Annotated in this window: 55 protein-coding genes (2 of these 55 only partly in view); 25 read left to right on the forward strand and 30 right to left on the reverse strand. The window is 67.8% G+C overall.

Translation table 11 applies throughout. The features are described 5' to 3' along the window. The 6 genes from V6V88_RS12295 to V6V88_RS12320 all read left to right on the forward strand — a co-directional run. On the forward strand, positions 1 to 224 hold the 3' portion of the coding sequence (locus V6V88_RS12295; RefSeq protein ID WP_062841530.1) for an aminotransferase class I/II-fold pyridoxal phosphate-dependent enzyme. Its footprint begins 979 nt before the window's first position; only the last 224 of its 1,203 coding nucleotides appear in the window; its start codon lies off the left edge, out of view; the stop codon is at positions 222 to 224. Between the two features lie 108 nt (positions 225 to 332). Next, positions 333 to 1,151: an ABC transporter substrate-binding protein gene (locus V6V88_RS12300; RefSeq protein WP_062841529.1), complete on the forward strand. Its 819-nt coding sequence runs from the start codon at positions 333 to 335 to the stop codon at positions 1,149 to 1,151. 121 nt (positions 1,152 to 1,272) lie between these two features. Beyond that, a complete protein-coding gene (locus V6V88_RS12305; RefSeq protein ID WP_056317142.1) occupies positions 1,273 to 1,962 on the forward strand; it encodes an amino acid ABC transporter permease in 690 nt (229 codons plus the stop codon). Next, positions 1,955 to 2,644, forward strand: a complete 690-nt coding sequence (locus V6V88_RS12310) for an amino acid ABC transporter permease (RefSeq protein WP_056317143.1) — start codon at positions 1,955 to 1,957, stop codon at positions 2,642 to 2,644. The genes V6V88_RS12305 and V6V88_RS12310 overlap by 8 nt, the downstream gene beginning before the upstream one ends. Positions 2,645 to 2,655: 11 nt before the next feature. Beyond that, the gene (locus tag V6V88_RS12315; protein ID WP_062841528.1) at positions 2,656 to 3,390 is read left to right on the forward strand and encodes an amino acid ABC transporter ATP-binding protein; all 735 of its coding nucleotides are present in this window, start codon (positions 2,656 to 2,658) and stop codon (positions 3,388 to 3,390) included. Between the two features lie 64 nt (positions 3,391 to 3,454). Then, the gene (locus tag V6V88_RS12320) at positions 3,455 to 4,411 is read left to right on the forward strand and encodes a LysR family transcriptional regulator (protein WP_196589532.1); all 957 of its coding nucleotides are present in this window, start codon (positions 3,455 to 3,457) and stop codon (positions 4,409 to 4,411) included. 142 nt (positions 4,412 to 4,553) lie between these two features. Here V6V88_RS12320 and V6V88_RS12325 read toward each other — a convergent pair whose 3' ends face one another. The 4 genes from V6V88_RS12325 to imuA all read right to left on the reverse strand — a co-directional run bounded on the left by V6V88_RS12325 (position 4,554) and on the right by imuA (position 10,531). Then, complete coding sequence (locus tag V6V88_RS12325; RefSeq protein ID WP_062841526.1) at positions 4,554 to 4,937, reverse strand: I78 family peptidase inhibitor; 384 nt, start codon at positions 4,935 to 4,937, stop codon at positions 4,554 to 4,556. Between the two features lie 249 nt (positions 4,938 to 5,186). Then, on the reverse strand, positions 5,187 to 8,426 hold the full coding sequence (locus V6V88_RS12330) for an error-prone DNA polymerase (RefSeq protein WP_338619358.1): 3,240 nt from the start codon (positions 8,424 to 8,426) through the stop codon (positions 5,187 to 5,189). A gap of 1 nt (position 8,427) precedes the next feature. Next, on the reverse strand, positions 8,428 to 9,897 hold the full coding sequence (locus V6V88_RS12335; RefSeq protein ID WP_338619359.1) for a DNA polymerase Y family protein: 1,470 nt from the start codon (positions 9,895 to 9,897) through the stop codon (positions 8,428 to 8,430). Beyond that, complete coding sequence (gene imuA / locus V6V88_RS12340) at positions 9,827 to 10,531, reverse strand: translesion DNA synthesis-associated protein ImuA (RefSeq protein WP_056317163.1); 705 nt, start codon at positions 10,529 to 10,531, stop codon at positions 9,827 to 9,829. Before imuA ends, V6V88_RS12335 begins: the two co-directional genes overlap by 71 nt. A gap of 167 nt (positions 10,532 to 10,698) precedes the next feature. Between imuA and ypfH the strand changes: the two genes are divergently transcribed. Continuing rightward, a complete protein-coding gene (gene ypfH, locus V6V88_RS12345; RefSeq protein ID WP_056317165.1) occupies positions 10,699 to 11,403 on the forward strand; it encodes an esterase in 705 nt (234 codons plus the stop codon). Further along, a complete protein-coding gene (locus V6V88_RS12350; RefSeq protein ID WP_338619360.1) occupies positions 11,403 to 12,185 on the forward strand; it encodes an IclR family transcriptional regulator in 783 nt (260 codons plus the stop codon). Before ypfH ends, V6V88_RS12350 begins: the two co-directional genes overlap by 1 nt. Positions 12,186 to 12,221: 36 nt before the next feature. Here the strand turns inward: V6V88_RS12350 and V6V88_RS12355 are convergent, their stop codons facing one another. The 11 genes from V6V88_RS12355 to queE all read right to left on the reverse strand — a co-directional run bounded on the left by V6V88_RS12355 (position 12,222) and on the right by queE (position 23,285). Continuing rightward, positions 12,222 to 13,016, reverse strand: coding sequence for a glucose 1-dehydrogenase (locus V6V88_RS12355; protein ID WP_062841522.1), 795 nt, complete (start codon positions 13,014 to 13,016; stop codon positions 12,222 to 12,224). Between the two features lies 1 nt (position 13,017). Continuing rightward, on the reverse strand, positions 13,018 to 13,995 hold the full coding sequence (locus V6V88_RS12360) for a tripartite tricarboxylate transporter substrate binding protein (RefSeq protein WP_056317172.1): 978 nt from the start codon (positions 13,993 to 13,995) through the stop codon (positions 13,018 to 13,020). Between the two features lie 60 nt (positions 13,996 to 14,055). After that, positions 14,056 to 15,780 carry a thiamine pyrophosphate-binding protein gene (locus tag V6V88_RS12365; protein WP_280002470.1) on the reverse strand — a complete coding sequence of 575 codons (1,725 nt, stop codon included), beginning with the start codon at positions 15,778 to 15,780 and terminating at the stop codon, positions 14,056 to 14,058. Positions 15,781 to 15,793: 13 nt separating this feature from the next. After that, complete coding sequence (locus V6V88_RS12370) at positions 15,794 to 16,627, reverse strand: hypothetical protein (RefSeq protein ID WP_338619361.1); 834 nt, start codon at positions 16,625 to 16,627, stop codon at positions 15,794 to 15,796. Between the two features lie 158 nt (positions 16,628 to 16,785). Continuing rightward, entirely contained in the window at positions 16,786 to 18,207 is a 1,422-nt protein-coding gene (locus tag V6V88_RS12375) for an efflux transporter outer membrane subunit (protein ID WP_338619363.1), read from the reverse strand. Positions 18,208 to 18,276: 69 nt separating this feature from the next. Beyond that, positions 18,277 to 19,191, reverse strand: coding sequence for an HlyD family secretion protein (locus V6V88_RS12380; RefSeq protein ID WP_128829468.1), 915 nt, complete (start codon positions 19,189 to 19,191; stop codon positions 18,277 to 18,279). Between the two features lie 2 nt (positions 19,192 to 19,193). Further along, on the reverse strand, positions 19,194 to 19,406 hold the full coding sequence (locus V6V88_RS12385) for a DUF1656 domain-containing protein (protein ID WP_025140452.1): 213 nt from the start codon (positions 19,404 to 19,406) through the stop codon (positions 19,194 to 19,196). Then, positions 19,403 to 21,454: an FUSC family protein gene (locus V6V88_RS12390; RefSeq protein ID WP_338619368.1), complete on the reverse strand. Its 2,052-nt coding sequence runs from the start codon at positions 21,452 to 21,454 to the stop codon at positions 19,403 to 19,405. Before V6V88_RS12390 ends, V6V88_RS12385 begins: the two co-directional genes overlap by 4 nt. Further along, positions 21,451 to 21,924 (reverse strand): MarR family transcriptional regulator, encoded by a 474-nt coding sequence (locus V6V88_RS12395; protein WP_062841515.1) that lies wholly within the window; start codon positions 21,922 to 21,924, stop codon positions 21,451 to 21,453. The genes V6V88_RS12390 and V6V88_RS12395 overlap by 4 nt, the downstream gene beginning before the upstream one ends. Positions 21,925 to 22,180: 256 nt before the next feature. After that, positions 22,181 to 22,624 carry a 6-carboxytetrahydropterin synthase QueD gene (gene queD, locus V6V88_RS12400; RefSeq protein ID WP_179689001.1) on the reverse strand — a complete coding sequence of 148 codons (444 nt, stop codon included), beginning with the start codon at positions 22,622 to 22,624 and terminating at the stop codon, positions 22,181 to 22,183. A 28-nt stretch (positions 22,625 to 22,652) separates the two neighbouring features. Beyond that, a complete protein-coding gene (queE, locus tag V6V88_RS12405; protein WP_062841514.1) occupies positions 22,653 to 23,285 on the reverse strand; it encodes a 7-carboxy-7-deazaguanine synthase in 633 nt (210 codons plus the stop codon). A 211-nt stretch (positions 23,286 to 23,496) separates the two neighbouring features. Here queE and arfB point away from each other — a divergent pair, with 211 nt between their 5' ends. The 4 genes from arfB (at position 23,497) to V6V88_RS12425 (ending at position 26,138) form a co-directional block, all read left to right on the forward strand. Continuing rightward, positions 23,497 to 23,913, forward strand: coding sequence for an alternative ribosome rescue aminoacyl-tRNA hydrolase ArfB (gene arfB / locus V6V88_RS12410; RefSeq protein ID WP_062841513.1), 417 nt, complete (start codon positions 23,497 to 23,499; stop codon positions 23,911 to 23,913). A gap of 8 nt (positions 23,914 to 23,921) precedes the next feature. Next, positions 23,922 to 24,614, forward strand: coding sequence for a DUF2238 domain-containing protein (locus tag V6V88_RS12415; protein WP_062841512.1), 693 nt, complete (start codon positions 23,922 to 23,924; stop codon positions 24,612 to 24,614). 69 nt (positions 24,615 to 24,683) lie between these two features. Next, the gene (locus V6V88_RS12420) at positions 24,684 to 25,031 is read left to right on the forward strand and encodes a helix-turn-helix transcriptional regulator (protein ID WP_062841511.1); all 348 of its coding nucleotides are present in this window, start codon (positions 24,684 to 24,686) and stop codon (positions 25,029 to 25,031) included. A 51-nt stretch (positions 25,032 to 25,082) separates the two neighbouring features. Then, on the forward strand, positions 25,083 to 26,138 hold the full coding sequence (locus V6V88_RS12425) for an alkene reductase (RefSeq protein WP_056317203.1): 1,056 nt from the start codon (positions 25,083 to 25,085) through the stop codon (positions 26,136 to 26,138). A gap of 3 nt (positions 26,139 to 26,141) precedes the next feature. Here the strand turns inward: V6V88_RS12425 and V6V88_RS12430 are convergent, their stop codons facing one another. Next, the gene (locus V6V88_RS12430; RefSeq protein ID WP_255452510.1) at positions 26,142 to 26,978 is read right to left on the reverse strand and encodes a CPBP family intramembrane glutamic endopeptidase; all 837 of its coding nucleotides are present in this window, start codon (positions 26,976 to 26,978) and stop codon (positions 26,142 to 26,144) included. Between the two features lie 162 nt (positions 26,979 to 27,140). On the opposite strand from V6V88_RS12430, the gene V6V88_RS12435 reads away from it, so the two are divergent. Continuing rightward, complete coding sequence (locus tag V6V88_RS12435; protein WP_142055504.1) at positions 27,141 to 27,515, forward strand: MAPEG family protein; 375 nt, start codon at positions 27,141 to 27,143, stop codon at positions 27,513 to 27,515. A gap of 60 nt (positions 27,516 to 27,575) precedes the next feature. On the opposite strand, the gene V6V88_RS12440 is transcribed toward V6V88_RS12435, so the two are convergent. The 10 genes from V6V88_RS12440 to V6V88_RS12485 form a co-directional block, all read right to left on the reverse strand. Then, positions 27,576 to 28,010: a carboxypeptidase-like regulatory domain-containing protein gene (locus V6V88_RS12440; protein WP_142055502.1), complete on the reverse strand. Its 435-nt coding sequence runs from the start codon at positions 28,008 to 28,010 to the stop codon at positions 27,576 to 27,578. 128 nt (positions 28,011 to 28,138) lie between these two features. After that, positions 28,139 to 28,936, reverse strand: coding sequence for an NRDE family protein (locus V6V88_RS12445; RefSeq protein WP_175235261.1), 798 nt, complete (start codon positions 28,934 to 28,936; stop codon positions 28,139 to 28,141). Positions 28,937 to 28,939: 3 nt separating this feature from the next. After that, positions 28,940 to 30,877, reverse strand: a complete 1,938-nt coding sequence (locus V6V88_RS12450; protein ID WP_338619374.1) for an FUSC family protein — start codon at positions 30,875 to 30,877, stop codon at positions 28,940 to 28,942. A gap of 62 nt (positions 30,878 to 30,939) precedes the next feature. Continuing rightward, positions 30,940 to 31,422 carry a YbaK/prolyl-tRNA synthetase associated domain-containing protein gene (locus V6V88_RS12455; protein ID WP_338619375.1) on the reverse strand — a complete coding sequence of 161 codons (483 nt, stop codon included), beginning with the start codon at positions 31,420 to 31,422 and terminating at the stop codon, positions 30,940 to 30,942. A gap of 63 nt (positions 31,423 to 31,485) precedes the next feature. Continuing rightward, positions 31,486 to 32,211 carry a DNA-binding response regulator gene (locus V6V88_RS12460; protein ID WP_338619376.1) on the reverse strand — a complete coding sequence of 242 codons (726 nt, stop codon included), beginning with the start codon at positions 32,209 to 32,211 and terminating at the stop codon, positions 31,486 to 31,488. A gap of 131 nt (positions 32,212 to 32,342) precedes the next feature. Further along, entirely contained in the window at positions 32,343 to 33,809 is a 1,467-nt protein-coding gene (locus V6V88_RS12465) for an efflux transporter outer membrane subunit (protein ID WP_338619377.1), read from the reverse strand. Positions 33,810 to 33,813: 4 nt separating this feature from the next. Beyond that, positions 33,814 to 34,959, reverse strand: coding sequence for an ABC transporter permease (locus V6V88_RS12470; RefSeq protein ID WP_223575646.1), 1,146 nt, complete (start codon positions 34,957 to 34,959; stop codon positions 33,814 to 33,816). Beyond that, positions 34,956 to 35,903, reverse strand: coding sequence for an ABC transporter ATP-binding protein (locus V6V88_RS12475; protein WP_152384308.1), 948 nt, complete (start codon positions 35,901 to 35,903; stop codon positions 34,956 to 34,958). Before V6V88_RS12475 ends, V6V88_RS12470 begins: the two co-directional genes overlap by 4 nt. Further along, entirely contained in the window at positions 35,900 to 36,853 is a 954-nt protein-coding gene (locus V6V88_RS12480; protein ID WP_338619380.1) for an HlyD family efflux transporter periplasmic adaptor subunit, read from the reverse strand. Before V6V88_RS12480 ends, V6V88_RS12475 begins: the two co-directional genes overlap by 4 nt. A gap of 2 nt (positions 36,854 to 36,855) precedes the next feature. Then, on the reverse strand, positions 36,856 to 37,635 hold the full coding sequence (locus tag V6V88_RS12485) for a TetR family transcriptional regulator (protein ID WP_338619382.1): 780 nt from the start codon (positions 37,633 to 37,635) through the stop codon (positions 36,856 to 36,858). A gap of 162 nt (positions 37,636 to 37,797) precedes the next feature. On the opposite strand from V6V88_RS12485, the gene V6V88_RS12490 reads away from it, so the two are divergent. The 3 genes from V6V88_RS12490 (at position 37,798) to V6V88_RS12500 (ending at position 40,266) form a co-directional block, all read left to right on the forward strand. Beyond that, a complete protein-coding gene (locus V6V88_RS12490; protein ID WP_338619383.1) occupies positions 37,798 to 38,847 on the forward strand; it encodes an NADP-dependent oxidoreductase in 1,050 nt (349 codons plus the stop codon). Continuing rightward, positions 38,844 to 39,524, forward strand: coding sequence for a type 1 glutamine amidotransferase domain-containing protein (locus tag V6V88_RS12495; protein ID WP_056317241.1), 681 nt, complete (start codon positions 38,844 to 38,846; stop codon positions 39,522 to 39,524). Before V6V88_RS12490 ends, V6V88_RS12495 begins: the two co-directional genes overlap by 4 nt. Positions 39,525 to 39,666: 142 nt before the next feature. Then, on the forward strand, positions 39,667 to 40,266 hold the full coding sequence (locus V6V88_RS12500) for an HD domain-containing phosphohydrolase (RefSeq protein ID WP_338619384.1): 600 nt from the start codon (positions 39,667 to 39,669) through the stop codon (positions 40,264 to 40,266). 4 nt (positions 40,267 to 40,270) lie between these two features. Here the strand turns inward: V6V88_RS12500 and V6V88_RS12505 are convergent, their stop codons facing one another. Beyond that, positions 40,271 to 41,869 (reverse strand): glycerol-3-phosphate dehydrogenase/oxidase, encoded by a 1,599-nt coding sequence (locus V6V88_RS12505; protein WP_338619385.1) that lies wholly within the window; start codon positions 41,867 to 41,869, stop codon positions 40,271 to 40,273. A 92-nt stretch (positions 41,870 to 41,961) separates the two neighbouring features. Next, positions 41,962 to 42,753 carry a DeoR/GlpR family DNA-binding transcription regulator gene (locus V6V88_RS12510; protein ID WP_338619387.1) on the reverse strand — a complete coding sequence of 264 codons (792 nt, stop codon included), beginning with the start codon at positions 42,751 to 42,753 and terminating at the stop codon, positions 41,962 to 41,964. Between the two features lie 221 nt (positions 42,754 to 42,974). On the opposite strand from V6V88_RS12510, the gene V6V88_RS12515 reads away from it, so the two are divergent. The 7 genes from V6V88_RS12515 to V6V88_RS12545 all read left to right on the forward strand — a co-directional run bounded on the left by V6V88_RS12515 (position 42,975) and on the right by V6V88_RS12545 (position 50,172). Then, positions 42,975 to 44,060, forward strand: a complete 1,086-nt coding sequence (locus tag V6V88_RS12515; protein ID WP_338619389.1) for an ABC transporter ATP-binding protein — start codon at positions 42,975 to 42,977, stop codon at positions 44,058 to 44,060. Further along, positions 44,060 to 45,148 carry an ABC transporter ATP-binding protein gene (locus V6V88_RS12520; RefSeq protein ID WP_338619391.1) on the forward strand — a complete coding sequence of 363 codons (1,089 nt, stop codon included), beginning with the start codon at positions 44,060 to 44,062 and terminating at the stop codon, positions 45,146 to 45,148. Before V6V88_RS12515 ends, V6V88_RS12520 begins: the two co-directional genes overlap by 1 nt. Then, entirely contained in the window at positions 45,145 to 46,035 is an 891-nt protein-coding gene (locus V6V88_RS12525) for a sugar ABC transporter permease (protein WP_056317256.1), read from the forward strand. Before V6V88_RS12520 ends, V6V88_RS12525 begins: the two co-directional genes overlap by 4 nt. Further along, the gene (locus V6V88_RS12530; RefSeq protein WP_280002444.1) at positions 46,028 to 46,840 is read left to right on the forward strand and encodes a carbohydrate ABC transporter permease; all 813 of its coding nucleotides are present in this window, start codon (positions 46,028 to 46,030) and stop codon (positions 46,838 to 46,840) included. Before V6V88_RS12525 ends, V6V88_RS12530 begins: the two co-directional genes overlap by 8 nt. 27 nt (positions 46,841 to 46,867) lie before the next feature. Beyond that, positions 46,868 to 47,176, forward strand: coding sequence for a DUF2160 domain-containing protein (locus V6V88_RS12535; protein ID WP_056317261.1), 309 nt, complete (start codon positions 46,868 to 46,870; stop codon positions 47,174 to 47,176). Between the two features lie 119 nt (positions 47,177 to 47,295). After that, a complete protein-coding gene (locus tag V6V88_RS12540) occupies positions 47,296 to 49,026 on the forward strand; it encodes an ABC transporter substrate-binding protein (RefSeq protein ID WP_062841491.1) in 1,731 nt (576 codons plus the stop codon). 174 nt (positions 49,027 to 49,200) lie between these two features. Further along, positions 49,201 to 50,172: an alpha/beta fold hydrolase gene (locus V6V88_RS12545; RefSeq protein WP_338619396.1), complete on the forward strand. Its 972-nt coding sequence runs from the start codon at positions 49,201 to 49,203 to the stop codon at positions 50,170 to 50,172. A 68-nt stretch (positions 50,173 to 50,240) separates the two neighbouring features. Here the strand turns inward: V6V88_RS12545 and V6V88_RS12550 are convergent, their stop codons facing one another. Together V6V88_RS12550 and V6V88_RS12555 are read right to left on the reverse strand one after the other, a co-directional pair. Then, positions 50,241 to 51,296, reverse strand: a complete 1,056-nt coding sequence (locus V6V88_RS12550; protein WP_338619595.1) for a sensor domain-containing diguanylate cyclase — start codon at positions 51,294 to 51,296, stop codon at positions 50,241 to 50,243. 111 nt (positions 51,297 to 51,407) lie between these two features. Continuing rightward, positions 51,408 to 52,304 carry an NAD(P)/FAD-dependent oxidoreductase gene (locus V6V88_RS12555; RefSeq protein WP_338619397.1) on the reverse strand — a complete coding sequence of 299 codons (897 nt, stop codon included), beginning with the start codon at positions 52,302 to 52,304 and terminating at the stop codon, positions 51,408 to 51,410. Between the two features lie 251 nt (positions 52,305 to 52,555). On the opposite strand from V6V88_RS12555, the gene V6V88_RS12560 reads away from it, so the two are divergent. Further along, positions 52,556 to 53,377: a glucose 1-dehydrogenase gene (locus V6V88_RS12560; RefSeq protein ID WP_279212042.1), complete on the forward strand. Its 822-nt coding sequence runs from the start codon at positions 52,556 to 52,558 to the stop codon at positions 53,375 to 53,377. A gap of 8 nt (positions 53,378 to 53,385) precedes the next feature. Next, positions 53,386 to 54,977, forward strand: the 5' portion of a protein-coding gene (locus tag V6V88_RS12565) for a glycoside hydrolase family 15 protein (RefSeq protein ID WP_338619400.1). Its footprint extends 229 nt past the window's final position; the window shows 1,592 of its 1,821 coding nt (coding positions 1–1,592); its start codon is at positions 53,386 to 53,388; its stop codon lies off the right edge, out of view.

Consider the following 54,977-nt stretch of genomic DNA (forward strand, 5'->3'; position numbering starts at 1 on the left):
TTCCGGACTGCTCGGGCCTCTTGGGCAAAAAGACGCCGGCCGGCGACGTGATCGCCAGCGATACCGACCTGACGCATTACCTGCTGCGCGAAGCGGGCGTGGCGGTCATCGACGGTCACGCCTACGGCGCGCCGGGCACGTTCCGGCTGTCGTTCGCGGCCTCGCTGGACGATATCCGGCAAGGTTGCTCGGCGATCCGCGAGGCGTGCGCCAAGCTGGCCTGATACCCGATACCCGCCGGACCTCGGCGGTCCGGCGTGATCGATTCAACGCCATCGATTCAACGTCCTATTCAGTCTGTTCACCAAACAACCAATCAAGGGGAATGAACCATGAAGCGTCACACTTTCTTTGCCGCCTTGGGCCTGGCTACGCTGGCCGCGGGCGGAATCGCCCACGCCGACCAGCTTGACGACATCAAGGCGCGCGGCGAGCTGGTCTGCGGCACGTTGGGCACGTCGCAACCCTTCAGCTTCCAGGACGCCGCGACGCGCCAGCTGGTGGGCTATGACGTGGACGTTTGCAAGCTGGTCGCCGACAAGCTGGGCGTCAAGGTCAACTACAAACTGCTGTCGGTGGCGGCGCGCGTGCCCGAGCTGAACGAAGGGCGCGTGGACATCCTGGCGGCCAACCTGGGCTATTCGCCCGACCGCGCCCAGCAGATCGCTTTCAGCCACTCGTACTACGTCAGCCCGCAAAAACTGATGGTGCGCAAGGATTCCGGCCTGGATTCGATCGAGGCCCTGAACGGCCGCCGCATCGGCGCGACCAAGGGGTCCAGCTCCGAGCGCGAAATCAAGCGCATTCTGGACAAGTCGCAGGTGATCGGCTACGGCGACAGCTCGGCCACATACCTCGCCCTGCAGCAGAAGAAGGTGGACGCGCAGTTCGCCTCCGAGCTGGTGCTGGTGCGCCTGGTGCTGCAAAGCCCGCCGACCGCGCCGGTCAGCGTCATCCCGAAGGCGGTGTTCGATGAGCCCTGGGGCCTGGGCGTGCGCAAGTCCGAACCGCGTTTTCTGGAAACGGTGAACCAGGCGCTGGACGAGGCCGAAGCTTCCGGCGCGGCGGCCAAGCTGTTCAACAAGTGGTTTGGCCCCGAGACGCCGTACAAGCTGGAACGCAGCTTCAAGATCGGCCCGATCGCCGGCTGAGGCACGGATCCGGGCGCTTCGTTCGCCACTCCGTCACGGCTTCGGCGCGTCCCGCAAGGCGGCGCGCGCGAAGCCGTGATGCTTGGCGCCGCGCGCCCGATCGCAGGAGATTGACAGGTTTATGAGCTTTCTAGACGCTTCCCAATACCAGCTGCTGCTCAGCGGCATGGCGGTCACCGTGCAGCTGTTCCTGGTTGCATGGGTCATGGCGTTCACCATCGCGGTGACGCTGGTGGTGGTGCGCGCCACCAATCTGGCGCCGTGCCGCTGGCTGGTCGACGCCTATGTGGAATACCACCGCAACGTGCCCCTGCTGGTGCAGGTGCTGTTCTGGTATTTCGGCATGCCCGAATTGCTGCCCGAAGGGTTTCGCATGTGGCTGTACGCACACAACGCCGAAATGTCACTGGCGGCGATCGCGCTGGCGCTGGGGTCGGCCGCCTATATCGCCGAAGACATCCGCAGCGGCCTGCGCGCCATTCCCGGCACCCAGTTCGAGGCCGCCCGCGCGCTGGGCGCCAGCTATCTGCAATGCATGCGCTTCGTGATCGTGCCGCAGGCGCTGCGCATCTCCATCCCGCCGCTGGTCGGACGCGCGCTGCTGCTGTTCAAGAACACCAGCGTGGCCATGGCGATCGGCGTGATGGAGCTGACCTACCAGGCGCGGGAAATCGAAAACGAGACCTACCGCACCTTCGCCACCTTCGGCGCGGCGACGATCATGTACCTGCTGGGATCGTTCCTGATCATGGCTTTCGGATCGCGCATCTACGCCCGTTATCGTCTGAACCGCGGAGGCCACGGTGCTTGATCTGCTGATGCAATACTGGCCCACGCTGCTCGTGGGCCAATACCCCAACGGTCCGCTGGGCGGACTGGCGCTCACCCTGATCCTGGCCGCGCTCGGCCTGGCGATGTCCTTGCCGCTGGCGCTGTTGATCGCGCTGGCGCGTGTCAGTCCCTATGGCTGGCTGCGCACGGCCAGCAAGGCCCTGGTCAATGTGGTGCGCGGCATGCCGTTGCTCATGCTGATCTTCTGGGCTTACTTCGTCGTGCCCAAGATCACCGGGCAGGTGGTCAGCGGCTTCTGGACGCTGATCTTTGCGCTGGTGGTCTATGAAAGCGCCTACCTGTCCGAGGTGATCCGGTCGGGCATCGAGGCGGTGCCGCGCGGGCAGATCGAAGCCTCGCGCTCGCTGGGCGTGGGCTACTGGACGACGATGCGCAAGGTGGTGCTGCCGCAGGCGCTGTTCAACGTGCTGCCCAGCATGACCAGCCAGTTCGTGTCCACCATCAAGGAAACGTCGCTGGGCTATGTCATCAGCGTCAATGAACTGACTTTTGCCGCCAACCAGGTCAACAACCTCGTGCTGACGCAGCCGCTGCAGGTGTTCGGCATTCTGGCCATCATCTACTTCTTGGTGTGCTTCAGCCTGAGCCGCGGCTTGAGCTGGCTGGACCTGCGCATCCGCCGTTCGCGGGCCATGGCTTAAAGGAACAAAACATGATCAATCTCGAAAAAGTGAACAAGTGGTACGGCGAGCATCATGTGCTCAAGGACGTGGACCTGTCGGTGGCGCGCGGCGAAGTGCTGGTGGTCTGCGGCCCGTCGGGGTCGGGCAAGTCGACCATGATCCGCACGATCAACCGGCTGGAACCCATCGAGAAGGGCCGCATCCTGATCGATGGCCAGGACATCTACCAGAAGGGCGCCAACCTGAACGCCTTGCGCCAGAAGATCGGCTTCGTGTTTCAGCAGTTCAACCTGTTTCCGCACATGAGCGTGCTGGAAAACGTGATCTTCGCGCCGGTGAACATCCGCAAGCAGCCGCGCAAGCAGGCCGTGGAGCTGGCGCGCAGCCTGCTCGATCGCGTGGGGCTGGCGCACAAGATCGACGCCTATCCCGGATCGCTGTCGGGCGGCCAGCAGCAGCGGGTGGCGATTGCCCGCGCGCTGGCCCTGCAGCCGCCGGTCATGCTGTTCGATGAGCCGACCAGCGCGCTCGACCCGGAGATGGTGGGCGAGGTGCTGCAGGTGATGAAGGGGCTGGCCAAGGACGGGATGACGATGGTGTGCGTGACGCACGAAATGGGCTTTGCGCGCGACGTCTGCGACCGCGTGGTGTTCATGGACGCGGGCGAGATCCTGGAGATGGACACGCCCGAGCGCTTTTTCAGCGCGCCGGCGCATCCGCGCGCGCAGCGCTTCCTGGCGGACATCCTGCATCCGCGGGGATGAGCCGGGCCGTGCGGCCTCGGTGGTAATGTTGGGGGTTTCCATGCGCTTTTCTTCAACCGCGGCGATGTACACCCTCAAACAGCTGGAGGCCTTTTATTGGAGTTCCGAACTGGGCAGCTTCAGCGCGTCGTCGCGCAAGCTGCACACCACCCAATCGGCCGTGGCCAAGCGGGTGGGCGAACTCGAGGCCTTTGCGGGCGCGCCCCTGTTCGAGCGGCGGGCCAAGAAACTGCTGATGACCCCGCAGGGCCGCAAGCTCTTTGAGCTGGCGAGCCAGATGCTGGAGCTGAACAGCCGGATCGTCCAGAACATGGCCGATCCGGCCAGCTTCGAAGGCGTGGTGCGGCTGGGCGTGACGGAACTGGTCGGCATGACCTGGCTGGCCGGGCTGATCAAGCAGATCAGCCAGCGCTACCCGCGCGTGCAGCTGATGCCCGAGATCGACGGCGGCATTACGCTTTACGAGCGGCTGGAGCAGGACGAACTGGATCTGGCGATCATGCCGGGTCCGTTCTGGGGCTACCAGTACGACTGCACGCACCTGGGCGCGGTCACCAATGTATGGATGGCCAGCCCGGCGCTGGACCTCGATGTCGCCGCCGCGCTGACGCCGCAGGACCTGGCGCCGTACCCCGTCATTTCGCAGCCCACCAATTCGGCGTTATCGCATCTGTATGACGCGTGGTTCGCCGAGCAGGGAATGCCCGTCAAGCGGGTGTTGACGTGCAACAGCCTGGGCATGATGGCCCAGCTGACGATGCTGGGATTGGGGATCAGCTACCTGCCGGGCGCCTACTTTGCGCCACTGGTGGCGCGCGGGGCGCTGTGCCAGCTGAATGTGCAGCCGGACCTGCCGACCATCAACTACTACGCGGTGCACAAAAAGAACATCGTCAACCCGGTCGTGTCCCGGGTGATCGACATTGCGCGCGAGGAATGCGCCTTCGAGGTGGCGGGGGCGTTTCTGCCGCATGTGCCGCCGGCGGCGCGGCCGCTCGGGGTGGGTGAAAAGGGCGAGTGAAAGGGCGGGTTGGCCGATCGGGAGCTGGCCGGAGATTGATTGGCAAGGCCTGCGGCCGGCGGGGGCCGCTGGCCTTGCGCTTGTCTTGTTGCGGCGCCCGGTCCTGCCGCTGAGGCGGCCGGACGCGGGCCGGCTGGCGCCGTCAACCGCAGCGGATTGCCGTCATCACGTCCTTGTCGTCCACGATGAGGTTCAGGCGGGTGTTGTTGTATTCCATGGTGACCACCTGGCCCGGGCGCAGCATGCGCGCGGTGGCGCTGCCGCTGCGCGTGCGCATGTCTTCCATGACGGAGGGCGTGGCTTTCTGGCCGATCATCGATTGCAGCGCGCCCGCGTCGCAGCTTTTGCCGCTGGTGCTGCCGGGCATGGACGAGGATGAACCGTAGGAAGCGCCAGCGCCGGTGCTCGAGGAAGAGGACGCGCTCGAGGAGCTGGATGCCGGCGCGCTGGATGTGCGCGAACCGCCAGTATTGGCGCACGCAGCCAGGCTGGCAACCAGCAGGAAGGGGATCAGCTTGCGGATCATGTAGGACTCCTTACAACGAGCGGACAAAAACCCATGATAGACCAGCGGCGATGCGCTGTGGTCAAGGTGCGGCGGCCCCTGTGCAACCGGGCAACAGCGGCAGGCGGCTGGCCGCGCAGCTTTGCATGCGGTGTCTGACACCCGTATGGACGGTCTTCAGGCTTGAAGGGTGTTTCAAGGGTGTCAGACACCTTTGGAGAGGGTGTTTCAAGGGTGTCAGACACCTGGGAGGCGGCTGGCGGCGAAGCTTCAATGGAAATCGCGGCTTTGCGCCGCCAGTCCGCCAAGCAGGTCGGACATATCCACCAGCCGCTGCGCGATCAGGTGGCGCACGCCGTCCACGCTTTGCCAGGCGCCAAAGACCCCCAGCAGGGTGGCGCCCAGCAGTTCGCGGCGCTGGCGTTCGATGAGGTCGGGGCGGACCACCACGTTGACCGGGCCGGTCTCGTCTTCGAGGGTCACGAAGATGACGCCCTTGGAGGTCTGGGGGCGCTGGCGCACGGTGACGATGCCGCAGGCGCGGGCGATGCGTTTGTTGGGATAGCCGTTCAGCACCGAGGCGGGCTGGAAATTGCGGGCGGCCAGTTGCGGGCGCAGCAGCGACACGGGATGGCTGTGCAGCGTCAGGCCCACGCTGCGGTAGTCGGCGGCCACCGTCTGGCTTTCCGACGGGGCGGACAGTTGCGGGGCCTGGGCGTCCACGATCTCGGCGTCGCGCAGCAGGTCGCGGCTTTGCACGCTGGCGGCGGCCTCCCAACTGGCCTGGCGCCGGTGGCCGGCCAGGGTGCGCAGCGCGTCGCCCGCGGCCAGCGCGTTCAGGTCGTGGCGGTTGAGTCCTGCGCGGCGGGCCAGGTCGGCGGTGTTGGCAAAGGGGGCGTCGGCCCGCGCGGCTTCGATGCGGCGGGCGGTGTCCTCGCGCATGCCCTGCAGCAGGCTGAGGCCCAGCCGCACGGCGGGCCGGGGTTCGGCGGCAGGCGGCGCGTGGTGATGCGCGCGCCGCCTGCCGCCGGGATGGCCGCCGGGCAGTATTTCCAGCACGGAATCCCAGCCGCTCACGGTGACGTCTGCGGGCAGCACGCACACGCCGTGGCGGCGCGCGTCCTGCACCAGCTGCGCGGGCGCATAGAACCCCATGGGCTGGGAATTGAGCAGGGCGGCCAGGAAGGCCTCGGGTTCGTGGCGCTTGAGCCAGGAACTGGCATATGCCAGCAGCGCGAAACTGGCCGCATGGCTTTCCGGGAAACCGTATTCGCCAAACCCTTCCACCTGACGGAACAAGGCTTCGGCGAAGTCCAGCGTGTAGCCGTGCGCCAGCAGCCCGCCCACCAGCTTGACGCGGAACTTGTCCACGCCGCCCTTGCGCCGCCAGGCTGCCATCGACCGGCGCAACTGGTCGGCTTCGCCCGGCGAGAAACCGGCGGCCACGACGGCGATCTGCATGACCTGTTCCTGGAAGATGGGCACGCCCATGGTGCGGCTGAGCACGCCGCGCACTTTTTCGCTGGGGTAGGTTTCGTCTTCCTTGCCCTGGCGGCGGCGCAGGTAGGGATGGACCATGCCGCCCTGGATCGGGCCCGGGCGCACGATGGCCACCTGCACCACCAGGTCGTAGTATTCGCGCGGCCGCAGGCGCGGCAGCATGGTCATCTGCGCGCGCGATTCGATCTGGAAGACGCCGATGGTGTCGGCATCGCAGATCATGTCGTAGGTGGGCTCGTCGCCTTCCGGGATGTCCTGCAAGGCCAGCGGCTGGCCGCGGCGCTGGCTGGCCAGTTCGAGTGTGCGGCGCAACGCCGACAGCATGCCCAGCGCCAGCACGTCCACCTTCAGCAGCTTCAGGGCATCCAGGTCGTCCTTGTCCCATTGCACGACGCTGCGGTCTTGCATGGCGGCGTTTTCAATGGGCACCAGGCGCGAGAGCTTGCCGCGTGAAATGACGAAACCGCCCGGATGCTGCGACAGATGGCGCGGAAAGCCCATCATGGTCTGCGCCAGCGACGCCCATTGGCGGGCCACCTGGGATTCGGGGTCCAGGCCGCACGCGCCCAGCGTGCGCAGCATTTCCTTCTTGCCGTCCCACCACTGGTGGGCGCGGGCCACGGCGTCGATGACGCCCGGGTCCACGCCCAGCGCACGCCCCGTGTCGCGCAGCACGCTGCGCGGCCGGTACGAGATGACCACCGCGGTCAGGGCGGCGCGTTCACGGCCGTATTTGTCGTAGATGTACTGGATGACTTCTTCGCGGCGCTGGTGTTCGAAGTCGACGTCGATGTCGGGCGGTTCGTTGCGTTCCTTGCTGATGAAGCGTTCGAACAGGTTGTTGCCGCGCTGCGGGTCCACGGCGGTGATGCCCAGGCAATAGCACACGGCGGAGTTGGCGGCCGAGCCCCGGCCCTGGCACAGGATGCCGGCGTTGCGGGCGAACTGCACGATGTCGTAGACGGTCAGGAAATAGGCCTCGTAGTTCAGGTCCGAGATGAGTTCCAGTTCCTTGTCGATCTGCGCCGTGATGCCGTCGGGAACGCCCCGCGGAAATCGCCGGGCGGCCCCGGCCAGCGTTTCCTGGCGCAGGTAGCTGGCCGGCGTGTGGCCGGGCGGCACGATCTCGTCGGGGTATTCGTAATGCAGTTCGTCCGGTGAAAACGTGCAGCGGCGCGCCACGGCCAGGGTCTGCGCCAGCGCGTCGGGCGGGTACAGACTGGCCAGCCGCATGCGGCTGCGCAGGTGTTGTTCGGCGTTGCCGGACAGCGCGTAGCCGCATTGCGACACCTGCTGGCGGGTGCGGATGCCGGTCAGCGTGTCGTGCAGCGGCTTGCGCGAACGCACATGCATCTGCACCTGGCCGACCGCCACGATCGGCAGTTGCGAGGCCTGGGCCGCGTGCTCGACGGCGGCGCGGTGCAGGTCGTCGCGCGACTGGTGCAGCAAGGTCAGCCCCACCCACGCCCGCCCCGGAAAGACGCGCGCCAGCCAGCGCGCCTGGTCGGCCATGCGGTCGGCGTCGGTGCCGTAGGCGGGCGTCAGGATGGCCAGGCATTCCGGCAGGTTGCGCAGGTGCGCGTACCCGGCGGGCGGATCGGCAATGTCTTGCGGCGCCAGCCGGTATTCGCCCTTGGGCGCCCGGGTGCGGCCCAGCGTGATGAATTCGGACAGGTTGCCGTAGCCCTCGCGGGTCTGCGCCAGCAGGGTCAGGCCCAGCGGCGCGGCGTCGGGCGCGGCGCGCAGCTGGAACGTGGCGCCGATGATGAGCGGCAGCTTGAGGGTCTTGGCCTCGGTATGGGCGCGCACCACGCCGGCCAGCGAGCATTCGTCGGTCAGGGCGAGCGCGGCATAGCCCAGTTCGGCCGCGCGGGCGGTCAGTTCCTCGGGGTGCGAGGCGCCTTGCAGGAAGGAAAAATTGGACTGGCATTGCAGCTCGGCATAGCCGGGCAACTGGGCCAGGGTCTCAGCCGGGTCCAGCGGATCGGGGGCGTCGTCGTCCATGCGCATGTCAGGCGTACAGGCCGTGCAGGAACCAGCGCGCGTCCTCGGCGTCGCGCTCGCGGTAGATCCAGTAGCGCGCGCCGGCCGAGTCTTCGGCGACGAAGTAATCGCGCACGGTCAGGGCTGGGTCCCACCACCCGCTTTCGATGCGTTCGGGGCCGCGCATCAGCCGCAGCGCCTGGCCGCCGTAGTGGGGACGATGGCCGGACAGCTTCAGGGGCTGCGGGGTTTCCAGCAGCCAGAACGGCCGGTCGAGCAGCGGCGGCAGGGGGGCGGGACGTTCTGGCGCGGCCAGCGCGTCGGTCCATGCGTTGGCGGCTTCGGGACGATGGTCGGGGGTGGGCCGGGCATGGCGCACCCGGTCGCGGCCCAGCCGCGCCACCAGCAGGTCCAGGAGCCGCGCGTGGTCGGCGGCGGTGCCGCCCGGCTCGGGGAACAGGGTGGTGCTGGCGGCGGGTTGCTCGACGGTGTCGGGCGCGTGCAGCGCCACCGCGATGACGGGGGCCTCCAGCGTGAAGTGGTTCAGTTTTTCGCGCAGCAGATGCAGAAGCTGCGAGGCCTGCCAGATGGGCTGGGCCAGCGCGACCTCCAGTTCGGTCGGCGGGCGGGCGTGGCGGCCGCGTTCGTGATCCATGCTGAGCACCACGCGCCGCACGGCCAGTTGCCGGGCGGTCAGCCAGCCGCCCAGCTGTTCGGCCAGGCGTCCCGCCACCGCCAGCACGGCGTCGGTGTGCTCCATATAGTCCATGAGCTCGATCCGCCGCGAAAACTGGTTGGGCGGTTCGAGCCAGCGGTAGAGTTCGGGCGTCTGGCCGTAGGCGGCGTCCAGCGCTTGCAGCAGATCGGGCGCGCTGCGCCGCTGCAGGCCCGCGCGGGGCAGGGCGCGCAGGTGCGCCAGCGTGTGGCAGCCGATGTCGTCCAGCCAGTTGCGGCGGCCTTGCGCCTGGGGCAGCAACGACAAGGGCAGGGCATCGAGCCGCCGCGCCAGGGTGGGCAGCTTGAGCGTGCGGCGCGGCACGCCCCGGCCGGCGCGCCGCGCCAGCAGCCAGGCGCCCGTGGCCGTGGGCGCCATGCCCAGCGACACCCGCAGATCCAGCGCGCGCAGCGTGGCGGCCACCCGCCGGCTCAGCGCCCGCGGTCCGCGAAAGAACATCAGGCTGGCGCCCACATTCAGCAGCACGGTGTCGCCGTCGGCCAGCGCGATTTCGGGGGTGTACTGCAAGAGGGCCAGCGCCGCGCCTTGCAAGGCGTCGGCTTCGGCCTGCGGCTGGCGGGGCAGCAGTTCCACGCCGGGCGCGATGGCCGCCGCGCCCGCGCGGCGCATGCCGGGCGTCACGCCGGCCTGGCGGGCGGCGGGCGTCAGGGCGGCCACACGTTCCTGGTCCAGAACGGCGAACGCCTGCTGTTCATGCGGCCAGTGCGGGCGTATGGCGTCCAGCGGCAGGCAGCGCAGGTATGCGGCGATCCAGAGGCGCATGGCGGGGAGAAGAGGGGGTAAGGGCGCCGGGCTCCAGGCCCACGTACAGCGGGGTGTCGCAGACAGGCCCCCGGCGCTTCAGTATGTGTACGGACAGGCCGCCCGGCGCGGGCGCCAGCGCCAGCCGCAAGGCGGCGGGCGTGGCGCTTTGGGCGGCGCGGGACGGGCGCACGGCGATGAACAGCAGGTCGCTGGCCTGGGCGGCCAGGTGCAGACGGCGCAGGGATTCCGGGCGCACGTGGGGCAGCCAGCAGATCAGCGCGCCGCAACTGGCGTTCTTCAGGATCTGTTCGCTGGCCCACAGCGCATCCACCGGTTTTTCCGGCGCCACCCACAGCAGTTGCCGGGGATCCAGCCGCCAGCTCATCCAGCTGGCGATGTGCGGAACATGGGGGGGCTGCACCAGGGCAATGGGCCGGCGGGTTTCCAGTTGGGCCAGCGCGGGACGCAGCAGGCGGATTTCTCCGATGCCGGGATGGGGCGTGAGCAGTTCGACGAGCGATCCCAGCGGCCAGCCGTTATCCGGCAGTTCGGCCGATAGCGCCGCATGCCCGGTTGGCAGGGTGCGTGCGGCGCCTTTGGCCAACTGCGTGGCGCGCCACAACGCGGGATGGATACGTTCGGGGGACTGCATGGAAAAAGCGCCCGGTGTTCAATACCTGGATAAATATACAGTATTGTACCGGGCTTTGCGCCGGCAGGACGTATCGAAAAGTGGCCCGGGACGGCCAGGCGCGGCGCATTTTACAATCCCGCAATCGGGGCGCATTCCACGGTCCCAGCCCAGCACGGAGCAGTTTCATGGCGTCTTCCAGTTCTATCGAATTCCTTCCCGATCCGGGCGTCGACGTGCGCCAGCTCTTCATCCTGCTGCATGGCGTGGGCGGATCGCCCGCCAACCTGGAGCCCCTGGCCCAGGCGGTACGCGCGGCCTTTCCGAGCGCGGCGGTGCTGATCCCCGAAGGCTTCGAGCCCTTCGATGGCGGCGGCGCCGGCCGGCAGTGGTTCTCGGTGCGCGGCGTTACCGACGACAACCGCGCCGACCGCGTGGCCCAGGCCCTGCCGCGCCTGGAAGCCTACGTGCACGATGCGCAGGCCCGTTTCGGCCTGCTGCAGTCCGACACCGCGCTGGCCGGCTTTTCGCAGGGCGCCATCATGGCGCTGGAGCTGGTGCAGGCCCACGACGGCATGGCCGGACGCGTGATCGCGTTTTCGGGCCGCTACGCGCAACTGCCCAAAAGCGCCCCGCAGTACACCACCATCCATCTGCTGCACGGCGCCGACGATCCGGTCATGAGCGTGTCGCAGGCCCAGGCGGCGCAGGCCCGCCTGGCCGAACTGCACGGCGATTCCACCATCGACATCGCCACCCACGTCGGCCACGAACTGCATCCCGCCCTGATCCAGCGCGCCATCGTGCGCCTGCAGACCTGCGTGCCGCTGCGCAGTTGGGAAGCGGCGCTGGGGCTGAACCAGACGCCGCCGGACGGGACGACGGTGCATTGATGGCGCCCCGCGCGAGCGACGCCGTCGGCGGCGCGCAAAGCATTTTCCGCGTGCTGCGCATCCTCAAGTACGTCGGGGCGGCCCCGGCGCGTGGCGTGGGCCTGACGGACGTGGCGCGCGATGTCGGCCTGACGCCGCCCACCGCGCATCGCATGCTCACGGCCCTGCTGCAGGAAGGCTTCCTGTCGCTCAATCCGCGCCTGAAGACCTACAGTCTTGGCCGCGAGTCCTACATCCTGGGGCTGGCGGCCGAAAGCCGGCACGGCATCAAGGCCATCGCCGAATCGGCCGTGCTGAGGCTGGCGCAGTCCACGGGCGACACCAGCTTCCTGTCGGTGCGCTCCGGGCACGAAGCGGTCTGCGTGGACCGCAAGACGGACGACTTTCCCATCAAGATTCTGACCCTGGAAGTCGGCCACCGCCGCCCGTTGGGCGTTGGCGCGGGCAGCCTGGCCTTGCTGGCGTTCCTGCCCAATGACGATATCGAACGCGTGCTGGCGCGCTACGACGCCAGCGCGGCGCCCGACCTGCCATCGACCGACATGCTGCGCGAGGACATCGCCGCCGCGCGCAGGAACGGCTACGCGCTGAACCCGGGCCGCATCATTCCGGACATGCTGGGCGTGGGGGTGCCGGTGCTCGACCGCGAGCAGCACGTGGTGGCGGCGCTGAGCGTGGCAGCCATCCGGTCGCGCCTGTCCGGCGCACGCCTGGCCGACGTGGTGGCCGCGCTGCAGCGCGCGGCGGCGGAATTGTCGGCGGACCTGGCCCCGCGCGTCTGATCGCGTCCCGGCCAGTCCGATCCCGCCGGCTTTGCGCTAGCGTCCCGCGCAGGCCTTGCCGCCATCGACCGGCAGGCACACGCCGGTGATGTACTTGGCCTCGTCGCTTGCCAGAAACAGCGCGGCGTGGGCCACGTCCCAGGCGTCGCCCATCCGCCCCATGGGGCTGGCGGCATTGCGCCGCCGCCGCATTTCCTCGACGTCATCGAACTGGCCCGCGATCTGTTTGTAGATCAACGGGGTGTCGATGACGCCGGGCAGCACCGCATTCACGCGGATATTGTCCGGCGCGTAACGCACGGCCAATGACCGCGTCAGGTGGTTCAACCCGGCTTTGGCGGCGTAGTAAGAGGTGTACGGATAGGAATTCACCTGGATCGAGGCCAGCGACGAGATGTTGACGATGCTGCCCGCGCCCTGCGCCAGCATGGCGGGCAGCACATGCTTGCAGGTCAGGAACACGCCGGTCAGGTTGGTGTCCAGCACGCGATGCCAGCTCTCTTCGGTGGCCTCGATGGGGTCGCCCATTTCCGTGATGCCCACGTTGTTGTGCAGCACGTCGATGCGCCCGGCGGCCGCCAGCACGGCGGCGACCGCCGCCTGGATCTGCCCGGAATCGGTCACGTCGGCGGTCAATGCCTGGCAGCGGCCGCCTTCGGCTTCGATGATGCCGCAGGTTTCGCGGGCGGCCTCCGGCCGCAGGTCCACGGCGAACACCCACGCGCCCTCGCGCGCGTATAGGGCCGCCGCGGCCTTGCCGTTGCCCCATCCCGGCCCGGACGAGCCCGCGCCAAACACCAGCGCCACCTTGTCTTTCAGCCGCTGACCCATGTCATTCCGCCGAGATGTGCGCAAAGTCGGCGACCTTCTTCCACTTGGCCACGTCGCCCTGGATCATCGCGGCAAATTCCTCGGGCTTGTCGGCGACCACATACGCGCCCACGCCCGCGTACTTGGCCTGCACGTCCTTGTCCGCCAGCGCCTTGCGGGATGCGTCGTTCAGCTTGGCCAGCACGTCCTTGGGCAGGCCCGCGGGCGCCAGCAGGCCATTCCACATTTCCGCGTCGTAGTCCGGCAGACCCACTTCCGCGAACGTGGGCACGTCCGGCAACTGCGGCAGGCGGGATTTGGCGGCCACCACGATCGGGCGCAGGTTGCCCGACTGGATGTGCGCCATCGATGACGCGGCCGTATCCCACAGGATGGGCACCTGGCCGGCGATGACGTCATTGAGCGCGGGACCGGTGCCGCGATAGGGCACGTGCATCATGTCCAGGCCCGACAGCGACTTGTAATACTCCATCGCCATGTGGGTGGCGCCGCCGTTGCCGGACGAGGCGTACGAATACTTGCCCGGGGCGCCCTTGATCAGGGCGGTGAACGACGCATAGTCCTTGGCCGGGAAGTTCTTGTTCACGACGATCACGCCAGGCACGCGGATGATCTGCGTGACCGGCGTGAAGTCCTTCACCGCGTCGTAGGGCAGGTTCTTGTACACGGCAGGGTTGGTGCCGTTGGTGCTGGACGTGCCCAGCAGCAGCGTGTAGCCGTCCGGGGCGGCCGAGGCCACGGCGCGGCTGCCCACGGTGCCGCCGGCGCCGCCGCGGTTCTCCACCACGACCGGCTGGCCGATCTGCTTGGCCAGCGCTTCGGCAAAGATGCGTCCGACCACGTCCGAGGTGCCGCCCGGCGGGAAGGGCACGATCAGGCGGATGGGACGGTCGGGGTAGGTGGCCTGCGCCGCGGCGGCGCCCGCCAGCGACAGGGTTGCAGCGGCGGCCGCCAGCTTGATCCAGGTTCTGCGCTTCATGAGGTTTGTCTCCTTGCTTGATATTGTTTTGTGTGTCGAACCGGGCGATGCGCGCCGCCCTCAGGCGATGCGGTCGCCCGGCTTGATCTTGGCCGCCCGGCTGTCCACGCCCGGCAACATGTGCGCGGGGTCGCGCGTGACCACCACGTCAAGAATGGTGGGACGGTCCTTGCAGGCGTAGGCCTGCGCCAGCGCGGCGGGCAATTCCGCGGGATCCTCGACGCGGATGCCATTGCAGCCCAGCGCACGCGCCACGTTGGCGTAGTTCGTGTCCACCAGATCCGACGACTGGTAGCTCCCCGCGCCGTACATCAGGTGCTGCAACGCCTTGATGTAACCCGACGCGGCGTTATTGACCACCACGAGCGTGAAGGCGAGCTTCATGCGCACCGCGGTTTCCAGTTCGCCCAGCGACATATTGCAGCCGCCGTCGCCGGTCAGGCTGACCACCTGGCGGCCGGGGGCCGCCGCAGCCGCGCCGATCGCGCCGGGGATGCCGTAGCCGATGGACGCAAAGCCGCGGTCGGGCACAAAGCCGCGGCCGGCGCGCTTGGTGTCGAACAGCAACCCGCCCCAATGCGCGGCGAAGCCACCGTCGGCCACCAGGATGCCGTCTTCGGGCAGCGAGGCATTGATCTCGTGCATCAGCCGCGCCATGCCGACGGGGCTGTCGCCGGAAGTCAGCTTTGCGTTGACCGATTCGCGCCACGCGTGCATGGCCTGGCCCACCTCGTCCACGTAGTCCTGGCGGGCATGCGCGCCGTGGGCGGCCAGGCGCGCGTCCAGGTCTTCCAGCGTGGCACGCACGTCGCCCCACAGGCGTAGGGCGGGCGTGGTGGTGCGGTCGAATTCCTCGGCCACGATATCCAGATGGATGATCGGCGCGCCCGCGGCCAGCAGGTCGTAGCGGCGGGTTGCCACTTCGCCCAGTTTGCAGCCGACGACAAAGAGGCAGTCGGATTTGGCGATCAGGTCATTGGCAATGCGGCTGTAGCGGCCGAAAAGCCCCGCGTTCAGCGGATCGCTGCAGGCGATGGCGCCCTTGCCGCTCATGGTGTGGGCGACGGGAATGCCGAATCTGCGTGCGAAGGCCTGGACGGTATCGGCGGCATCGCTGATGTGCACGCCGCCGCCGCACAGCATCAGCGGGCGGGAGGCCCCCGCGAGCATGCTTGCCGCTTGGGCCACGTCGTCGGCCGACGGACGGCAGCGCAGGGCGGGCGAGCGCCGGTAGTTGGGGCTGGAATAAAAGTCGTCGGCATCGAACGCATGGACCGCGTGCGCGATGTCTTCGGGTACGTCCAGCACCACGGGCCCCGGGCGGCCGCTGGTGGCCACGGCAAACGCGCGCCGCACCAGCTCGGGAATGCGCTCGATCATCTCCACGCGCAGCACGTCTTTCACGACCGGGCGCAGCACCTCCAGCTGCCGGGCCTCCTGCGTCATGTTCTTCCACGAGTGCATGCGATGCGAGTCGCCGACCAGCGCGACCAGCGCCGTGCCCGCGTTGTAGGCTTCGGCCAGGCCGGTCACCAGGTTGGTCGCGCCGGGGCCCAGGGTCGCGTCGCACACGCCCGGGCGGCCGCTGACCTTGGTGTAGGCGTCGGCCGCGAACACCGCGCAGCGCTCGTCGTTGATCAGGTTGTGATTCAGGTTCAGGCGGCGCGCGGCGTCGTAGAACGGCAGGAGCTGGAAGCCGCCCATGCCGAACATCAGGCCGACGTCGTGCGCGGCAAACATGCGGGCGAGGGCTTCGCCTCCGGTGATTTCCAGTTTTTCCGACATGCGGGTAAGGCTCCTAGTGGGTGTCGCGCCCGGCGAGCAGGGCGTCGATAAAGGTTTTGAGCGGTGTGCCGACGCGGCAGCCCAGGTCGCGGGCGCGGGCGTTGGCCGAGGAGATGGTCCCTTCCTCGTAGCAGGAACGGGCGTCGCCGATGCGGGCGGTGTGCGCCGAAACGGTCAATGCGGCGATGCCGCGCTGCTGCAGCAGGGGCAGGCGTCCGATGCCGGCGCTGTCCTTGCCCATGCCCGCGTCGTTGAAGGTGACCAGGCGCGGGGAGGCCCGGACGCCATCGGACTGCAGGCCGGCCAGCCGTTCTCCGTGAGAGGCGGTGACGGCGATGAGGCCGTCGTCCTGCGCATCCACGAGCGACACGGAATCGGCGCCCACCACCAGCGGGGCGCCGTCCGGGCCGGCCTTGATGACGATGCGGGATTCCTTGATGGCGGTGGGGCGGCCGGCGTTTGGCTGGGCGTGCGCGAGCCGCGCAGCGGCTTCGGAGACGGTCATGCCTGGCTCGCAGCCCAGTTCCTGGGCAAGCGCATTCACAAAGCTGATGACGCCGTGGCGCGCCATGTCTGCGCCATCGCCGATGCGGCAGCTGCGGTAGCTGGCGGTGGCGGCGGGCACGCCCCAACGTTGCAGGTCGTCCAGACCCGCAATGCCGGCGCGCTGCCAGCCCACGCCGGCGTCGTTCAGCACGACGGCCCGCACCTCGCCCCGTGCCGCGCAATAGGCGGCATACCTGCCGCCGTGCGACCCGGCGATCACGACGCGCCCGGCGTCCTCCCGCGTCAGCTTGGTGATGCTGTCCAGCACCCGCGCATCCCGGATATTTTCCGGATGTTCCATATTATGAATTGTCCCCGTCCTACAGCGCTGGCTCCGTCGGGTCGGGGCTGCGCTGTCGAATCGTTTGATGTTGTTATCGCGTTCGGGACGATTCTAGGGGCGCGGGTTTTATGGAATCAATGCGATCCCCATAATATGGAATTGATTTTGTGGCCTGCTTACGGCTCCCAGCCTCCGCCCAACGCCAGAAACACCGCGATCTGGTCGCTGGAGAGTTCCGCCTGCGAGGCCGCCAGCGCACTTTCATTGCTGGCCAGTGTGCGCTCGGCGTCCAGCACGGTCAGGTAGTCCGTCTTGCCGTACTGGAACAGGCGCCGCGCCTGCGAAGCCGCTTGCGCGCTCTGGTCGCGGGCCGCGCGAAGGGCGGTCTCGCGGTCCAGTTGGCGGGCGTAGACGACCAGCGCGCTTTCGGTTTCGCGCAAGGCATTGAGCACGGTCGCGTCAAAGCGGGCGGCGGCGGCCTTGGTGTTGGCCTGGGCCTCGGCGATGCGCGCTTGCGCGGCGCCCGTGTTGGGCACCGTCCAGGAGATCAGCGGGCCCACGCTCCAGCTGAAAGTGCCGCGGTCGCCAAACATGGCGGCCGGACCACCCGATGCGGCGGACAGGCCCAGCGTGATCTTGGGATAAAGGTCGGCCGTGGCGACCCCGATACGGGCCGTGGAGGCGGCCAGGGTGCGTTCCGCCTGGCGGATGTCGGGACGACGGCGCAGCAACTGCGCGCCATCGCCCACCGGGATGGTTTCGGTCAGCTTGGGCGCGCTGGCGCATTGCAGCAGCGTGGGCGAGATCTCGCCGGGCGTCTGGCCGGTCAGCGCGGCCAGGCGATACAGGGCCGTGCGCTGCTGGGCCTGGAACGGCGGCAGGTTGGCCTGCAATTGTTCAAGCTGGCTGCGCGCCCGCGTGACGTCAAGCGTGGTGCCCCGACCGGCACGCTGCAGGCGGCTGACGGCGTCGACCGATTCGCGCTGCACCTGCACGGAATGCTGCGCCGAGGCCAGCTGCATGCCCGCCGCGCACAAGTTGGCGTAGGCGCGCGCGGTCTCGGCTGCGACCGTCACGCGGGTGGCGTCGTACGCGGCCTGCGCGGCCTGCGCGTCGTCAGTAGAGGCTTCCACGGCGCGGCGGATCTGGCCGAACAGGTCCAGTTGATACGACACGCTGGCGCCGGTGGAGTAGGACCAGCGGTTGGGCGGATCGATGCCGGGCTGAAGCTCCTGCAAACCGGAGACGTGGCCGAACGTGGGCGAGGCATTCACGCCGATCGTTGGCTGCTGCTGGGCCTTCGTTTCCTGCACCGCGGCCTGGGCGCGTTCAAGGTTGGCGCTGGCCACGCGCAAGTCGGTGTTTGCGGCCAGGGCTTTTTCGACCAGGCCGTCCAGCACCGGGTCGTTGTACAGACGCCACCAGTGGCCAGGAACCGCCTCTTGCCGGTACACGTCTTCCTGCGCTTGCACGAAGGAGGATTGCGCGCTCGGCCGCTGGGACACGGCCTCGCGCGGCACCTGGTAGTCGGGGCCCACGGCGGCGCATCCGGCCAGCGCGAGGGCCAGCGTCAGCGGAAGGAGAAATCTGGTTTTCATGGCAGGTACGGCTTGGCGTCGATAAGGGATTCAAGGGTTTTCGGAAAGCAGGGCGGTGCGGGCCGCTCGTCAGGAAGCGTGAGGCGCGGCGGCCGCGGCCTGGGGCGGGCGGTCGTCGACCGAGACGGTGGCGGTCTGGCCGGCGACCAGCCGTACGCCCTCGGGCACGTCGTCGATCTTCACGCGCACCGGAATGCGCTGCGCGAGGCGGACCCAGTTGAAGGTCGGGTTCACGTTGGGAAGCAGGTTCGCGCCGGTGCTGCGGTCGCGGTCCGCGATGCCCATGGCAATGCTTTCCACATGGCCGCGAATGTGGCGCGATTCGCCCATCAGCGTCACGGTGACGGGATCGCCTTCGTGGATGCCGGGCAGCTTGGTTTCCTCGAAGTAGCCTTCGACGTAGAACGACCCGGCGTCAACCAGCGCCATCACGCCGTGACCGGCCGTGGCGTACGAACCGGCGCGCAGGTCCAGGTTGGTGATGCGGCCATCGCTGGCAGCCACGACGCGGCTACGCGCGAGGTTCAGGCGGGCAGTGTTCAGTTGCACCTGCGCCTGGGCGAGCGCGGCTTCGGTCTGCTGCACCTTGGTCTGGCTCTGTTCCACCGCTTCGGCCGCGACAAGCTGACCCAGCGAGCGGTTGCGCTTAGCGTCGCGCAGCGCCTGGTCGTGCGCAACCTGCTGCGAACGCACCGAGGCCTGGGCCTGGTCGTACGCCAGCTGGAAGCGGGCGCGGTCGATCTCGAACAGCAGGTCGCCGGCCTTCACGTCCTGGTTGTCGTGCACGGGCACGCTTGTCACCAGGCCGGACACGTCGGGCGCCACCTGCACCACATAGGCCTTGACGCGGCCATCGCGCGTCCAGGGCTCGACTTCATAGTGATCCCAAAGCTGCCAGCCGGCGTAAGCGGCGGCGGCGACGACAACAGCCGTCACTGCGAACTTGCCGATAGCAGCAGGGCGAAGGGCATTGGGGAGTTTCATACCTATCTCTGAAGAAAATAAGGGGAAATGAGGGAGACGCCGTACAGCAGCACCACGAAGAGCGCCAGGTCAAAGAGCGCGGGGTGCCACACCAGGCGATACAGCCCGGCGCGCGCCAGCACGCGCCGCACCGCCCAGGCCACGCCCAGGGTGACGACGCCCAGCACGAGCAGCCAGGGGAAGTAAATGCCGTAGAGATTGAATTCGCCGATCATGATGCGTGGCCCTCCAGCGTGGGATGGGCGGGTTGGAAGTCGGGCGCGTTGGGAAAGAAGGCGCGGCGGATGCCGACCAGCGCCACCACGGCGCGGTCGCGCGCGTGGGGCCCCTGCGGCGTGGCGGCCACGCTGCAGAGCGCGCGATCGATCTGCGCCAGGAACTCGGTTGTCTTGTCTTGCGTGCGCCCCGACGAACGCAGCCGGAAAAACTGCGCCAGGCTGTCGAGCACCGGCTGGATCGTGGATTCGGCCATCGGCAGATGGCGGCGCGCCCGCTGCAGTTCGGTGATGTCGCGGCCCACGCGCAAGTCTTTCAGCGCATCGGCGGCCACCAGGTCGTCGGGCCGCTTGGCCAGCGCCAAGCGCGGCTGCAAAAGGCCGATGCGGTCCAGCATGCGGGCGGCATAGGTGTGGCGCGACGGCGCGCGGGGCGCGCTGGCCAGCGTCGCCAGCTCTTTCCAGTTGGCGGCCTGGATGCGGCGCGCGCTCCAGTCGGCGCTGACCGTGCGGAAGATGGCGGCGATGATCGCGGCGGTGGCCACGCCGATGCACTGCGCGACCTGCGTGTCGATGAAGGACACGACGTCGGCCGTGTGGGTGTCTTGCAGCGCCATCGTGCCCAGGAATCCGAACAGCATGGCCATGGCCTTGCCGGTGCTGGCCGGGCGGGCAATGAAGACGCCCAGCACGAACGCGGTCGGCAGCATGGACAGCGCCAGCATCTCGAAGGAATGAATGGCCGGCATGATGCCCAGCAGATACAGCGCCGACAGCGGAATCGAATACACCGTGTAGGTCAGGAACTGCATGATGCCGGGCACGGGATTGTCCTGCGAAGCGAAAAAGCAGCTGAAGATCGCGGCCATCAGCGCGGCGGTGGCGCCGTTGCTCCATGCCGTGCCGATCCAGAAAAGGCAGCACACCGAAATGGCCAGGCCGGCGGCCAGCGCCGACAGCAGCGCCATCCCGTGGTCGCGATGCAGCGCGGCATTGGGATCGCGGGCCGTGCGCGGGGTGCGCACCGGCGCGCCCTGCAAGCCCGCACGGATGTCGCGGCGCAGGGCAAGGCATTCGTCGTACGTGTCGATCAGCTCGCGCAGGCGGGTCATCAGGCTGGCCAGCAGCACGTCGCGCCAGGTCGAGCGGCTGTCGATCCCGGGCGTCAGCCGGGTGACGGCGGCGCGCAGTTGGACGGCGGTTTCGTGCGAGGCCTGCGCGCCGGCATTGATCCATTCCGAAATATCGGCCAGCAGCGCCTGCACCGGTTCGGGCAGCGTCTGGCCGTTTGCCTGCAAGGCGCGCATGCGGTCTTCGACGGCGGACATGGCCGGCGTCAACGCCGCGATCTGGTCCTGCATGGCGCGCACGGCGCCCGCGGTCCAGCGCAGGTTGCTGGTGTCAAAGGGAACGTGGGTGGACAGCAGGCGCAATTGCGTGATGTCGTTGGCCAGCACGCGGCGGTCCTTGTCGCGCTGTTCGGCGGTCTTGCCGCTCAGCGTGTCGTGCATCCAGTTGCGTGCATCGCGCACGGCCTTGTCCAGTTGCAGCGTCAGCGCGGGCGCCAGGCCGCGGGGCAGGACGATGCTGTGGATCAGCGTGGCGCACACGATGCCCAGACTGATTTCCTCGACGCGGGCGAGCGCCGTGTCAAAGACCTGGGACGGGTCGGTGACGCTGGGAAAGCCGATCATGGCGGCGGTGTAGCCGGCCAGCATGAACAGATAGGACCGCGGCGTGCGGTCCAGTACCGACATGTACAGGCAGGCGCCCACCCACAGCACCATTGCGCCGGTCATGACGACGGGCGAGTTCGACAGGCGCGGCACCATGTAGACGGTGGCCGCCGACCCGGCGAAGGTGCCGATCAGGCGGTACAGGGCCTTGGAACGCACCGCGCCTGACCACGGCTGGGCCACGACATAGGCGGTGGTCATCGCCCAGAACGGACGCGGCAAACCAATGCTGTAAGCCAGATAGAGCGCCATGATGGCGCTCAGGTAGCTCTTGAGCGAGAAGAGGGTTTCGCGGACGTTCGGCAGTTTCATGGCCGCGCGTCCTCTTGCGCGCCGGCGCCGCTTCGGCCCAGCGACACCTTCAAGGCGTCGAAGACGCGCAGGCAGGCCTCCAGATCCGATTCGCTGACACCTTGGAAGACGCGGCGGCGCAGTTCGACCAGCACCTCTTCGACCTGCGCGCGCAGCGCATGGCCGGCGTCGGTCAGATGCAGGGTGCGTGCGCGGCGGTCGTGGGGATCTTCGCGGCGTTCCATCAGGCCGGCGGCCACCAGTTGGTCCAGCACGCGCACGAGAGAGGGGCCTTCAACGCCCAAAGCTTCGGCCAGCGCGCCTTGGCGAACACCGTCGCCAAGTCGGCCGGCCAGGATGACGGGCCACGCGGTTGCCTGGGAGAGTCCGTAGTCGGCAAGCGCCTTGTCGGCAGCGCCGCGATAGGCGCGCGACAGCACCATCAGGTTGGCGGTGGTGGCCATGAGCTGGGAGTCGGAAGGAGTAAGCATGGAATCGATTGTATCCTATCTATTAGCTTACTAATGATTGAAAATGGCGACTATCTCGATAGATTTTCTCAATTGGGAAAATAGCGGGGCGGTTTTCCAGAGGTGGAAAACTGGGGGCGCAAGGCGCTGTCTTGACGCGTCATTCGACGACAGTCCGGTGTCTGACACCCCGGAAACGCCGTTCCGATGCGAGGATTTTCTCAGCGGGTGTCAGACACCGCATGAAGCTCCCACACCCGTCCACCCCCCTCAGGGATCAACCGTTGCAGTCGGCCCAGCAGTTCGGCGTTTCGTACAGACGCACGCGCGTCAGGCGCAGTTCGGCGCCGTAGTGGCCGTGGTAATGCGGCGCCAGCGTTTCAAACACGATGGTGGCCAGGTTTTCGGCCGTGGGGATGCGGTCCAGCACGACGGTCTTGTGCCCGGGCAGCGTGTCCAGGAAGCCGCGCACGGCGGTATCGCCTTCGTAGACCAGGAACGCGTGATCCCAGACGTCCACGATGTGGGTCTTGGCGATGTGCTTGATCTCGGAGAAGTCCATGACCATGCCGTTGTCGGACTCGCCGGGCGCCTGCACCACGTCGCCCGTCAGGGTGATTTCCAGCACATAACGGTGGCCGTGCAGGTTGCGGCACTGGCTGCGGTGGTCGGGAATGCGGTGGCCGGCGTCGAACTCGAGCCTGCGGGTCACGGAAATCATCGTGCGCTCCGCGAGGCGTGGGGGTAAATCATGGAATGCCTATGTATTTGTGGGTTTGCAGGCTGAGCCGCCATTGCGGATGCTGCATACAGTACTGGACGGCCTGCTCGGTGTTGGCTGCGCGCGCCGGACCGTCCATCGGTTGCAGGAAAAAGTGCTCGAAATCCAGGTGCGCGAAGGCGCCGGGCAGGGCGTTCAGTTGCGGGTAGACCAGCTTGAGCTCGTTGCCGCGTTCGACCACGACCGGGGCCGTGCCCTTGGGGCTGACGCAGATCCAGTCCACGCCGGCGGGCGGCTTGATCGTGCCGTTGGTTTCGATGGCGACGGTGAACCCGCGGGCGTGGATGGCGTCCAGCAGCGGCGTGTCCAGTTGAAGCAGCGGTTCGCCGCCCGTGAAGACCACGTAGCGGTTGTCGGCGCCGGGGCCCCAGGCCGCGGCGATGGCGTCGGCCAGCAGATCCGCCGTGGCGAATTTGCCGCCGCCGTCGCCGTCGGTGCCGATGAAGTCGGTGTCGCAGAAGGTGCAGGCGGCGCTGGCGCGGTCGCTTTCGCGGCCGGACCACAGATTACAGCCCGCGAACCGGCAAAATACCGCCGCGCGGCCTGCATGGGCGCCTTCGCCTTGCAAGGTCTTGAAGATTTCTTTGGCGGAGTAAGTCATGGGGGGATGCGGGCGGCTGACCGCCCCGGATTCGAGCAAAAGCGCATCATTTTACTTGGCGCGGCCGATATCCGCCGAAAGACCCTGCGCCACGCGGGTTCGCCGCCGTTGACAGGCGGGTGCGCCGCGCCCGGAAAATCGCGGGATCCGCATGCGCGCCGTTCTCCGTGCCTGCTGCGCGAAGCCTGCCGGCCCTGTAGACTTGCCGCCTATGTTTCACGTCCAAGACTCGCTATTCATCGACGAGCGCGACCTGACTTTCACCATGATCCGCGCGCAGGGCGCCGGCGGGCAGAATGTCAACAAGGTCTCCAGCGCCGTCCACCTGCGCTTCGATGTGCGCGCTTCCCGCCTGCCGCTCGAGGTGCAGGATGCCGTGTGCGCGCTGAACGACCACCGCATCTCCAAGGAAGGCGTGATCGTCATCAAATCGCAGTCGTTCCGCAGCCAGGAAAAGAACCGCGCCGAGGCCATCGAGCGCCTGGTGGGCATGGTGCGGTCGGCCATCCGGGTGGACAAGCCGCGCCGCGCCACCAAGCCGACGCGCGCCTCGCAGCGCCGCCGCGTGCAGCGCAAGGTGCTGCACGGCGAGGTCAAGCGGCTGCGCGGCCGGGTGCAGGGCGATTAGCGGCCGCCATGATCGACGCACGCCGCCGTTACCTGCTTTCCCTGGCTGGGGTGTTTGCCGTCATCTGGGCGGCGCTGGCCATCGATCCGCACGACCGCTCGGCCTGGGCGCTGGAAAATGCGCTGGTGCTGGGCCTGGGCATCGTGCTTTTTGCCACGCGGCACGCATTTGTGTTCTCGCGCGTGTCGTACACGTTGATCTTCCTGTTTCTGTGCCTGCATACGATCGGGGCGCACTATACGTATTCCCTGGTCCCGTACGACGAGTGGTGGCGTGCCTTGACCGGGCGCACGCTCAACAGCCTCTTGGGCTGGGAACGCAACAACTTTGACCGCGTCGTGCATTTCTCGTACGGCCTGCTGCTCGCTTACCCGATCCGCGAGATCTTTCTGCGCGTGGCCGAAGTGCGCGGGTTCTGGGCGTACTTCCTGCCGATGGACGTCACGCTGTCGACCTCGGCCCTCTACGAACTGATCGAGTGGGGCGCTGCCGAGTTCTTTGGCGGCGACCTGGGCGCGGCTTATCTGGGGACGCAGGGCGATATCTGGGATGCGCAGAAGGACATGGCGCTGGCGGCGCTGGGCGCGGTCATCGCCATGGCCATCACCGCCCTGGTCAACCGGAAAGCGCGGCGCGACGTCGCGCGTGACTGGGCAGACAGCCTGAAGCCCGAACGCCGGCGGCCCGCCGAAAATCCTTGAAGTCCATAGGGGCATGACGATATATCGGTTAAACCCGATATATGATTCGATAAATTGCGATATACCAATATGACCGCAACTTCCTCACGCACCGGGCAGGACGCCACGCAACCCGCGATCGACGCAGACGCCATTCTCAAGGCGCTCGCCAATCCGGTCCGCCGCGACATCCTGACCTGGCTGAAGACGCCGCACGCCCATTTCGAGGAGCGCCCGGGCCACACCTTTGAACACGGGGTGTGCGCGGGCCATATCGATGATCGCTGCGGACTGTCCCAGTCGACGGTGTCGTCGCATCTGGCCGTGCTGCAGCGCGCCGGCCTGATTTCGGCGACCAAGGTGGGGCAATGGGTCTTTTTTCGTCGCAATGAACCCGTGATTGCCGCGTTTCTGCGGCAGTTGAACCAGGATATGTAGCCCGTCTGCCATACCCGCAAGCGCCCCATTGCCGGGACGAAAGGATGTTTCATGAACCCGTTGTTTGAACCGCTGAAAGTCGGCGACCTGACGCTGCGCAACCGCGTCGTGATGGCGCCGCTGACCCGACAGCGCGCCAGCGCCGGCCGCGTGCCCAATGACCTGATGGTCGAGTACTACACCCAGCGCGCCGGGGCCGGCATGATCCTCACGGAAGCCACCGCGGTCACGCCGCAGGGCGTCGGCTATGCGGATACGCCGGGGCTGTGGTCGCCCGAACAGGTCAAGGGCTGGCGCAAGGTGACGTCCGCGGTGCACGACAAGGGCAGCGTGATCGTCGCGCAGCTCTGGCACGTGGGGCGCATTTCCGACCCGATGTTCCTGGACGGCGAACTGCCGGTCGCACCCAGCGCCATCGCGGCCAAGGGCCATGTCAGCCATGTCCGTCCCAAGCGCGCCTACGTGACGCCGCGCGCCCTCGAAACCGCGGAGATCCCCGGCGTGGTCGAGGCTTACCGCCACGGCGCGCAGATGGCGATGGAAGCGGGCTTCGACGGCGTCGAAGTGCATGCCGCCAACGGCTACCTGCTGGACCAGTTCCTGCAGGACAGCACCAACCATCGCACCGACCAGTACGGCGGCTCCATTGAAAACCGCGCGCGCCTGCTGCTCGAAGTGGTCGACGCCTGCGTGGCGGTCTGGGGCGCGGGCCGCGTCGGCGTGCATCTGTCGCCGCGCGCGGACGCCCACGACATGGGCGATTCGGATCTGCCCGGCCTGTTCGGCTATGTGGCGCGTGAACTGGGCAAGCGCGGCATCGCCTTCCTGTGTGCCCGTGAACACGAAGGTCCGGACAGCCTGGCGCCGATGATGAAAGCCGAGTTCGGCGGCGTATTCATCGCCAACGAAGGCTACACGCGCGAAACCGCCGAGGCCGCCGTGGCAGCCGGCCGTGCCGATGCCGTGGCGTTTGGCGTGCCGTACATCGCCACGCCTGATCTGGCCGAGCGTCTGCAGCAAAATGCGCCGCTCAACACGCCGAACCCGGCCACGTTCTACGCCTCGGGCCCGGAAGGCTATACCGACTACCCGGCAATGGCGGCCTGATGTTCAAAGCGCGGCGCGCATCGGATAGGTAAACCATCCGAAGTGCGCCGCGTTCAGCCCCAGATGCGCCAGCACGGCGGCGGCCAGGCCGCCGTAGCGGTAGGCCACGCCGTATCCCACCCCCGCCAGCGCCGCCAGCAGCATCCACTGCCACCCGCCGGCGTAGTGCGCCAGCCCGAACAGCGCGGCCGCCACGGCCAGCGCCGCCCAGGCGCCCCACGGATGATGGCGCCACCATTGCGTCAGACGCTCCTGCACATATCCTCGAAACAACGCCTCTTCGGCCAGCGTGACGAGCAGGGCGTTGTTCAGCAGCCAGATCCAGCCGGACGCGGGCCACTTGGGCGCCCATCCCGCCACCCCCAACGCCAGCGCCAAGCCCAGGCAGGCCGTCACTGCGCCCGCGCACGCCAGCAACGCCGCCTGCAAGGTCAGCCGCGCATGCGCCGCGGCCATCGGCGGGGCCAACACCAGCACCACCCAGAACCCCACGAGCGGCTTGTCCATATTCAGGTACATGCCGAACGGCACCGCGTCTGGCGTGAGCGGCGCGGGCGCAATGACGCGCAGGTTGTGAAAACCGGGCAACAGATGGGCAAAGAGCAGCACGGCCACGACCACGAAGAGCGCATGACCGGCCGCGCGCGATACCGGCCCCGCGCTGGCGCGCACCAGCGCGGCCGCTGCAAGCAGCAGTGCCGGCCCCGCCAGCGCCACGGGATCGACGACGCCGTCGGCCAATGCCCAAGCCCACGCCACCGCCAGGGGGGCTAGCGCCCAGCGGCGCGTGCCAGGCGGCCACAAGAGGGCGGCGGCCAGGAACAGGGCAAACCACGGCATGACGTGCGGCATCGGCGGGTGGGAGGCTATCGCGAAGGCCTGAGTGTACGCGCGGGCCCGCGCCGGCTTTGCCTTGCCGGTGATTTCAGGCGACCATGCGGCAGCGGCGGCACATGCCCCGCATATCAGGCGGACATGGCGCCGCCAGCAATGGAGTCTGGAATGAAGACAATCGCGTGGTTGATGCTGGCCGCGGCGCTGCTGCCGTTCGTGTGCACGATCATCGCCAAGGCAGGCGGCAAGAAGTTCGACAACAACGATCCGCGCGCGTGGCTGGCGCGGCAGGAAGGGTGGCGGGCGCGGGCCAATGCCGCGCAGGTCAACACATTCGAAGCGCTGCCGTTTTTCTACGCCGCGGTGTTGTTCGCGCTGTACAACCAGGCCCCGCCCGCGCACGTTGCCACGCTGATGGCGTGCTGGCTGGGCACGCGGCTGGGATACCTGGCGATGTACCTGGCGAACTGGGGCGCGCTGCGCTCGCTGGTCTGGGCGGCGGGCGTGGGGTTCGTGATCGCAATTCTGTTCTCGGGCGTCTGAGCCTGCGGCGCACGACCCAATGAGACTGGCCGCGGCGTTACGCGCCGCGGCTGCCCGGCATCACTTCCACTCGAACATGGCGCGCGCGGTGCCCGTGCCTTGCACCGTGACCTCACGGTCCTGCGCCTGGCCGTCGTACGTGGCCGATATCTTGTAGCTGCCCGCAGGCAGCTTCACCAGCATGTAGGGGCCTTGCGACGTGGTCTGCAGCACGGCCTTGCCTTGGGCGTCCCGAATGGCGACGGTCACGTCGGCCACGTAATCTGCCTTGCCGCCGCGTTGGGCGGCAAAGGTCAGCGCCAGCGGATAGCTGCTGGACGCGGCCTTCATGGCTTCCGATTCGTCGATGCCGATGCCGCCGCTGACGTACTCCACCGTGCCCTGGTGCTGCACGGGCGGCATGCCTGCCTGGGCGGTGGACAGGACGCCTGCAATGGCCATGCTGCCCAGGGCCATGGCGGCGGCCATCGTGCAGCGTTCAAAACGTTTGTTCATGGAATTCTCCTGCAGGAAAACCGGCGGGGCAGCGCGTTGTGGCTGCCCCCGGCGGTAGCTTGCAACGATTCGACTTGACCGCGCAAGGCGAGTTCGCGTCCGTCCGCCTCGGAAATCAACCGTTTGTATCAGGCGCCGCGTGCGGAGACGCCGCCGGCCTGCCGCCAGCTAAACGTCAGCTGGCTCACGCCGCTGACCGAGCCATCCGGCGCGAAGCGCCGTTCCTCCAGCTGCCCGGCACCGTCGCCATGCAGCGCCATCACGCTGGAGCTGCGCGTGCCGTACGTCGGGCTGACGATGAACGGGCTGCTCAGCAGGCGTTCGCGGTCCGGCGGCAGGCCGGTGGCGGGCAGGTCTGCTTCGTCTGCCGGGCTGCGGTCGGCGAGCGCGGCGAACAGCGCGGGCAGGTCCGGCTGCGGCTGGTGGTGCAGCACGGCGGTGAACGCGGCCTTGGTTCGCGCCAGCTTGGGCCAAGGCGTGTCCAGCAGGTGATTGGACAGGGCATAGACGCCGGGGGCCAACGCGCGCGGCCCGCCGTCGCGGTTGCTCAGGTACCACGCCTGGCGGGCGTCGCCCACGATCAGGTTGAAGCCGTTATATGCCTGGTCCACGCCATGCACCGTTTCCAAATACGCCTGCGGCGTCATGGCGCCGCGCAGAAAGTCCTCGACCAGCGCGCCGCGCGACGGCGCGTCGTCCAGATGCCGGCCGGGCTCGCGAAAGTTGGTGACCAGCGCGTAGCGCCCCTCGGTCGTCGCGCCCATCCACGTGCCGCCCGCCTGGCCGTCGCGCCCGGCGTAGAGGTTCGGGGCGTCCGGCCATTGCGCGGCGGGCAGGGTGGGACGCGCGTGGAACTCGTCGCGGTTCGCGGCGATCAGGACGGGGATGCCGGGCAAGAAGTGCAGGGCCAGTACGGCAAGACACATGATTCAGACCTGATGAAGGGGGGAGGGATTGGCAGGGCGGCCGGGCGCGGCGGTGAAGTCGGGTCCGGCCAGCGTGGCGCGCAAGGCTTCGATCTGCGCGGCGACGTCGCGCAGCGCGGGCGCGGGCGTCGAGATCGCATCGCCAGGCACGGGCAGGCCCTGTTCGACGGAGGCGGCAATGCGATCCAGGGCGGCGGCCAGTTGGGCGACCTCGGCGGCGGGCGGCGCGGCCTGGCCGTCGGGCAGCGACCAGGCCGTGTCCGAGATGGCGTTGGCCACGCGTTCCAGCGCCACTTCGACCGGCCACCAGGCCAGCGCGCGGCGGCTGACCAGCCGGGGCTCGGACAGCCCGCGCTGCAGGGCGATGCGCAGGTCCGACAGGCGCGAGTAGGCGCGGGCGCGCAGGTCGTGCCGCTTGTCGGGATCGGCCTGAAAGACCGTGTTCAGGTACGCCGCCAGCGTGAACGTGGCCGAGGACACGGCATGGTCCAGATTGCTGCGTTCGATCCGGATCCAGGGCAGATAGCCCACCAGCAATACGATGGCCGCCGCGACGCCAACGTCCACCAGCCGAGCCAGCGCAATGGCCCAGCTTCCCGGTTGCAGCGCGCCGATCAGCAGCATGAGGATGGGCAGCATGATGGCCGAAAACAAGCCATAGTTGCGCCGAATCGACCACGGCAGCAGCGCGGCCAGCGCGGCAACCGTCAGCAGGCTGGCAAGGCCGCCCCGATCCAGCGCGAGGACGGTGGCGCTGATGCCGACGCCCACCACGCTGCCCGCGCAGCTTTGCAGGGCGCGCGCGAACACCGAGCCGAAGTTGGGCTTGAACACCACCACGACGACGAGCGGCACCCAGTAGGACCGCGGCAGCGCGGCCGCCAGGGCGACAGCCTCGGCGGCAAGCAGGCACAGCCCCAGACGCACGAGATACCGCACCGTCGTCGGCCCGGGCCGGTACGTGCGGACCAGCACGCGCCAAGGCGTACGCGCGGGCGCGGGCTGAAGCGTCGCGAAGGCGTCGGGCTGCGCGGCGCGGGCGCCGTTCAGCAACAGTTGCACCTGCTCCAGCGCCTCGGCCAGTTGCGGCATGCCGGCCCGGCGCAGGGCGGCAATGTCGTCGCGCGCGTCCGGTACGGCGTCGTTTTCGACCCGGTCGGCCACGAGGTTCATGACGCGGGCGCACTCGGGCGGCAATACCCGGCCGGCGCGCGCCAGCGTCAACGCGGCATTGGTGAGCGGCGTGCAGGCCTGCAACTGCGCGGCCAGGCGGGCCAGCCGCGGCGTCGGACCGGCCGACCGGCCACGCGCGGCCAGCACGGTGTCATAGGCGGCGGTCATGGCCGCTTCCATGTCGCGGCGCGCGGCCATGACCCGGGAAGTGCCGATCGCCGCGAACATCGCCGCCAGCTTGCGGTAGGCCTGCGCCACCGCGGCCCGCTCCGGCGCGATGGGGTTCACCACCCACCCGGACAGCGTCAGCGCCAGGCCGAACAGCCCGCCCGCGCCGACCAGCACCGGCGGCATCCACGCGGGCAGCGTGGACGTCAAGCTGGAGCCGACGATGACGTAGGTGGCAAATTGCAGCGTGGCGACGGCGGCGATGTTGTTGAAGGTGCCGACCAGGCTGGCCGCCAGGACCAGCACCATCATGGCCGCGGAGGTCCACAGGCCGTGCCCGGCGATCAGGTTGCCCAGCAGGTAGCCCAAGGCGCCGCCGAGCACCGTGGACCCGATCGAAAGCGCCCGGTTGCGGTAGGGGCCGCCGTTGTCGCCCGTGATGGCGGGCAGCGCGCCCAGCGCCACCAGCGCGGCCGCCGCGCCCTGGTCAAGCGCCATGCCCACCGCCGTCGGCAGGCCGATGGCCAGCGCGGCGCGCAGCATCACCCACGGATTCACCGGCGACGGCTCCATGTGCGCCAGGCTCATCAGCCAACGCATGTTCGAGGCGTGCGCGAGGCGGCTTATGGATGGGCGGGACAAGGTGGCCTCATGGGCGGCTGTCAGGCCTTGATGAGCGGCGCCACTTCAGGCGCGGCCAGGCGGAAGTAGTCGTCGGTGTTCAGCAGGATGGACGCGTCCAGGCGTCCCGCGTTGAACACGATTTCGGCGTGGCGTTCGCGCAGGCTGGGGTCCACCAGCAGCGTCAGGTCCGGATTGAAACTGAAGGGCGGAATCGCGCCGATCTCGCAGCCGGTCAATTCGCGCGCCAGGTCCTGCGACGCGAGCGAAGCCTTCTTGCCGCCGGCCGCCCGCGCAATGGCGTCAAGGTCGGCCTGCTTGTCCGCGGGAAAGACGGCCAGCACGTTCTTGCGCAGGTTGGAAGAGATCTTTACGCGGCAGACCAGCGCCTTCGCGCCCTGGCTGACCTCGGTACCGCGAATGGCGGCGACCTCGACGGAACGCCCGCCCGCGGCATGTTCAAGCAGGCGGTAACGGGCCTGGTTCTGGATGAGCAGGGCTTGCAGGCGTTCGAAGACTTCCATGGGACTCGGGGCAGAAGCGGCCGGGGGTCGGCCTTGTACGCGAAATCATACGCCCGCGGCGCGCTAGATTTCCCCGGTGAATGCGTAGCCCCAGCCCCACACTGTACGGATGGGCAATTCCACGTCGACGTCCTGGGCCTTGCGCCGCAGGCGGCTGACAACGACGTCCGTGCGGCGGACGGATTCGCGGCCGGAATGCGGATCGATGCCCGGCGGGTCGCCGCGCGGCATGCGCTTGTCGGGCGAGCCGGTCAGCTTGAGCAGGAAGTCGCGTTCGGCCTGGGTCAGCGCCAGGCGCGTGCCGTGGGGGCTGACGAGCGTCCAGGCCGCGTCCAGGAATTGCCACTTGCCGGTCGGTTCGGCGGGCGCCGCGGCCATGGCCGGGCGCGGCTCGGCCTCGGGGGCGCGGCGGCCGGCGGCGGTGGGCACGCGGCGCACAAGCGCCTGCAGGGCGGCCGCGATCTCGCCCGTGGCGACGTCGGGCGAAAAGCAGGCGTCGGCGCCGCAGTGCAGGCCCAGGATGCGGTTCTCGGGGGTGTCGAAGGCGGAAATGGCGACGATGCCGGCGGTGGTGTCCATGGCGCGCAGACCTGCGACGGCCATGCAGAGATCGGTAAATTCGGCTTGCATCACGAGCAGCGGGGTGCGGCGGGCCTGGAACAGGCGGAACAGTCCGTTGGAGTCTTCGCAAGGACGCGGCGAGAACCCCATTTCGGCCAGTTCCTCGCTGCGGCGCACGCGCTGGCCGGCGTCGGGAGCGAAGACGATCAGGTCTAATAGGTCATTCATGAATCGGTGTGAACATCATGCAGCTTGAGCACAGGCATGATGCAACGGTTACACCGCTTTCCAAAAAGCGCTCAACGACACTTTCCTACCCGAATTCTCGGCCATGGGCGCGGCAATCGCCTTTTGGCGGCTCACGGAACGGCGGCAACCGCCTCATTCCACCATCCGCCGCCCAGCGCTTGTAACAAGGCGGCCGTGTCGGTGTAGCGCGCCGCGTCGGCCTCGATGCGCGAAATCCGCGTCTGTAACACCTGCCGCTGGCTGTCCAGCAGGCTCAGGTGGCTGATGCCGCCGGCCTGGTAGCGGCCCGCGGCGATGCGGCCGGCGTCGGCCGCGCGGCGCCAGGCGTCGTCATAGGCCGCGAAGGCCTCGCCGTCCGTCTGTAGCGCCCGCAGCGCATCGGCCACCTGGCGCAAACCATCCAGCACGGTCTGGCGGTAGGCCGCGGCGGCCGCGTCATACGCGGCTTCGGCCGAGCGCTTGCGCGCGCGCAGCTCGCCGCCGTGAAAGAGCGGCTGGACAAGGCCCAGGCCAAGATTCCAGACATTCACGCCATTGGCCAGCTCGTTCGCGCCCGTGCGCTGGGAACCGAAGCTGGCGGTCAGCGTGAACTGCGGATACAGGTTGGCCGTGGCCACGCCCACGTCGGCCGATGCCTTGTGCCACAGGGCTTCGGCGGCCAGGATGTCGGGCCGCTGGCGCGTCAGTGCCGAGGGCACGCCCGTGGGCACATCCGGCGGCAGCGTCAGGTCCGCCAGGCGCAGCGGGGGCGACTGCAGACTGGCGGGCGGCATGCCCAGGTAGGTCGCAAGCTGATGGGTCACCTGTGCCAGCTGGTATTCCAGCGGCGGCAGGGTGGCGCGCGTCTGCGCGACCAGCAGCTCCTGGTTGCGCAGGTCGGCCAGGGCGATGCCGCCCGCCTCCAGCCGTTTCTGCATGATGTCCTGCTGGTTCACCTGCGCGGCCAGCAGATCGCGCGTGGCCGCCACCCGCTCGGCCAGGTCCGCCTGGCGGATGGCGGCGGTGACGACGTTGGCCGCCAGCGACATGCGTGCCGCCTGCAGTTCGTGGGCTTGGTAATCGACTTGCGCGGCCAGGCTTTCCAGCGCGCGGCGGTTGGCGCCGAACACGTCCAGGGTGTAGGACACGTCGATGGAGGCGTTGTAGAGCGTGAAGGGCGGGGGCGGCTCGGCGACCGGCACGCCATAGGCCGCCGGATCCACCTTCTTGCGAGCTGCCGACAGGTTGCCGTCCACTGCGGGCAGCATGCGCCCGCCGGTGTCGGCGGCCAGGTCTTCCTGCGCTTGCCGCAACCGCGCGCGCGCCTCATCCAGCGTGGGGCTGGCGTCGAGCGCCTGGCGCACCAGCCGGTCCAGCGGCTCCGACTGAAACAACCGCCACCACTGCCCGGGGATGTCGGCGCCCGCCTGCAGGCGTTGCTGTCCCGGCGGCAGCGCGTCTTGTCCGGGCGTATAGGACGACACGGCGGGCGCGGCCGGCTTGTCGAAGTCGGGACCGACCGCGCAGGCGGTCAACAAGGCGCAGAGCGCCGAGATGGCCAGGGGGCGGGAAGCGGGCAGGTAGCGGGCGCGGAGCATGGGATCAATCCAGGGTGCGGCGGTAGAACTTCACGGCGGCGGTCATCACGATGACGGTGAACAGCATCAGCGGCCAGATGTTGGGCCACAGGTCCCACCAGCCGTTGCCCTTGAGCAGGATGCCGCGGATCAGCCGGTTGAAGTATGTCAGCGGCAGCAGGTTGCCCAGGTGCTGCGCCCACAGCGGCATGCCCTGGAACGGAAACATGAAGCCGGACAGCAGCATGTTCGGCAGGAAATAGAACATGGTCAGCTGCATGGCCTGAAGCTGGTTCTGCGCCAGGGACGACAGCGTGATCCCGACCGTCAGGTTGGCCGCGACGAAGAGCAGCGCGGCCAGGTAGACGGACAGCAGGCTGCCCATGACGGGCACGTGGAACACGAAATGCGCCGCCGCGAGAATGATGGTGGCCTGGATGAGACCGATGGCGATGTAGGGCACGATCTTGCCGGTCATCACCTCGATCGGCCGCACCGGCATCGCCAGCAGGTTTTCCATGGTGCCGCGTTCTCGCTCGCGGGTCATCGCCAGCCCGGTCATCATCACCAGCGTCATGGTCAGGATCACGCCCATCAACCCCGGCACCGTGTTGTATTGCGAGATCTGTTCTTCGTTGTAGAGCTGGTGGATGCGCACGTCGAAGGGCGGCTGGCCGCCCGCCAGGCTTGCCAGCGGCCCGGTCAGATCCTTCTGCGCGACCGCCTGGGTGAGCTGGGTGGCCGCGCCCAGCGCCATGCCGGTGGCCATGGGGTCGGTGGCGTCCGCCTCGATCAGCAGGGCGGGGCGTTCGCCGCGCAACAGGCTGCGGGTGAAGTCGGGCGGAATGGTCACGACGAACAGCACGCGGCCCTGCGCCAGGGCGGCGCGTCCCGCTTCCTCGGTGTCCAGTTCCTCGACGATGTGAAAGTAGTCCGACGAACGCATCGCCGCGATGAAGCTGCGCGTGAACGGGCTGTGGTCAGAGGCGATGATGGCGGTGGGCATCTGGCGCGGGTCGGTATTGATGGCGTACCCGAAGAGCGCCAGCTGCATGATGGGCAGGCCGACGATCATGCCGAAGGTGATGCGGTCGCGGCGCAGCTGCAGGAATTCCTTGAGCACCATGCTCCACCAGCGCGACCACGAAAAACCGTTCAGGCGCGCGGTCATGGCTGGCTCGCAAAGTTGTCGGTGGACCGGTTCATCAGGTAGATGAAGACGTCTTCCAGGCTGGTGTCCACGCGTTCCAGCCGCAGGTTCTGGCCCGCGATGGCCGCGCGCAGCGTGCTTTCCAGCTGCGCCGCGTCCTTGCCGCTGACATGCAGCGCCGACCCGAACGCGACCGTCTGGTCAACGCCGGGCGCGCCGCGCAACTGCTGGCCGAGCGGAACCAGGTTGGCGCCGTGGATTGCCCAGGTGGTCAGGTCCTGTTCGGCGATGACTTCGTCGGCGGTGCCCTGCGTGAGCAGCTTGCCGTACGAAATGTAGGCCAGCTTGTGGCAGCGTTCGGCCTCGTCCATGTAGTGGGTGCTGACCAGCACCGAGATGCCGCGCGCCGCCAGTTCATGCAGCTGCTCCCAGAAATCGCGCCGGGCCGTCGGGTCCACGCCGGCGGTGGGCTCGTCCAGCAGCAGCAGCCTTGGCTGGTGCAGCAGGCAGGCGGCCAGCGCCAGCCGCTGCTTCCAGCCGCCGGACAAGGATCCCGTCAACTGCCCCGCGCGGCTTTGCAGCCCCAGATCCTGCAGCGCGCGGTCCACGGCCTCCTTGCGCTGGTCCATGCCGTACATGCGCGCCACGAAATCCAGGTTCTCGCGGATGGTCAGGTCTTCCCAGTACGAGAACTTCTGCGTCATGTAGCCCACGTTGCGCTTGATCTGGGCGCTGTCGCGCAGGATGTCGTAGCCCAGGCAGGTGCCGCTGCCCGAATCCGGCGTGAGCAGGCCGCACATGAGGCGGATGCAGGTTGTCTTGCCGCTGCCGTTGGGGCCCAGGAAGCCGAAGATTTCGCCCTCGCGCACCTGTAGCGTCACGTCATTCACGACGTGCTTGTTGCCGAAGTGCTTGTTCAGGCCGTGAACGTCGATGACGTTGGTGGCGGAGCCGGGGGCGCTCATGGCAGGGTGGCCTCCACCGGCTGGCCCGGATGCAGCCGCGCCGCCACGTCGGCAGCGGGGCGCGCTTCCACCATGTACACGAGCTTGCTGCGGCTTTCGCGGCTGTAGATCACGGGCGGGGTGTATTCGGCCTGATCCGATACGTAATCGATGCGCGCGGGTATCGGATCGCCGCAGCCATCGCAGCGCAGCGTGGCCTGTTGCCCGATCTTCAGCGACCCGACGACCGTCTCCGGCACAAAAAAGCGCACCTTGATGTTGCCGGGCGGCAGCAGGCTGACGACCGGGCTGCCGGCGGGCACCCATTCGCCCACCCGGTACATCGTGTCGAACACCCGGCCCGCGGACGGCGCGGCCAGCTGCTTCTGGGCCAGCGTCCATTCGGCTTGCGCCAGCGCGGCGTCGGCCGCCTCCACTTGCGAGGCCTGCGCGCGCCGCGCGTCGTCGCGGCCCGGCAGCCGGTTCACCTCGACTTGCGCCTGCAGTTCGCGCACGCGCGCCGCGTCCGACTGCGCCTGCTCGCGGCTATCGTCCAGCTGCGAACGCGGAATGCCGCCGATGCGGAATTGCGCATTGTCGCGGGCAAGCTGCGCGGCGGACCGCCGGCTTGCCGCCTGCGCCTGCGCCAATTGCGCCAGGCTGACGTCGACTTCGGGGGGCCGCTTTCCGGTGGCGATGTCCTCCAGCTGGGCGCGCGCCGCCGAAAGCTCGGCCTGGGCCTGATCGCGCGCGGCGGCTTCGCGCGTGGCGTCCAGTGTGTAGAGCGGCTGGTTGGCGTCGACCTGCTGGCCGCGCCGCACCGCCAGCGTGTCCAGGCGCCCCGGCTCGGACGAGGCCACATAGACGTAGTCGCCCTCCACGTAGCCCTGATAGAAGGCCTGGTCGTTGTTGCCGCAGCCGAAAAGCGTCAGCAAGGCCAGGGAAGCGGGCAGAAGGCGGAGGGTGCGCATGGTCAGCGTCCTGAAGACGAGGAGGTTGGCGGCGTGGTTGGCGCAAAGAGGCCGCCGGTCAGCATGGCGATCGCGTGGCGCGCGATCGCTTCGTTGTCGATGGTCTGCGCCACCGGGTCGTTCTGCCAGATGCGGCGCCATAAATTCGACGTTGCCAGCGGCAGCAGCGTCATGCCCAGAATGGACAGGAACACCAGGCGCGGTTCCACGCCCGGCGTGATGGCGCCGCGCCGCTGGCATTCGGCAATCAGGCCAGCGAATGCCTGAAGCCGGTCCGAGGGCAGATGGCGCAGCACGCGATCGCGCAGCTGGCCGCCTTCGTTGACGACTTCGTGCATCCACAGCGACGGCAGCCAGGGCTTATCAGTCGCGCTCTGGACCACGCGGCCCACGATTTGCGTGATGAAGCCTCGCGCCGCCGACGCCGGATCGGGCAGGGGAGCCGCGGGCGTGCCGTCAGCAGGTGGGCCATCAGCAGCCGGGCCACCGGCGGCTCCACCCGGCTCAAGCGGCACGGGCGCCCAGACATAGCCGATGACGGGCACGATCCGCTCCAGCACCACGGCGTCGATCAATTGGTCGCGGCTCTTGAAGTAGTAATGCAGCATCGCCGGCGTGACGCCCGCGCGCTGCGCGATGTTGGCGATCGTGGTGGCGGCCACGCCCTGCGCGGCGAACAGCTGCGTGGCCAGATCCAGCAGATTGGCGCGCGCGGTGGCGGTGTCCGGACGCGGCGGACGCCCGGGACGGCGAGGGGGCGAAGGAGGGGATGCGGAAGCCATGCGGCAGATTCTAATTAAAGAATTAATTAATTAAAAGAGGGTTCGATCATCAGGGTTTCAGCGGCTGCCGGCGGCGTGCGATGGTGTAATGGTCCGGTTCCCCACCACGCCGCCCGGGCGTGTAGCGAGGCCCGGCCGGCTCCATGAAGGAGGCCGCACACCATGCCCCAATCCGCTTCAACCAACCGCCGTATCGTGCTTGCCGCGCGGCCGCACGGCGAGCCCGCTGATACCGACTTCCGCCTGGAAACGGGCGAAGTCCCCCAACCGGGGCCGGGCCAGGTGCTGCTGCGCACGGTCTACCTGTCGCTCGACCCCTACATGCGCGGCCGGATGAGCGATGCCCCGTCCTACGCCGAGCCCGTGCAGATTGGCGAACCGATGGTCGGCGGTACCGTCACGCGCGTTCAGGCCTCGAATAATCCGCAGTTTCCGGTCGGCGAATGGGTGCTGGCGCAGACCGGGTGGCAGGACTACGCCGTGTCCGACGGCGCGGGCCTGCTGCGCCTGGGCGCCAATCCCGAAAACCCGTCCTGGTCGCTGGGCGTGCTGGGCATGCCCGGCTTTACCGGCTACATGGGGCTGCTGGACATCGGCCAGCCCAAGGCGGGCGAAACCGTCGTCGTGGCCGCGGCCAGCGGGGCGGTGGGCGCGGTGGTGGGCCAGATCGCCAAGATCCACGGTTGCAAGGTCGTGGGCATTGCGGGCGGACCGGACAAGTGCCGCTACGTGGTCCAGGAGCTGGGCTTTGACGAATGCCTGGACCATCGGCAGCCGGACCTGGCGGGCCGCCTTGCCGCGGCCGTGCCCCAAGGCATCGACGTGTATTTCGAAAACGTCGGCGGCGCGGTCTTCGATGCCGTGCTGCCGCTGTTGAACCCGCGCGCCCGCGTGCCGGTCTGCGGACTGATCTCGGCCTATAACGCGACCACCCAGCCCGAGGGCCCGGACCGGCTTGCGCTGCTCATGCGCACCATCCTGACGAAGCGGCTGAAAATGCAGGGGTTCATCATTTTCAATGAGTACGCGCACCGCTACGGTGAATTCCGCGACGCCATGCTGGACCTCATCAAGCAAGGCCGCATCAAGTATCGTGAAGACGTGGTCGACGGCCTGGAGAACGCCCCGCGCGGGCTGATCGGGCTGCTCAAGGGCGAAAATGCCGGCAAACGCATTGTGCGGGTCGGCCCTGACGAATGGAGCGCTACATGAACATCCTGATCGTGCTGACTTCCCACGACACGCTGGGCAACACGGGACGCAAGACGGGCTTCTGGCTTGAAGAGTTTGCGGCGCCGTATTACGCGTTTCTGGACGCCGGCGCCAAGCTCACGCTGGCCTCGCCGCTGGGCGGCCAGCCGCCCCTCGATCCCAAGAGCGACGATCCCGACGCGCAGACGGACGACACGCGCCGCTTCAAGCAGGACAGCGACGCGCAGCGCGTGCTGGCATCCACGCGCCGGCTGTCCGAGGTGCAGGCCTCGGACTACGACGCGGTCTTCTATCCCGGCGGCCACGGCCCGCTGTGGGATCTGGCCGAAGACAACAATTCGGTGGCGCTGATCGAAACCATGCTGGCCGCCGGCAAGCCGGTATCGGCCGTGTGCCATGCGCCCGGCGTGTTGCGCCACGCCAAGACCGCCGACGGCAAGCCGCTGGTGCAGGGCAGGCAGGTCACGGGCTTTTCCAACGCGGAGGAAGCGGCCGTGCAGTTGACCGACGTCGTGCCGTTTTTGGTCGAGGACGAACTGAAGAAGCTGGGCGGGCTGTACAGCAGCGGGCCGGACTGGCAGCCGCACGTGGTCAGCGATGGCCTGCTCATCACGGGGCAGAATCCCGGCTCGTCGGTGGGCGTGGCGCGCGCGCTGCTGGAGCGCCTGAAGGACTGACCGCCGCCGGGCTCGCAGGGCAGGACACGGACCGGGCCGCAAGGCCAGCGCGATGCGGCCCGGCATTGTGGCGGATTGTGTCAGAATCCCGCCTTTCTGAACTGAGCGCGCCGTCTTGCTGTTGCGGCGCGCGTGCTTTCCAATGCCCCCCGACGTCCCCGATCTTCCAGCAGGAACTTATGAAGCGGCGCTTTTCGCCGCCATGCAGGCGCGCGACCCGGCCACCGGCCGGCATTGCAAAAGGGTGGTTGCGCTAAGCGTTGCGCTGGCCCGGGCCTGCGGGCTGCCGCAGGATGAGCTGGATGTCGTCTCCGTGGCGGCACGGCTGCACGACGTGGGCAAGATCGGCACGCCCGACCGCGTGCTGCATAGCCCGCATCGGCTGGAAAAGGAAGACTGGGAAATCATGAAGGCGCACGCCGCGGCGGGCGCCTTCATCATCCTGCAGACCGCGATGCCGCAGCGCGAAGCCATTGCGCTGGCGGTGCGGCACCACCACGAACACTTCGACGGCTCCGGTTATCCGGATGGCCTGTCGGGCCATGCCATTCCGCTGCATGCGCGCATCATTTCGGTGGCCGATTCCTACGACGCGCTGGGCGATGCGCGGCCATACCATCCGGCGCGCACCCACACGCAGATCATGCGGATCCTGAACCAGGAGGCGGGATCGAAATGCGATCCCGACCTGCTGCGCGTCTTCGAATCGATTATCGGGGGCAGCCCGCTGCGCGTGCCGTAGCGGTTTACTTCAAGCGGTAGTTCGCCGCGACGGTGGCCAGGTCCTGCAGCGTGCGCTGCTGCCAGGCCGCGTCGTGGCCCAGTTCCTCGGCCAGGATGCGCGCGACCTCGGGCGCGGCCAGCATGGCGGCCTCGGCGTCCAGGAACAGCGCGCGGTTGCGGCGCGCCAACACGTCTTCCGCGCTGCGCGCCAATTCGTAGCGGGCGGCAAAGCGCACATGCGCCTCGGACAGGCCGCTGGCCTTGACCAGCATGCGCCCGGCGCCGGGCAGGGCTTGCAGGGTCGCCAGATCGTTGCCGTAGTAGCTGTCAGGCGTGCCGGCGTGTTCCTGCGACGGCGCCAGGCCGCCGGCGCCGTGCAGCGGCAGCGACTCGGTGCGGCACGAGGCCTGCGTCAGCAGCTGGTGCTGGATCGCGGTGTCCACCACGTCCTGCGCCATGCGCCGGTACGTCGTCCATTTGCCGCCCGTCACCGTCACCAGGCCGGCCTTGGACACCAGGATCGTGTGCTCGCGCGACAGCTTCTTCGTGGAGGCTTCGCCGGTCGCCTTGACCAGCGGGCGCAGGCCGGCCCAGACGCTGGTCACATCGTCGCGCGTCGGCTTGCGGCTCAGATACCGCGCCGCGGTGTTCAGAATGAAATCCACGTCTTGCGCGCCCGCGTCGGGATCCAGCGGCAGGTCCTGGCGCGGCGTGTCGGTGGTGCCGACGATGGTGTGGCCGTTCCAGGGCACCACGAACAGCACGCGGCCGTCGTCGGTCTTCGGGATGAGGACGGCGCGCTTGCCGGGCAGGAAGTCTTGCGGCAGCGTCAGGTGCACGCCCTGGCTGGGCGCCACCATCGTCTGTGCGTTCTTGTCCTCCATGCGGCGCACTGCATCGACCCACACGCCGGTGGCGTTGACGACGCAGCGCGCGCGCAACGTGAAGGTCAATCCGCCGACCACATCCGTGGCCGTGACGCCGTCCACCTTGCCATTCGTCATGGTCAGTCCGGTGGCGCGCACGTAGTTCACCGCCGTGCCGCCCAGGTCAAAGAGCGTGCGCATCAGGCTGATCGCCAGGCGCGCGTCGTCGAACTGGCCGTCGTAGTACAGGACGCCGCCTTTCAGGCTGCGTCCGTTGACGGTCTCGGCCAGGGTGGGGGCGTTGGCCAGCGTCTCGCGGCGTGACAGCCAGCGGCTGGGCGCCAGGTTCAGCTTGCCCGCCAGCATGTCGTACATCTTCAGGCCGATGCCGTAGAAGGGCTGGTCCATCATCGTGTAGGCCGGCACCACGAAACCCAGGGGCCAGACCAGATGCGGGGCGTTGCGGTTGAGCAGGCCGCGCTCGTGCAGGGCTTCGCGCACCAGGCTGACATTGCCTTGCGCCAGATATCGCACGCCGCCGTGGACGAGCTTGGTGGCCTTGCTGGACGTGCCCTTGGCAAAGTCGGCGCCTTCGATCAGCAGCGTCCGGTAGCCGCGCGCAGCGGCATCCACCGCCGTGCCCAGGCCGGTCGCGCCGCCGCCGATGACGATGACGTCCCAGGAATGCGTGTTGTCCAGCGTGTTGAGTAAGCGGCTGCGTTCGGGCGGGGTGACGGAGGCGAGGGGTTGGTTCATGTTCTTTGGGGGCGGCGTCGCCGCGAGGTAAATGCTTCGATATTCGTGCCGGCAGCGCGCAAGCGGGGGGTGGGCCCGCTGCGGCGCACGGGTCAGGGTGTCGGTTCGGGCAGGTTCGGCGCCGCGGCGACGTCACAGCGCACGCCCGAATCCAGCAACACTTGTGCCAGCGGCTCCTGGGGATGCGCGTCGGTGAAGAACCGGTCGATCTGCGAGATATGCGCCAGTTCCACCATGGCCTGGCGCTTGAACTTGCTGCTGTCGGCGGCCAGCCAGACTTCACGCGATTGCTCGATGATCGTGCGGGCCACGCGCACTTCGCGAAAGTCGTAATCGCGCAGCGTGCCGTCGGCCTCGATGCCGGAAATGCCGATCAGTCCGATGTCGACCTTGAACTGGCGGATGAAATCCATCGTGGCTTCGCCGACGATGCCGCGGTCGCGCGAACGCACCACGCCGCCGGCCACGATGACTTCGCAATCCGGGTTGTCGGACAGGATGTCGGCCACGTGCAGGTTGTTGGTGATGACGCGCAGACCGCGATGGCGCAGCAGCGCGCGCGCAATGGCTTCGGTGGTGGTGCCGATGTTCAGGATCAGCGAACAGCCATCCGGCACCGCGCGGGCCACGGCCTCGGCGATGCGTTGCTTGCCTGCGGCATGCAGGCCTTGGCGCTTGCGGTACGCGATGTTCTCGATGGTGGACGCTTCGATGCGCACGCCGCCATGAAAGCGCGACAAGAGGCCGGCTTCGGAAAGGATGTTGACGTCCCGCCGCACGGTCTGCAGCGTCACGTCGAAGCGTTTGGCGAGCTCTTCGATCGAGGCGGAGCCCTGGGCCCGCACCATTTCGATCAGCGCGCTCTGTCGAGGATTCAGTGTCATGTTCGAATGATAAAACAACAAAAGCGAAAAATAATGACGCACCGCAAGATTGTTTTTTGTTCGCTTCTTCGGTAAAACGCACAAAAAACGAAAGCCATCTGAAAGAGTATGCTCATCCTGTTGCGTCGGCGCGTGATCGCGCCGACGTAAAGGGCGGGACGCTGTGCCGAATACCGAAGTCCGTAGAAAACAGGGACGTATAAGTAGGTTGAGGAGACTAGATGCAGCTGACCTTGGACGGGATAGCTTTGCGGGCCGGCTCGCAGACGCACCTGTATCCCATGAGCCTGGCCCCGGTTCCCGGCGCCATGACCGTCCTGCTGGGGGCCACCCTGGCCGGCAAGACCTCCCTGATGCGCATCATGGCCGGGCTGGACCGGCCCACCGAAGGCCGCGTGCGGGTTGACGGCGCCGATGTCACCGGCGTGCCGGTCCGCCAGCGCAATGTGGCCATGGTCTACCAGCAGTTCATCAACTATCCATCCATGTCGGTCTACGACAACATCGCCTCGCCGCTCAAGCTGCGCGGGGAGGCCAATACCCGCGACAAAGTCCACGCGATGGCGGCGCGTCTGCACATCGATCATCTGCTGGACCGTTACCCGTCCGAGCTGTCTGGCGGCCAGCAGCAGCGGGTGGCGCTGGCCCGGGCGCTGGCCAAGGACGCCCCGCTGATCCTGCTGGACGAGCCGCTGGTCAACCTGGACTACAAGCTGCGCGAGGAATTGCGCGACGAACTGTCGGAATTGTTCGCGCAGGGCCGATCGACCGTGGTCTACGCCACGACCGAACCCGGCGAGGCGCTGTTGCTGGGCGGCCACACCGCCGTGCTCGACGCGGGCGAACTGCTGCAGTACGGCCCCACGGCCGACGTCTTTCACCGGCCCAATTCGATCCGCGTGGCGCGCGCGTTCAGCGATCCGCCGATGAACCTGTTCGCCGCCCGCCGCGAGAACGGCGGCTTCGTCCTCCAGGGAGACGTGGCGGTGGCGCGCGCGCTGCCGCCGGGCGCCGAGGCCGGCATCACGGCCGGCCTGCGGGCCGGGGCGCTGGACGTGGAGGCGCGGCCCGGCCACGTGGCGCTGCCCGGCCGGGTCACGCTGGCTGAAATCTCGGGTTCCGACACCTTCGTGCACGCCGAGACGGCCGCAGGCGACGTCGTGGCCCAGCTGCCCGGCGTGCACCGCTACAAGCTGGACGAGCGGGTGCAGCTGTACTTCGATCCGGCCCAGACCTATGCCTTCGGCGCGGACGGCGCGCTGCTGGCCGCACCGCGCCAGCCGGCCGGCGCGGGGGAGGTGGCCTGATGGCGCAGATCGAGCTGGACCTGTCCCATTCCTACGTCGCCCATCCCCAGTCCGATGACGACTATGCGCTGCTGCCGCTGCAATTTACTTTCCGCGACGGCGGCGCCTACGCGTTGCTGGGGCCCTCCGGCTGCGGCAAGACCACGCTGCTCAATTGCGTGTCGGGCCTGCTGCGGCCGTCACACGGGCGCATCGTGTTCGACGGCCAGGACGTCACCAACAAGACCCCGCAGGCGCGCAACATCGCCCAGGTGTTCCAGTTTCCGGTGGTGTACGACACCATGACGGTCGCCGAGAACCTGGCGTTTCCGCTGCGCAACCGCGGCGTGCCGCCCGAACGCATCCGCGAGCGCGTGGGCCGCATCGCCGAAATGCTGGAAATGTCCAACGTTCTGGATCGCCGGGCCAGCGGCCTGACGGCGGACGCCAAGCAGAAGATTTCGCTGGGCCGCGGGCTGGTGCGCAGCGACGTGTCGGCCATCCTGTTCGACGAACCGCTCACCGTCATCGACCCGCAGCTCAAGTGGGAGCTGCGGCGCAAGCTCAAGGAAATTCACCACGAATTCAAGCTGACGCTGATCTACGTGACCCACGACCAGACCGAGGCGCTGACCTTTGCCGACCAGGTGATGGTGATGGCGCGGGGCCGCGCGGTGCAGGTGGGCAGCGCGGACGACCTCTTTGAGCGGCCCGCGCACACCTTCGTCGGCCATTTCATCGGCTCGCCCGGCATGAACTTCCTGCCCGCGCAGTGGCGCGATAGCGCGCTGATGGTGGGTGAGCGCCGCATGGACGGCGTGCCCGAGGCCGTGGCCGCCAAACTGCGGGACGCGGGGCCGGTCAAGCTGGGCGTGCGTCCCGAATACCTGCGGCTGGCCGAGGCCGGGGCGCCCGGCGCCGTGCCCATGCGCGTGGAGCGCGTGCAGGACGTGGGCACCTACACGCTGCTGGTCGCCGACTTCGAGGGCACGGCCGTGCGCGCCCGGCTGGGCAGCAACATCGTCACCGAAGGCAAGGGGGCTACGGTGTGGCTGTCCGTGCTCAACCCGCATACCTGCTTCTACCGCGACGAGGTGCTGATCCCATGAAACCCACCGATCACCGGGCCTGGTTCCTGGTCATGCCGGTCGTGCTGTGCGTGGCGTTCTCGGCCATTCTGCCGCTGATGACCATCGTCAATTATTCGGTGCAGGACATCATCTCGCCGGAGCGCCGCGTGTTCGTCGGCACCGAGTGGTTCGCCGCGGTGCTGCAGGACGAGGAGCTGCACGGCGCGCTCTTTCGGCAGATCGGGTTCTCGTTCGCGGTGCTGCTGATCCAGATCCCGCTGGGCATCCTGCTGGCGCTGTCGATGCCCGCCAGCGGCTGGCGCGCGTCGGCCGTGCTGGTCATCATCGCGCTGTCGCTGCTGATTCCATGGAATGTCGTCGGCACGATCTGGCAGGTGTTCGGCCGAACCGACATCGGCCTGCTGGGCGCCACGCTGTCGTGGCTGGGCGTGGACTACAACTACACGGGTAACGACGTCGACGCCTGGGTCACCGTGCTGGTCATGGACGTGTGGCACTGGACGCCGCTGGTGGCGCTGCTGTGCTACGCGGGGCTGCGCGCCATCCCCGATGCGTACTACCAGGCCGCGCGGATCGACGGCGCCTCGCGCTTTGCCGTCTTCCGCTATATCCAGCTGCCCAAGATGCGCGGCGTGCTGATGATCGCGGTGCTGCTGCGCTTCATGGACAGCTTCATGATCTACACCGAGCCATTCGTGCTGACCGGCGGCGGCCCGGGCAACGCCACCACCTTCCTGTCGCAATACCTGACGCAGAAGGCCGTGGGCCAGTTCGACCTGGGCCCGGCGGCGGCGTTTTCGATCATCTATTTCCTGATCATCCTGCTGCTGTGCTTCATCCTCTACAACTGGATGCAGCGCGCGGGCACCACGGGCGGCTTCGACGAGGAGCGGGCAAATGCATGAGAAATCCTCCTGGTGGCGCGGCGCCTTCCTGACGCTGTATCTGGTGTTTGCCATCCTGCCGCTGTACTGGATGCTGAACATGTCGTTCAAGTCCAACACGGAGATCGTCAGCACGCTGACGCTGTGGCCGCGCGACTTCACCTTCGAGCACTACCGCACCATCTTCACGGACCCGGCCTGGTATTCGGGCTACATCAATTCGCTGATCTACGTCGTCATCAACACGGTCGTCTCGCTGGGCGTGGCGCTGCCGGCCGCCTACGCGTTCTCGCGCTATCGCTTCATCGGCGACAAGCACGTGTTCTTCTGGCTGCTCACCAACCGCATGACGCCGCCCGCCGTGTTCCTCTTGCCGTTCTTCCAGCTCTACAGCTCGTTCGGCCTGATGGACACGCACCTGGCGGTGGCGTTGGCGCACCTGGTCTTCAACGTGCCGCTGGCGGTGTGGATCCTGGAAGGCTTCATGTCGGGCGTGCCGCGCGAGATCGACGAGACCGCCTACGTGGACGGCTATTCGTTCCCGCGCTTTTTCCTGACGATCTTTCTGCCGCTCATCAAGTCGGGCGTCGGCGTGGCGGCGTTTTTCTGCTTCATGTTCAGCTGGGTGGAACTGCTGCTGGCGCGCACGCTGACCTCGGTCAACGCCAAGCCCATTGTCGCGACCATGACGCGCACCGTGTCGGCCTCCGGCATGGATTGGGGCGTGCTGGCCGCGGCGGGCGTGCTGACCATCGTGCCCGGCGGCATCGTCATCTGGTTCGTTCGGCACTACATCGCGAAGGGCTTCGCGATGGGCCGCGTGTAGGCATCTGGACAACAGGAGGGCGCAGCCATGTTCAGCTGGATGGTGTGGACCACCCCGGTCGCCGTGTTCTTCAGCTGCATCGTCCTGATGCTGGTCGGCATGACGATCTGGGAGTTGAAGTCGCCCACGCAGGAGCGCAAGGGCTTTCTGCCCCTGCGCACCACGCGCGGCGACCGGCTGTTCATCGGCCTGATGGCCGCGGCGTGGCTGAACCTGGCGTTCCTGGGATTCGGCCAGAAAGCGGTCGAGTGGTTTTCGCTGGATCAGCCGCCGTCGGTGTGGATCAGCTTCGTGCTGTCCATGCTGCTGCTGGCCTTCATCATGAAAAAAGGGTGAGAGAAGGGCGCCAGACCCTTCGTTGGTTTCGGGCAGTCAGGTAAAGGACTATCGGCCAGCGTCTTCCCCGGCCAGCGGTCCGCAGCACGATAGGGGAAGACTTATCGAGGAGACAGGTCATGAAATTGCGCATGCACGCCATGGCGGCCGCTATCGCCCTGATCGGAACGTCAGGGGCTTGGGCCGGCGAGCCGGAGGCGAAGAAGTGGGTCGATTCGGAGTTCCAGCCGTCGTCGCTGTCCAAGGAACAGCAGATGGCCGAAATGAAATGGTTCATCGATGCCGCGGCCAAGCTCAAGGCCAAGGGCATCAATGAGGTCAACGTGGTGTCCGAAACCATCACCACGCACGAGTACGAATCCAAGGTGCTGGCCAAGGCTTTTGCCGACATCACCGGCATCAAGGTCAATCACGACCTCATCCAGGAAGGCGACGTCGTCGAAAAGCTGCAGACGTCCATGCAATCGGGCAAGTCCATCTACGACGGCTGGATCTCCGATTCCGACCTGATCGGCACCCACTACCGCTATGGCGCCATCCTGCCGCTGTCCGACTACATGGCCGGGGCGGGCAAGGAATGGACCAATCCCGGATTGGACCTGAAGGATTTCATCGGCACCAAGTTCACGACGGCGCCCGACGGCAAGCTGTATCAGCTGCCGGACCAGCAATTTGCCAATGTGTATTGGTTCCGCGCCGACTGGTTCGCCCGCCCGGATTTGAAAGAAAAATTCAAGGCGAAGTACGGCTATGAACTGGGCGTGCCCACCAACTGGTCCGCGTACGAGGACATCGCCACGTTCTTCTCCAACGACGTCAAGGAGATCGACGGCAAGCGCGTCTACGGCCACATGGACTACGGCAAGAAGGATCCGTCGCTGGGCTGGCGCTTCACCGATGCGTGGCTGTCCATGGCGGGCGCGGCCGACAAGGGCCTGCCCAACGGCATGCCGGTGGACGAGTGGGGCATCCGCGTCGCGGACGACAAATGCACGCCGGTCGGCGCGTCGGTCTCGCGAGGTGGGGCCACCAACAGTCCGGCCGCCGTGTACGCGCTGACCAAGTACATCGACTGGATGAAGAAGTTCGCGCCGCAGCAGGCCATGGGCATGACCTTCTCGGAGGCGGGGCCCGTGCCGGCGCAGGGCCAGATCGCGCAGCAGATCTTCTGGTACACGGCCTTTACCGCCGACATGACCAAGAAGGGCCTGCCGGTCGTGAACGACGACGGCACGCCGAAGTGGCGCATGGCCCCGTCGCCCTACGGTCCGTACTGGAAGGACGGCATGCAGAACGGCTACCAGGACGTGGGATCGTGGACATTCTTCAAGTCCACCAACCCCGACAAGATGGCGGCCGCGTGGCTGTATGCGCAGTTCGTCACGTCCAAGTCGGTGTCGCTGAAAAAGTCGATCACGGGCCTGACCTTCATCCGCGACAGTGACATCAACAGCGAGTTCTTCACCAAGAACGCGGCCAACTACGGCGGCCTGATCGAGTTCTACCGCAGCCCGGCGCGCGTGGCCTGGACGCCGACCGGCACCAACGTGCCGGATTATCCGAAGCTGGCGCAGCTGTGGTGGAAGAACGTCGCCACTGCGGTCACGGGCGAAAAGACCCCGCAGGCGGCCATGGACAATCTGGCGAACGAAATGGATCAGGTGATGGCGCGGCTTGAACGGGCCGGGATGGCCCAATGCGCGCCCAAGCTCAATCCCAAGAGCGATCCCAGCAAGTGGCTGTCCGACCAGCACGCGCCGTGGAAGAAGCTGGCCAATGAAAAGCCCAAGGGCGAAACGATCCCGTACGACCAACTGCTGTCGGCGTGGAAGGCCGGCAAGGTGCGGTAAGCGCCTGACTTTCCGTTAACGCATTTGCCGTCAACGCATTTGCCGTCAACGCATGAACGCCACAGGCTGCCTGTGGCGTTCTTTTTTTCACCCCCAGGCCTCGCGCACCGGGGAATCGCGCATGTCACAATCTCGCCATCCGCGCCCCGCGCGTCTCTCAGAATTCTGTCCTGCATGCCCGTTCCCAAGCTCGCCGTCTCCCTGGTTTCTGCTGCGCTGGCCCTGTCCGCCGGCATGGCGCACGCCGCCGGTTTTCAACGCCTGAACCTGCCCATGGACCAGAACGGTCCCGGCCTGCAAGGCGCGGTCTGGACGCCCTGCGCCGAACCTGCCGGTGAAATCAAGGTGGGCCGCGTCACCATCCAGGGCGTGCAGGGCTGCAAGCTGCCCGATGGCCGCTACCCGCTCATTGTCATGTCGCATGGCTCGGCGGGTTCGTATCTCAGCCACCATGACACCGCCGCCGCGCTGGCCGATGCTGGCTTCGTGGTGGCGGCGGTCAATCACGTGGGCGACAACGCGCAGGACAAGTCGCGCCAGGGCTATCTGTCCAATTTTTCCACCCGGCCGCGCGAAGTGCGCCGTCTGATCGACTACATGACCGGCACGTGGCCCGGCAAGGCAAGGCTGGATCCCGAAAAAATCGGCTTCTTTGGTTTTTCACGGGGCGGCTATACGGGCCTGGTGCTGGCGGGTGCGGCGCCGGACCTGGCGGCGGGGCTGGCAATCTGCGCCAGCCAGGCATCGCTGCCCATGTGCCGCGACATCGCGGCGGGCCGGGTGCCGCAGCAACCGTATCCGCAGGACGCGCGCATCAAGGCGGCGGTCATTGCCGATCCGCTCAATGTCTTTCCGCAAGAGGCGCTCAAGCGCGTGTCGCTGCCGATCCAGCTTTGGGCTTCAGCGCAGGGCGGCGATGGCGTCAGCCCCGCCAGCGTGCAAGCGGTGCGCGAGGGCCTGGGCGCCGCGCCCGACTATCAGGTGGCCGCCGGCGCCGGACATTTCGCGTTCCTGGCGCCGTGCGGCGCCGAACAGGCCGAGGCATCGCCCGGCATCTGCCGCGATGAGGCAGGCTTTGACCGCACCGCATTCCACCAGGACCTGAACGCCCGCGTGGCGGCGTTCTTTAAGGCGCAACTGCAATAGGTGCGCGTCCGTGCGTCAACGCGTCTTTGCGCGCCGGCGCATCGAAGGCCGATGCGCCGCGCGGCCAATCAGTGAATGATGCGCGCCGCGCGGCGCGCCTGCTTGATTTCATACATCCGCGAATCGGCCAGCCGGACGGCCGCTTCGGCGTCCAGTCCGGCCGGGTCCAGCGCCACCACACCGGCGCTGGCGCCCTCATAGGCCACCGTGGTTTCGCCCAGCGGATAGCGACCCATCGTGGCGGCCAGGATGCGCTCTTCCATGGCGCGCGCCGCTTCTTCCGCTTCGGCTTGTTGCGCCACGCCGCCCGAGTCGGACCGTTTGCGAATGAGCGCGGGGCCGGGCCCGATCAGAACGAACTCGTCACCGCCCACGCGTCCCAGCATGTCCGATCCGCGCAGCGCCGCGGTCATGCGCCGCGATACTTCCTGCAGAAAGGTGTCGCCCGCCTGGTGGCCGTACGTGTCGTTGATGCTTTTGAACCCGTCCAGGTCGATGACGCCCACCAGCACGCTGCCGTGTTCGCGCACGGCCCGCGCCAGCAGCCGGTCCAGCGCTTCGTAAAGCGCGCGCCGGTTGGGCAGGCCCGTCAGCATGTCGGTCAGCGCATACGACAGGAGCTGCACGTTGGCCGCATGCAGTTGCTCAACCAGCATTTCGCGCTCTATGAAACTGGCGATCACGCTGGAAAACAGTTTCAGCACCGCTTCGGCCTCGGTAGTGATTTCGTGGCGGCGGGCGCTGGCGGCGCACAGCGTTCCGTACAAGGCGCCATCGTCGGCGCGCACCGGTGTGCTGACGTAGGTCTGTATGCCCAGTTGCCGGGCCGCGTCCGAGTCGGGCCAGCACTGCGCGACATTGCTGGTGCTCATGCGGCCTTCGTCCAGCGCGCGCTTGCACAGCGTGTCGTCCCAGGGCACCGACAGGCCTTCCGGGATCTGCAGGTGCCCCACGTTGCGCGCGTAGCGTACGCGTTGCAGCTCGGCCTTCAGGTCGATCGAGGTGAGGTAAGTCGATTCAAGCCCGGTCACGGCGCCCAGCATGTCCAGCAGCGGGCGGGTCAACTGCTCGACCGACTTGGCGGCGGGCAGGGTAGTGGAAAGTTCGGCGAGGATGGGATCCAGCACGGCTGCTCCTGGATGCATGGTCGGATGAACATGCGGCCCGTGCTCCATGCGCAGAGCCGGCCGGCAATGCCTCCATTATGCATGGGCCGGGGCCTCGCCTGCATGACGTCATGACATCACGAGCGAGCGGTGCGCGCACACGCCCGCCATGACGCCGGAGGCGCTGGCCAGCGTGGCGTTGGACATCGGGGTCGACGCGTCGCCCGCGGCGAACACGCCGGGCACGGTCGTTTGCTTCATGTCGTCCACGCGAATGACGGGCCCCAGCGGCCCCTCGTCGAATTCGCAGCCCAGCTGTCCGGCCAGCGGGCTGGCCATGTGGACGCGGCTGGCGACAAACAGCGCGCGTAGCGGCACCTCGCGGCCGTCGTCCAGCGCCACGCCGGTCAGGGCTGGCGCGTCGCCCAGCAGCGCCACGACGGGCGTGCGTTCGACGCGGACGCCGCGCGCGGCAAGATGGCGGGCGTCCTCGGGCGACGGTTCGAACTGGCCCTGCGTGAAGTAGGTGGTCGGCCCCCAATCGGGCAGCAACATCGCCTGGTGAACCGACATCGGATGCGCGGCCACCACGCCCAGCGGTTCGTCCGCCACTTCAAAGCCATGGCAGTACGGGCAGTGCAGCACGGTCTGGCCCCAGCGCGCCTGCAATCCGGGCAGTGGCGGCAGTTCGTCGCGCATGCCGGTCGCCAGGATCAGGCGCGCGCCGCGCACCTGCTCGCCGCCCGCCATGACGACGGCAAAGCCGCCGTCCTGCGCCAGCGCCTGGATTGCTTCGCCGTCCAGGAACGACACCGTCGGATAGCGCGCAAGCTGCGCGCGGGCGTTGGCCACGATCTCCTGCGGCGGCACGCCGTCTTGGCCCAGAAATCCGTGTGCGTGCGCGGCGTAGCGGTTGCGGGGCCGGGCGGCATCCACAAGCAGCACCTGCCGGCGGGCTCGCGCCAATTGCATGGCGGCGGACAGGCCGGCAAAGCTGCCGCCGATGATGATGACGTCGTAGTGCATGAAGGATCCTCCGGAACGGGCCGAACTCAAGGGGCTGAGATTCGAGATTTCGATACTTTGAAAGTTGCATGATAGAAGCCGGCGGCATCTTATGCAACTTATGGTGTTTCATTATTGCGTTGCCGGCTTGAGGAATGCCGCTTGCTGTCCGCCGCTCCAAAGCGGCCGGGTTGCGCCGGCCCCTTGCGCGGGACTACCCTGGATTCCTCTACACCGGCGGCCGGCCCACGCCGACCGCCAAGGAGACTGGCATGCAGCACACGACTGACCTGGACGGCCGCGTGGCCGTGGTGACGGGCGCGTCTTCCGGTATCGGGCGCGCCGTGGCAATCGGCCTCGCGCAAGCGGGTGCGCGCGTGGTGGTGAACCACCGGGCCGGTGGCGATTCGCAGGCCCGCGGCGCGGCGGTGGTGGAATCCATTCAGCGCAGCGGCGGCACGGCGGTGGCCGCGGCCGCCGACATCAGCCGCGAAGCCGACGTCGACCATCTGTTCGAGCAGGCGATGCAGCATTTCGGCCGGGTGGACATCCTGGTCAACAATGCGGGCGTCGAGCACCCGTCTCCCATCGCCGACATGACGCTCGCGGACTGGCAGCGGGTGATCGACGTCAATCTGACCGGGCATTTCCTCTGCGCCCGCGCGGCGGCCCGGGCTTTCAAGTCGCAGCCTCCGGATCCCGCCCGCCAGAAGCTGTCCGTGGGCAACATCCTGTTCATCAGTTCGGTCCACGAAGTGATCCCTTGGGCGTTTCAGGTGAACTACGCGGCCTCCAAGGGCGGCATTTCGCTGCTGATGAAATCGCTGGCCCAGGAACTGGCGCCGGACCGGATCCGGGTCAACTCCATTGCGCCCGGCGCCATTCGCACCGCGATCAACCAGCCCGCGTGGGACACGCCGCAGGCGCTGGCCAAGCTGCTCGAACTCATCCCCTACGGCCGGATCGGCGAGCCCGAGGACATTGCGCAGGCCGCCGTCTGGCTGGCGGGCGATGCGTCGGATTACGTCACCGGCACCACGCTCTTCGTGGATGGCGGCATGACGCTGTATCCCGAATTCCGCGGCGCGGGTTGAGGACCGGCATGTCCAAACCGCTCGAGGATTACGGCCTCATCGGCAACATGCTGTCCGCGGCGCTGGTCGCGCGGGACGGTTCGATCGACTGGTTGTGCCTGCCGCACTTCGATTCGCCCGCGTGCTTTGCCGCGTTGCTGGGCGACCAGAGGCATGGGCGTTGGCTCATTGCGCCGCACGGCAAGGTCCGCGCGACGTCGCGCCGCTACGTGCCCGACACGGCGGTGCTGGAAACCCGTTTCGAGACCCGCACGGGATCGGTGCTGGTGCAAGACTTCATGCCGCTCAGCGACGACGACGAGCGGGTCGATGTCGTGCGCATCGTGCGCGGCGAGTCCGGCCACGTGCAGATGGACATGGAGCTGATCCTGCGCTTTAACTACGGCCAGAGCGTGCCGTGGGTGCGGCGGCGCGACTACGGGCTCAACGCCATCGCCGGGCCGGACGCGGTCGAGCTGCACACGCCCATCGAGCTGGAAGGCCACGACATGAAGACGACGGCGCGCTTTGCGGTGCATCCCGGGCGCGTCGTGCCGTTCACCCTGTCGTATCACCGTTCGCACCGCACGCCCCGGTTCGTGCCCGACCGGGTCGAAAGCATGGACCGCACCGTCTCGTGGTGGCAGGAGTGGTCCAAGCGCTGCCATTGGGACGGACCGGGCGACGGCGCCCGCGACGCGGTGGTGCGCTCGCTGATCACGCTGAAGCTGCTGACATTCCAGCCCACCGGCGGGATCATCGCCGCGCCGACGACCTCGCTGCCCGAACAGCTGGGCGGCGGCCGCAATTGGGATTACCGGCATTGCTGGCTGCGCGACTCGGCGCTGACGCTGTACGCCTTGCTCAACGCCGGGTATCGCGAGGAAGCCGAGGCATGGCGGCAATGGCTGCTGCGCGCGGTGGCCGGCCACCCCGACCAGTTGCAGATCATGTACGGCATTGCCGGGGAGCGCTGGTTGCCGGAGCTGGAAATCCCCTGGCTGCCCGGCTACGAGGGCAGCCGGCCCGTGCGCCGGGGCAACGGTGCGGCCGGGCAGAGCCAACTCGACATCTACGGCGAACTCATCGACACCTTGTATGCGGCCCGCGTCGCGGACCTGGCGCCGCTGGCCGAGGCCTGGCGACTGCAGAACGTGCTGCTCAAGCCGCTGGAGCAGCGCTGGCGCGAACTGGACCACGGCATCTGGGAGGTGCGGGGCGAACGCCGCGCCTTCACGCATTCGCGGGTGATGTGCTGGGTGGCGTTCGACCGGGCGGTCAAGGCCTGCGAGCGCTGGGGATTGAAAGGGCCGGTGGATGTCTGGCGCCGGCTTCGCGAACGCATCCACAAGGACATCTGCGAAAACGGTTTTGACCGCACTCGCGGCTGCTTCGTGCAGAGCTACGGCTCGCGAGCGCTGGATGCCAGCCTGCTGCTGATCCCGCAGGTGGGCTTTCTGCCGCCCAACGACCCGCGCGTGACGGGCACCGTGCACGCGATCGAGCGCGAGCTCATGCACGGCGGGCTGGTTCGCCGATACGCCGTTCAGGATACCGATGATGGCCTGGAAGGCGAGGAGGGCGTGTTCCTGGCCTGCAGCTTCTGGCTGGCGGATGCCTA

The sequence above is a fragment of the Achromobacter sp. E1 genome (assembly GCF_037039475.1).
GTDB lineage: Bacteria > Pseudomonadota > Gammaproteobacteria > Burkholderiales > Burkholderiaceae_B > Achromobacter > Achromobacter mucicolens.

Bases quoted from the DNA above. Each gene is read 5' to 3' on its own strand.
- V6V88_RS12495 (WP_056317241.1), top strand. From the start codon at position 38,844: ATGAACATCCTGATCGTGCTGACTTCCCACGACACGCTGGGCAACACG.
- V6V88_RS12420 (WP_062841511.1), top strand. From the start codon at position 24,684: ATGACCGCAACTTCCTCACGCACCGGGCAGGACGCCACGCAACCCGCG.
- queD (WP_179689001.1), bottom strand. From the start codon at position 22,624: ATGATTTCCGTGACCCGCAGGCTCGAGTTCGACGCCGGCCACCGCATT.
- queE (WP_062841514.1), bottom strand. From the start codon at position 23,285: ATGACTTACTCCGCCAAAGAAATCTTCAAGACCTTGCAAGGCGAAGGC.
- V6V88_RS12395 (WP_062841515.1), bottom strand. From the start codon at position 21,924: ATGCTTACTCCTTCCGACTCCCAGCTCATGGCCACCACCGCCAACCTG.
- V6V88_RS12435 (WP_142055504.1), top strand. From the start codon at position 27,141: ATGAAGACAATCGCGTGGTTGATGCTGGCCGCGGCGCTGCTGCCGTTC.
- V6V88_RS12365 (WP_280002470.1), bottom strand. From the start codon at position 15,780: ATGTCGGAAAAACTGGAAATCACCGGAGGCGAAGCCCTCGCCCGCATG.
- V6V88_RS12475 (WP_152384308.1), bottom strand. From the start codon at position 35,903: ATGAGCGCCCCCGGCTCCGCCACCAACGTCATCGACGTTCACGGCCTG.
- V6V88_RS12360 (WP_056317172.1), bottom strand. From the start codon at position 13,995: ATGAAGCGCAGAACCTGGATCAAGCTGGCGGCCGCCGCTGCAACCCTG.
- V6V88_RS12560 (WP_279212042.1), top strand. From the start codon at position 52,556: ATGCAGCACACGACTGACCTGGACGGCCGCGTGGCCGTGGTGACGGGC.
- V6V88_RS12500 (WP_338619384.1), top strand. From the start codon at position 39,667: ATGCCCCCCGACGTCCCCGATCTTCCAGCAGGAACTTATGAAGCGGCG.
- V6V88_RS12380 (WP_128829468.1), bottom strand. From the start codon at position 19,191: ATGAAACTCCCCAATGCCCTTCGCCCTGCTGCTATCGGCAAGTTCGCA.
- V6V88_RS12460 (WP_338619376.1), bottom strand. From the start codon at position 32,211: ATGAATGACCTATTAGACCTGATCGTCTTCGCTCCCGACGCCGGCCAG.
- V6V88_RS12375 (WP_338619363.1), bottom strand. From the start codon at position 18,207: ATGAAAACCAGATTTCTCCTTCCGCTGACGCTGGCCCTCGCGCTGGCC.
- V6V88_RS12490 (WP_338619383.1), top strand. From the start codon at position 37,798: ATGCCCCAATCCGCTTCAACCAACCGCCGTATCGTGCTTGCCGCGCGG.
- arfB (WP_062841513.1), top strand. From the start codon at position 23,497: ATGTTTCACGTCCAAGACTCGCTATTCATCGACGAGCGCGACCTGACT.
- V6V88_RS12510 (WP_338619387.1), bottom strand. From the start codon at position 42,753: ATGACACTGAATCCTCGACAGAGCGCGCTGATCGAAATGGTGCGGGCC.
- V6V88_RS12480 (WP_338619380.1), bottom strand. From the start codon at position 36,853: ATGCGCACCCTCCGCCTTCTGCCCGCTTCCCTGGCCTTGCTGACGCTT.
- V6V88_RS12350 (WP_338619360.1), top strand. From the start codon at position 11,403: ATGGCGCCCCGCGCGAGCGACGCCGTCGGCGGCGCGCAAAGCATTTTC.
- V6V88_RS12445 (WP_175235261.1), bottom strand. From the start codon at position 28,936: ATGTGTCTTGCCGTACTGGCCCTGCACTTCTTGCCCGGCATCCCCGTC.
- V6V88_RS12430 (WP_255452510.1), bottom strand. From the start codon at position 26,978: ATGCCGTGGTTTGCCCTGTTCCTGGCCGCCGCCCTCTTGTGGCCGCCT.
- V6V88_RS12330 (WP_338619358.1), bottom strand. From the start codon at position 8,426: ATGCGCATGGACGACGACGCCCCCGATCCGCTGGACCCGGCTGAGACC.
- V6V88_RS12530 (WP_280002444.1), top strand. From the start codon at position 46,028: ATGCATGAGAAATCCTCCTGGTGGCGCGGCGCCTTCCTGACGCTGTAT.
- V6V88_RS12385 (WP_025140452.1), bottom strand. From the start codon at position 19,406: ATGATCGGCGAATTCAATCTCTACGGCATTTACTTCCCCTGGCTGCTC.
- V6V88_RS12545 (WP_338619396.1), top strand. From the start codon at position 49,201: ATGCCCGTTCCCAAGCTCGCCGTCTCCCTGGTTTCTGCTGCGCTGGCC.
- V6V88_RS12390 (WP_338619368.1), bottom strand. From the start codon at position 21,454: ATGAAACTGCCGAACGTCCGCGAAACCCTCTTCTCGCTCAAGAGCTAC.
- V6V88_RS12370 (WP_338619361.1), bottom strand. From the start codon at position 16,627: ATGGAACATCCGGAAAATATCCGGGATGCGCGGGTGCTGGACAGCATC.
- V6V88_RS12465 (WP_338619377.1), bottom strand. From the start codon at position 33,809: ATGCTCCGCGCCCGCTACCTGCCCGCTTCCCGCCCCCTGGCCATCTCG.
- V6V88_RS12555 (WP_338619397.1), bottom strand. From the start codon at position 52,304: ATGCACTACGACGTCATCATCATCGGCGGCAGCTTTGCCGGCCTGTCC.
- V6V88_RS12515 (WP_338619389.1), top strand. From the start codon at position 42,975: ATGCAGCTGACCTTGGACGGGATAGCTTTGCGGGCCGGCTCGCAGACG.
- V6V88_RS12325 (WP_062841526.1), bottom strand. From the start codon at position 4,937: ATGATCCGCAAGCTGATCCCCTTCCTGCTGGTTGCCAGCCTGGCTGCG.
- V6V88_RS12470 (WP_223575646.1), bottom strand. From the start codon at position 34,959: ATGACCGCGCGCCTGAACGGTTTTTCGTGGTCGCGCTGGTGGAGCATG.
- V6V88_RS12455 (WP_338619375.1), bottom strand. From the start codon at position 31,422: ATGGAAGTCTTCGAACGCCTGCAAGCCCTGCTCATCCAGAACCAGGCC.
- V6V88_RS12450 (WP_338619374.1), bottom strand. From the start codon at position 30,877: ATGCGTTGGCTGATGAGCCTGGCGCACATGGAGCCGTCGCCGGTGAAT.
- V6V88_RS12320 (WP_196589532.1), top strand. From the start codon at position 3,455: ATGTACACCCTCAAACAGCTGGAGGCCTTTTATTGGAGTTCCGAACTG.
- V6V88_RS12300 (WP_062841529.1), top strand. From the start codon at position 333: ATGAAGCGTCACACTTTCTTTGCCGCCTTGGGCCTGGCTACGCTGGCC.
- V6V88_RS12440 (WP_142055502.1), bottom strand. From the start codon at position 28,010: ATGAACAAACGTTTTGAACGCTGCACGATGGCCGCCGCCATGGCCCTG.
- V6V88_RS12485 (WP_338619382.1), bottom strand. From the start codon at position 37,635: ATGGCTTCCGCATCCCCTCCTTCGCCCCCTCGCCGTCCCGGGCGTCCG.
- V6V88_RS12335 (WP_338619359.1), bottom strand. From the start codon at position 9,897: ATGCGCCTCTGGATCGCCGCATACCTGCGCTGCCTGCCGCTGGACGCC.
- V6V88_RS12315 (WP_062841528.1), top strand. From the start codon at position 2,656: ATGATCAATCTCGAAAAAGTGAACAAGTGGTACGGCGAGCATCATGTG.
- V6V88_RS12415 (WP_062841512.1), top strand. From the start codon at position 23,922: ATGATCGACGCACGCCGCCGTTACCTGCTTTCCCTGGCTGGGGTGTTT.
- imuA (WP_056317163.1), bottom strand. From the start codon at position 10,531: ATGCAGTCCCCCGAACGTATCCATCCCGCGTTGTGGCGCGCCACGCAG.
- V6V88_RS12525 (WP_056317256.1), top strand. From the start codon at position 45,145: ATGAAACCCACCGATCACCGGGCCTGGTTCCTGGTCATGCCGGTCGTG.
- V6V88_RS12505 (WP_338619385.1), bottom strand. From the start codon at position 41,869: ATGAACCAACCCCTCGCCTCCGTCACCCCGCCCGAACGCAGCCGCTTA.
- V6V88_RS12425 (WP_056317203.1), top strand. From the start codon at position 25,083: ATGAACCCGTTGTTTGAACCGCTGAAAGTCGGCGACCTGACGCTGCGC.
- V6V88_RS12535 (WP_056317261.1), top strand. From the start codon at position 46,868: ATGTTCAGCTGGATGGTGTGGACCACCCCGGTCGCCGTGTTCTTCAGC.
- V6V88_RS12540 (WP_062841491.1), top strand. From the start codon at position 47,296: ATGAAATTGCGCATGCACGCCATGGCGGCCGCTATCGCCCTGATCGGA.
- V6V88_RS12355 (WP_062841522.1), bottom strand. From the start codon at position 13,016: ATGGGTCAGCGGCTGAAAGACAAGGTGGCGCTGGTGTTTGGCGCGGGC.
- ypfH (WP_056317165.1), top strand. From the start codon at position 10,699: ATGGCGTCTTCCAGTTCTATCGAATTCCTTCCCGATCCGGGCGTCGAC.
- V6V88_RS12520 (WP_338619391.1), top strand. From the start codon at position 44,060: ATGGCGCAGATCGAGCTGGACCTGTCCCATTCCTACGTCGCCCATCCC.
- V6V88_RS12305 (WP_056317142.1), top strand. From the start codon at position 1,273: ATGAGCTTTCTAGACGCTTCCCAATACCAGCTGCTGCTCAGCGGCATG.